Origin of the sequence: Enterobacter sp. E1 (assembly GCF_016809815.1) — a bacterium.
GTDB classification, from domain to species: Bacteria; Pseudomonadota; Gammaproteobacteria; order Enterobacterales; family Enterobacteriaceae; genus Enterobacter; species Enterobacter adelaidei.
Window position 1 is genome coordinate 1 of sequence record NZ_JAFBJM010000006.1, and the last position, 56820, is coordinate 56820.

Annotated in this window: 55 protein-coding genes and 1 pseudogene (1 of these 56 only partly in view); 26 read left to right on the plus strand and 30 right to left on the minus strand. The window is 51.5% G+C overall.

Going from position 1 to position 56820, the window contains the following annotated elements; translation table 11 throughout:
* Positions 1-295: 295 nt before the first annotated feature.
* The 3 genes from JGF26_RS15720 to JGF26_RS15730 form a co-directional block, all read right to left on the minus strand.
* The gene (locus JGF26_RS15720) at positions 296-679 is read right to left on the minus strand and encodes a hypothetical protein (protein WP_134708332.1); all 384 of its coding nucleotides are present in this window, start codon (positions 677-679) and stop codon (positions 296-298) included.
* 5 nt (positions 680-684) lie between these two features.
* Positions 685-1368 carry a DUF4145 domain-containing protein gene (locus tag JGF26_RS15725; protein WP_134708333.1) on the minus strand — a complete coding sequence of 228 codons (684 nt, stop codon included), beginning with the start codon at positions 1366-1368 and terminating at the stop codon, positions 685-687.
* Positions 1369-1804: 436 nt separating this feature from the next.
* Positions 1805-3058 (minus strand): MFS transporter, encoded by a 1254-nt coding sequence (locus JGF26_RS15730; RefSeq protein ID WP_134708334.1) that lies wholly within the window; start codon positions 3056-3058, stop codon positions 1805-1807.
* A gap of 121 nt (positions 3059-3179) precedes the next feature.
* On the opposite strand from JGF26_RS15730, the gene JGF26_RS15735 reads away from it, so the two are divergent.
* From JGF26_RS15735 to bioD, 3 genes are all read left to right on the plus strand, one after another.
* A complete protein-coding gene (locus JGF26_RS15735; RefSeq protein WP_134708335.1) occupies positions 3180-4085 on the plus strand; it encodes a LysR family transcriptional regulator in 906 nt (301 codons plus the stop codon).
* Positions 4086-4206: 121 nt separating this feature from the next.
* The gene (gene mlc, locus JGF26_RS15740) at positions 4207-5427 is read left to right on the plus strand and encodes a sugar metabolism global transcriptional regulator Mlc (RefSeq protein WP_028017362.1); all 1221 of its coding nucleotides are present in this window, start codon (positions 4207-4209) and stop codon (positions 5425-5427) included.
* 129 nt (positions 5428-5556) lie between these two features.
* The gene (gene bioD, locus JGF26_RS15745) at positions 5557-6252 is read left to right on the plus strand and encodes a dethiobiotin synthase (protein WP_028017363.1); all 696 of its coding nucleotides are present in this window, start codon (positions 5557-5559) and stop codon (positions 6250-6252) included.
* On the opposite strand, the gene clcB is transcribed toward bioD, so the two are convergent.
* Together clcB and JGF26_RS15755 are read right to left on the minus strand one after the other, a co-directional pair.
* Positions 6187-7497, minus strand: a complete 1311-nt coding sequence (gene clcB, locus JGF26_RS15750) for a voltage-gated ClC-type chloride channel ClcB (protein ID WP_134708336.1) — start codon at positions 7495-7497, stop codon at positions 6187-6189. The two genes, bioD and clcB, sit on opposite strands and share 66 nt — an antisense overlap.
* Positions 7498-7598: 101 nt before the next feature.
* A complete protein-coding gene (locus tag JGF26_RS15755; protein ID WP_134708337.1) occupies positions 7599-8222 on the minus strand; it encodes a glutathione S-transferase family protein in 624 nt (207 codons plus the stop codon).
* Between the two features lie 430 nt (positions 8223-8652).
* Here JGF26_RS15755 and JGF26_RS15760 point away from each other — a divergent pair, with 430 nt between their 5' ends.
* A complete protein-coding gene (locus JGF26_RS15760; protein ID WP_134708338.1) occupies positions 8653-9108 on the plus strand; it encodes a hypothetical protein in 456 nt (151 codons plus the stop codon).
* Between the two features lie 53 nt (positions 9109-9161).
* Here the strand turns inward: JGF26_RS15760 and JGF26_RS15765 are convergent, their stop codons facing one another.
* Positions 9162-9563 (minus strand): SgcJ/EcaC family oxidoreductase, encoded by a 402-nt coding sequence (locus JGF26_RS15765; protein WP_028017367.1) that lies wholly within the window; start codon positions 9561-9563, stop codon positions 9162-9164.
* 217 nt (positions 9564-9780) lie between these two features.
* On the opposite strand from JGF26_RS15765, the gene JGF26_RS15770 reads away from it, so the two are divergent.
* Positions 9781-10212: a sulfatase-like hydrolase/transferase gene (locus JGF26_RS15770; RefSeq protein ID WP_238934269.1), complete on the plus strand. Its 432-nt coding sequence runs from the start codon at positions 9781-9783 to the stop codon at positions 10210-10212.
* Between the two features lie 136 nt (positions 10213-10348).
* Here JGF26_RS15770 and JGF26_RS15775 read toward each other — a convergent pair whose 3' ends face one another.
* Complete coding sequence (locus JGF26_RS15775) at positions 10349-11143, minus strand: helix-turn-helix transcriptional regulator (protein ID WP_134708339.1); 795 nt, start codon at positions 11141-11143, stop codon at positions 10349-10351.
* A 102-nt stretch (positions 11144-11245) separates the two neighbouring features.
* Here JGF26_RS15775 and JGF26_RS15780 point away from each other — a divergent pair, with 102 nt between their 5' ends.
* A complete protein-coding gene (locus JGF26_RS15780) occupies positions 11246-12373 on the plus strand; it encodes an MFS transporter (protein WP_134708340.1) in 1128 nt (375 codons plus the stop codon).
* A 124-nt stretch (positions 12374-12497) separates the two neighbouring features.
* Here the strand turns inward: JGF26_RS15780 and JGF26_RS15785 are convergent, their stop codons facing one another.
* Both JGF26_RS15785 and JGF26_RS15790 read right to left on the minus strand, forming a co-directional pair.
* A complete protein-coding gene (locus JGF26_RS15785; protein WP_134708341.1) occupies positions 12498-13157 on the minus strand; it encodes a protein-disulfide isomerase in 660 nt (219 codons plus the stop codon).
* A 64-nt stretch (positions 13158-13221) separates the two neighbouring features.
* Positions 13222-13578 carry a gamma-glutamylcyclotransferase family protein gene (locus tag JGF26_RS15790; protein ID WP_028017374.1) on the minus strand — a complete coding sequence of 119 codons (357 nt, stop codon included), beginning with the start codon at positions 13576-13578 and terminating at the stop codon, positions 13222-13224.
* Between the two features lie 184 nt (positions 13579-13762).
* On the opposite strand from JGF26_RS15790, the gene JGF26_RS22440 reads away from it, so the two are divergent.
* Together JGF26_RS22440 and JGF26_RS15795 are read left to right on the plus strand one after the other, a co-directional pair.
* A complete protein-coding gene (locus tag JGF26_RS22440; protein ID WP_238934270.1) occupies positions 13763-13939 on the plus strand; it encodes a LysR family transcriptional regulator in 177 nt (58 codons plus the stop codon).
* A gap of 44 nt (positions 13940-13983) precedes the next feature.
* Positions 13984-14598: a LysR substrate-binding domain-containing protein gene (locus JGF26_RS15795; RefSeq protein ID WP_238934271.1), complete on the plus strand. Its 615-nt coding sequence runs from the start codon at positions 13984-13986 to the stop codon at positions 14596-14598.
* 82 nt (positions 14599-14680) lie between these two features.
* Here JGF26_RS15795 and JGF26_RS15800 read toward each other — a convergent pair whose 3' ends face one another.
* Both JGF26_RS15800 and JGF26_RS15805 read right to left on the minus strand, forming a co-directional pair.
* The gene (locus JGF26_RS15800) at positions 14681-14998 is read right to left on the minus strand and encodes a YebG family protein (RefSeq protein ID WP_134708342.1); all 318 of its coding nucleotides are present in this window, start codon (positions 14996-14998) and stop codon (positions 14681-14683) included.
* A gap of 77 nt (positions 14999-15075) precedes the next feature.
* Positions 15076-16056 carry a nitrilase family protein gene (locus JGF26_RS15805; protein WP_134708343.1) on the minus strand — a complete coding sequence of 327 codons (981 nt, stop codon included), beginning with the start codon at positions 16054-16056 and terminating at the stop codon, positions 15076-15078.
* Positions 16057-16156: 100 nt separating this feature from the next.
* Between JGF26_RS15805 and JGF26_RS15810 the strand changes: the two genes are divergently transcribed.
* Entirely contained in the window at positions 16157-17071 is a 915-nt protein-coding gene (locus JGF26_RS15810; protein WP_203250370.1) for a LysR family transcriptional regulator, read from the plus strand.
* On the opposite strand, the gene JGF26_RS15815 is transcribed toward JGF26_RS15810, so the two are convergent.
* Positions 16995-17345, minus strand: a complete 351-nt coding sequence (locus tag JGF26_RS15815; protein ID WP_028017378.1) for a helix-turn-helix domain-containing protein — start codon at positions 17343-17345, stop codon at positions 16995-16997. The genes JGF26_RS15810 and JGF26_RS15815 overlap by 77 nt on opposite strands.
* 338 nt (positions 17346-17683) lie before the next feature.
* Between JGF26_RS15815 and JGF26_RS15820 the strand changes: the two genes are divergently transcribed.
* Both JGF26_RS15820 and oqxB read left to right on the plus strand, forming a co-directional pair.
* Entirely contained in the window at positions 17684-18859 is a 1176-nt protein-coding gene (locus JGF26_RS15820) for an efflux RND transporter periplasmic adaptor subunit (RefSeq protein ID WP_049005664.1), read from the plus strand.
* A gap of 23 nt (positions 18860-18882) precedes the next feature.
* Positions 18883-22035, plus strand: coding sequence for a multidrug efflux RND transporter permease subunit OqxB (oqxB, locus tag JGF26_RS15825; protein ID WP_134708344.1), 3153 nt, complete (start codon positions 18883-18885; stop codon positions 22033-22035).
* 59 nt (positions 22036-22094) lie between these two features.
* On the opposite strand, the gene JGF26_RS15830 is transcribed toward oqxB, so the two are convergent.
* Positions 22095-22574 (minus strand): Rrf2 family transcriptional regulator, encoded by a 480-nt coding sequence (locus JGF26_RS15830; RefSeq protein ID WP_028017381.1) that lies wholly within the window; start codon positions 22572-22574, stop codon positions 22095-22097.
* Between the two features lie 245 nt (positions 22575-22819).
* Between JGF26_RS15830 and JGF26_RS15835 the strand changes: the two genes are divergently transcribed.
* Positions 22820-23404, plus strand: a complete 585-nt coding sequence (locus JGF26_RS15835; protein ID WP_134708345.1) for a dihydrofolate reductase family protein — start codon at positions 22820-22822, stop codon at positions 23402-23404.
* Positions 23405-23456: 52 nt separating this feature from the next.
* Here JGF26_RS15835 and asd read toward each other — a convergent pair whose 3' ends face one another.
* Complete coding sequence (gene asd / locus JGF26_RS15840; protein WP_108090016.1) at positions 23457-24575, minus strand: aspartate-semialdehyde dehydrogenase; 1119 nt, start codon at positions 24573-24575, stop codon at positions 23457-23459.
* 334 nt (positions 24576-24909) lie between these two features.
* Here asd and dgcJ point away from each other — a divergent pair, with 334 nt between their 5' ends.
* Positions 24910-26427, plus strand: coding sequence for a diguanylate cyclase DgcJ (dgcJ, locus tag JGF26_RS15845; RefSeq protein WP_238934272.1), 1518 nt, complete (start codon positions 24910-24912; stop codon positions 26425-26427).
* A gap of 120 nt (positions 26428-26547) precedes the next feature.
* Here dgcJ and JGF26_RS15850 read toward each other — a convergent pair whose 3' ends face one another.
* A complete protein-coding gene (locus JGF26_RS15850; RefSeq protein ID WP_134708346.1) occupies positions 26548-27456 on the minus strand; it encodes a LysR family transcriptional regulator in 909 nt (302 codons plus the stop codon).
* A 96-nt stretch (positions 27457-27552) separates the two neighbouring features.
* Here JGF26_RS15850 and JGF26_RS15855 point away from each other — a divergent pair, with 96 nt between their 5' ends.
* Together JGF26_RS15855 and JGF26_RS15860 are read left to right on the plus strand one after the other, a co-directional pair.
* A complete protein-coding gene (locus JGF26_RS15855) occupies positions 27553-28536 on the plus strand; it encodes an NAD-dependent epimerase/dehydratase family protein (RefSeq protein ID WP_134708347.1) in 984 nt (327 codons plus the stop codon).
* A gap of 106 nt (positions 28537-28642) precedes the next feature.
* Entirely contained in the window at positions 28643-28954 is a 312-nt protein-coding gene (locus JGF26_RS15860; protein ID WP_240739566.1) for a barstar family protein, read from the plus strand.
* A 165-nt stretch (positions 28955-29119) separates the two neighbouring features.
* Here the strand turns inward: JGF26_RS15860 and JGF26_RS22445 are convergent, their stop codons facing one another.
* The 6 genes and pseudogenes from JGF26_RS22445 to JGF26_RS15885 all read right to left on the minus strand — a co-directional run bounded on the left by JGF26_RS22445 (position 29120) and on the right by JGF26_RS15885 (position 37526).
* Complete coding sequence (locus JGF26_RS22445) at positions 29120-29344, minus strand: hypothetical protein (RefSeq protein ID WP_134708348.1); 225 nt, start codon at positions 29342-29344, stop codon at positions 29120-29122.
* 533 nt (positions 29345-29877) lie between these two features.
* On the minus strand, positions 29878-33435 hold the full coding sequence (locus tag JGF26_RS15865; RefSeq protein ID WP_134708349.1) for a hypothetical protein: 3558 nt from the start codon (positions 33433-33435) through the stop codon (positions 29878-29880).
* A 223-nt stretch (positions 33436-33658) separates the two neighbouring features.
* Positions 33659-33949, minus strand: a pseudogene (locus JGF26_RS15870) (aminoglycoside phosphotransferase); the annotation flags it as partial.
* 32 nt (positions 33950-33981) lie between these two features.
* The gene (dmsD, locus tag JGF26_RS15875; RefSeq protein WP_028017577.1) at positions 33982-34596 is read right to left on the minus strand and encodes a Tat proofreading chaperone DmsD; all 615 of its coding nucleotides are present in this window, start codon (positions 34594-34596) and stop codon (positions 33982-33984) included.
* Between the two features lie 93 nt (positions 34597-34689).
* Complete coding sequence (ynfE, locus tag JGF26_RS15880; RefSeq protein ID WP_134708350.1) at positions 34690-37128, minus strand: selenate/tellurate reductase subunit YnfE; 2439 nt, start codon at positions 37126-37128, stop codon at positions 34690-34692.
* Positions 37129-37259: 131 nt separating this feature from the next.
* Positions 37260-37526 carry a DUF1161 domain-containing protein gene (locus JGF26_RS15885; RefSeq protein ID WP_134708351.1) on the minus strand — a complete coding sequence of 89 codons (267 nt, stop codon included), beginning with the start codon at positions 37524-37526 and terminating at the stop codon, positions 37260-37262.
* A 98-nt stretch (positions 37527-37624) separates the two neighbouring features.
* Here JGF26_RS15885 and JGF26_RS15890 point away from each other — a divergent pair, with 98 nt between their 5' ends.
* A complete protein-coding gene (locus JGF26_RS15890; RefSeq protein WP_167587209.1) occupies positions 37625-38341 on the plus strand; it encodes a YnfC family lipoprotein in 717 nt (238 codons plus the stop codon).
* Positions 38342-38358: 17 nt separating this feature from the next.
* Here the strand turns inward: JGF26_RS15890 and speG are convergent, their stop codons facing one another.
* Positions 38359-38919: a spermidine N1-acetyltransferase gene (speG, locus tag JGF26_RS15895; RefSeq protein WP_028017574.1), complete on the minus strand. Its 561-nt coding sequence runs from the start codon at positions 38917-38919 to the stop codon at positions 38359-38361.
* Positions 38919-39257: a DUF1283 family protein gene (locus JGF26_RS15900; RefSeq protein ID WP_028017573.1), complete on the minus strand. Its 339-nt coding sequence runs from the start codon at positions 39255-39257 to the stop codon at positions 38919-38921. Before JGF26_RS15900 ends, speG begins: the two co-directional genes overlap by 1 nt.
* A gap of 152 nt (positions 39258-39409) precedes the next feature.
* Here JGF26_RS15900 and JGF26_RS15905 point away from each other — a divergent pair, with 152 nt between their 5' ends.
* The 5 genes from JGF26_RS15905 (at position 39410) to JGF26_RS15925 (ending at position 45223) form a co-directional block, all read left to right on the plus strand.
* A complete protein-coding gene (locus JGF26_RS15905) occupies positions 39410-39736 on the plus strand; it encodes a YnfA family protein (protein WP_134708353.1) in 327 nt (108 codons plus the stop codon).
* 111 nt (positions 39737-39847) lie between these two features.
* Positions 39848-41062 carry a D-mannonate dehydratase ManD gene (manD, locus tag JGF26_RS15910; protein ID WP_108090004.1) on the plus strand — a complete coding sequence of 405 codons (1215 nt, stop codon included), beginning with the start codon at positions 39848-39850 and terminating at the stop codon, positions 41060-41062.
* Positions 41063-41076: 14 nt separating this feature from the next.
* Positions 41077-42096 (plus strand): Zn-dependent oxidoreductase, encoded by a 1020-nt coding sequence (locus JGF26_RS15915; RefSeq protein ID WP_028017570.1) that lies wholly within the window; start codon positions 41077-41079, stop codon positions 42094-42096.
* A gap of 73 nt (positions 42097-42169) precedes the next feature.
* Entirely contained in the window at positions 42170-43537 is a 1368-nt protein-coding gene (locus JGF26_RS15920) for an MFS transporter (protein WP_134708354.1), read from the plus strand.
* A 222-nt stretch (positions 43538-43759) separates the two neighbouring features.
* Positions 43760-45223, plus strand: a complete 1464-nt coding sequence (locus JGF26_RS15925) for a mannitol dehydrogenase family protein (RefSeq protein ID WP_134708355.1) — start codon at positions 43760-43762, stop codon at positions 45221-45223.
* Positions 45224-45266: 43 nt separating this feature from the next.
* On the opposite strand, the gene ydfZ is transcribed toward JGF26_RS15925, so the two are convergent.
* Positions 45267-45470 carry a putative selenium delivery protein YdfZ gene (gene ydfZ / locus JGF26_RS15930; protein ID WP_014831738.1) on the minus strand — a complete coding sequence of 68 codons (204 nt, stop codon included), beginning with the start codon at positions 45468-45470 and terminating at the stop codon, positions 45267-45269.
* Positions 45471-45756: 286 nt separating this feature from the next.
* On the opposite strand from ydfZ, the gene JGF26_RS15935 reads away from it, so the two are divergent.
* Positions 45757-46188, plus strand: coding sequence for a universal stress protein (locus JGF26_RS15935; protein WP_028017567.1), 432 nt, complete (start codon positions 45757-45759; stop codon positions 46186-46188).
* Between the two features lie 35 nt (positions 46189-46223).
* Here JGF26_RS15935 and JGF26_RS15940 read toward each other — a convergent pair whose 3' ends face one another.
* Together JGF26_RS15940 and ydfG are read right to left on the minus strand one after the other, a co-directional pair.
* Positions 46224-46910, minus strand: a complete 687-nt coding sequence (locus tag JGF26_RS15940; protein ID WP_028017566.1) for a GntR family transcriptional regulator — start codon at positions 46908-46910, stop codon at positions 46224-46226.
* A 91-nt stretch (positions 46911-47001) separates the two neighbouring features.
* Entirely contained in the window at positions 47002-47748 is a 747-nt protein-coding gene (gene ydfG, locus JGF26_RS15945) for a bifunctional NADP-dependent 3-hydroxy acid dehydrogenase/3-hydroxypropionate dehydrogenase YdfG (protein WP_028017565.1), read from the minus strand.
* 267 nt (positions 47749-48015) lie between these two features.
* On the opposite strand from ydfG, the gene dcp reads away from it, so the two are divergent.
* Positions 48016-50049: a peptidyl-dipeptidase Dcp gene (gene dcp / locus JGF26_RS15950; protein WP_134708356.1), complete on the plus strand. Its 2034-nt coding sequence runs from the start codon at positions 48016-48018 to the stop codon at positions 50047-50049.
* 159 nt (positions 50050-50208) lie between these two features.
* Here the strand turns inward: dcp and JGF26_RS15955 are convergent, their stop codons facing one another.
* A complete protein-coding gene (locus JGF26_RS15955) occupies positions 50209-50436 on the minus strand; it encodes a hypothetical protein (RefSeq protein WP_028017563.1) in 228 nt (75 codons plus the stop codon).
* A 148-nt stretch (positions 50437-50584) separates the two neighbouring features.
* Here JGF26_RS15955 and JGF26_RS22450 point away from each other — a divergent pair, with 148 nt between their 5' ends.
* Positions 50585-50749 carry a YnfU family zinc-binding protein gene (locus JGF26_RS22450; RefSeq protein WP_218064858.1) on the plus strand — a complete coding sequence of 55 codons (165 nt, stop codon included), beginning with the start codon at positions 50585-50587 and terminating at the stop codon, positions 50747-50749.
* Positions 50750-50839: 90 nt separating this feature from the next.
* On the opposite strand, the gene JGF26_RS15960 is transcribed toward JGF26_RS22450, so the two are convergent.
* Positions 50840-51058: a cold shock domain-containing protein gene (locus tag JGF26_RS15960; RefSeq protein ID WP_028017562.1), complete on the minus strand. Its 219-nt coding sequence runs from the start codon at positions 51056-51058 to the stop codon at positions 50840-50842.
* Between the two features lie 264 nt (positions 51059-51322).
* Complete coding sequence (locus JGF26_RS15965; RefSeq protein WP_028017561.1) at positions 51323-51994, minus strand: MgtC family protein; 672 nt, start codon at positions 51992-51994, stop codon at positions 51323-51325.
* A 450-nt stretch (positions 51995-52444) separates the two neighbouring features.
* Here JGF26_RS15965 and JGF26_RS15970 point away from each other — a divergent pair, with 450 nt between their 5' ends.
* Positions 52445-53653 carry an MFS transporter gene (locus JGF26_RS15970; RefSeq protein WP_134708357.1) on the plus strand — a complete coding sequence of 403 codons (1209 nt, stop codon included), beginning with the start codon at positions 52445-52447 and terminating at the stop codon, positions 53651-53653.
* 19 nt (positions 53654-53672) lie between these two features.
* Here the strand turns inward: JGF26_RS15970 and JGF26_RS15975 are convergent, their stop codons facing one another.
* Positions 53673-54662, minus strand: a complete 990-nt coding sequence (locus tag JGF26_RS15975; RefSeq protein ID WP_134708358.1) for a 2-hydroxyacid dehydrogenase — start codon at positions 54660-54662, stop codon at positions 53673-53675.
* A gap of 210 nt (positions 54663-54872) precedes the next feature.
* On the opposite strand from JGF26_RS15975, the gene JGF26_RS15980 reads away from it, so the two are divergent.
* Positions 54873-56820, plus strand: the 5' portion of a protein-coding gene (locus JGF26_RS15980) for a YdbH family protein (protein ID WP_049006771.1). It continues 692 nt past the right edge of the window; the window shows 1948 of its 2640 coding nt (coding positions 1-1948); the start codon lies at positions 54873-54875; its stop codon lies beyond the right edge, outside the window.

Sequence of the window (56820 nt, forward strand, 5' to 3'; positions counted from 1 at the left end):
GTCCCCATTCATCGCTGGATTACCAGACACCAGCTGAATTCGCAACGGACTGGCGAAACAGGAAATATGAAGAAAAACCAACCGACATTACTAACTGAAGGTTGTATCTAATCCTGGGGGCAGGTCATAATTATCAAAATGAGTAGCAGGGCGATTCTGTTGCTCATTAATGGCGTTGACGCACTCTTGAGCACCCATGTTTGTACAGTTCCCTAGATACTCAAGTTCAGCGTGTGATGGGACGGACAGAAATAAAGCTATCGCTAGTAACCATTTCATTATTTGCTCTCCCTGATTACTTAGTCTTGTGACTCTTACATCCACCAGCCACTAATCCCCATATAGCATTCCCATTCACATCTTCCACTGATACAACCAGCGCAGCAGTATGTGGTGTAATTCCATCCGTGGCTGTAACAGTAAGCTTTATGCCATTTTCATCAGTTGTACTGGTTATATAGCCACCAAAAAGATTTGTAACGGGAGGGAGGTCGCTTGGATGGTCATCCACTTTTAAAATGGACTTTTGACTATCGCTTGATAGGCTGGTTTGCTTAACAGGGTAGGTACTGCCATCTTCTTTCGTTACTACTGCATTTTCACAAGTTATTGAGTAAGCGGCAGCGGAGGAGAATCCAGAGACAGAAAGTAACAACCCCATTAGAATCAGCTTGTCCATTATGGTTATCCTTTACGCGCTTCAGCCTTCTCAGCAGCAATATCCTTAATTCGTTGCAGTTTCTGCTGTTTTTCGTGACGAGCTACATACCAGTCATCTAACAGCATCTCAATCATTTCAATCAGAAGGTTAGCTTCATCAGCGCTTACATCAACAATTAGGTTGATGTCCTTTTCCATGTGAGCACCGATGTTACCAATGCTTTTAACATCTAAAATTGCCTGCCATACAACAGGGTCAACCCTATCCTCAATAGCTAAGATTTCTTGATGAAGATTTGGTTTACCTGTTACACCCCAAAAATCTCTAATCATGCCCTGTAAACAACGGCGAGCTAGTGTTGCCGATGCTTTCGGTGATAGGTCTACTATTCCGCAAGATTCTCGGTAATCCTCCAGAATAACAGCAGGTATGTAGTCGGGGTAGTCTTTGAATCGCGGTTTTACGCCTTGCGGAAGCACCCTATAGCCACCCCTTCTGCCAGATTCAATCAACTCACCTTTATAGAGTGCTAATTCTACAAACTTTACGGTGATGACGTGATTCTGACATTCAGGGTTAGGGCAAATCAGACCGGTTGTTGTATACCTTTTGTGACCCATTCGGGATTTCAAAATGATGCTGCTCTCTTCTAGGTCATCATCTCTTATTGCTGCTGCATGGTCGCAATGTGGACATACCCAAGACATCGTAACTCTCCATAGCTGGTTTAATCCACACTATATGACATGGTATTCATATGGTTTTCAATGGCTTTCTTTGATATCTGTGGTGACGATTGGATAGTTGAATCACATACTACATACCCCAAAAACGTAAACGTTTTATTGACCTGCTTTGATGCTGGATTTCTTCTTATAAAAGCTACAAAATCTATGAGCATTTCGTTCACTGTTCATGCTCGATTCATTACTCATGTAATGTAATCTCATGAATTTAATGATTAATTACTAATGGTGAACATATCCCAACTGGCGATAGAGGAGAGGTGGGAGAATCGGGAGAGACGCTGGAAGGTGCGGGTGAGTTGTTGGTAGTTGTTGTTTTTCATGAAGTCCTCGTGTCTGAATCAGCCGATGACAAAAATTAGCATCGGCTTGATTTAAACACGAAGGCGGTGGATTGTTAATGCAGACGTTTATGCAAACTGGCGCCAACCAGCAGCGCGGCGCACAGCATCAGCGCAATAAACCCCCCCACGCCGTTCCAGCCGTAGTTATGCCAGAACACGCCGCCGAGCGTCCCGGCAATACTGGAACCGAGATAGTAGCTAAACAGATAAAGCGACGACGCCTGACCTTTGGCCCGACGGGCGCGCGGGCCTATCCAACTGCTGGCGACCGAGTGAGCGGCGAAGAATCCCGCGGAGAAGAGCAGCATTCCAGCAAAAATCAGCCACAGGGAGGAGAAGAGCGTCAACAGCAGGCCGAGTAACATCACGCCTGTGAATACCAGCATCACCGGTCCCCGCCCGAAGCGTGCCGTCATCGCTCCGGCTTTTGGAGAACTCCATGTTCCGGTCAGATAAGCGACAGAAAGCAAACCGACAACGGCCTGACTCAGATGCCACGGCGAGAGCATCAGGCGGTAGCCAATATAGTTAAACAGCGTGACGAAGGAGCCCATCAGCAGGAAGCCGACCAGAAACAGGCGCGGCAGCCCTTTATCACGCCAGTGCAGACGGAAGTTGATAAACAGCGTTTTCGGGCGCAACGAGGTGGAGCGGAAATGGCGCGATTCCGGCAGAATTTTCCAGAACATCAGTGCAGAGGCAAGGGCGAAGCAGCCAATGACAGCCAGCGCAATGCGCCAGTTAAAGAGGTCCGTAAATACCCCACTCAGCAGGCGTCCACTCATCCCGCCGATGGAGTTCCCGCTGATGTACAACCCCATTGAGAAGGCAACAAAACTCGGGTGGATCTCTTCGCTGAGGTAGGTCATCCCTACAGCGGCAACCCCACTGAGCGATAAACCAATCAGCGCGCGCATCACCAGAATACCGTGCCAGCTGGTCATCATGGTCGAGAGTAACGTACAGACCGAGGCCAGCATCAGCGCGGTAACCATCACCGGTTTGCGACCGATGGCATCGGAAAGTGGGCCGGTAAAGAGCAGGCCAATTGCCAGCATCCCGGTGGAAATTGAGAGCGAAATGCTGCTGCTGGCAGGCGATACGCCAAACTCGTGAGAGAGAACGGGCAGGATCGGCTGAACGCAATAGAGCAATGCAAACGTTGCCAGACCCGCTGAGAAGAGCGCCAGCGTGACGCGCATAAATTGAGGTGTACCGCGTTTAATGAACTGAACCGGCTGAGATGCTACGGGTAAATCATTGATATCTCTGGCCGGATCGATATCAATGGCAGTTGTACGACTCACACAGTTTCCTTGCTTAAACATCCCCGTGATTTCTGGTGACGGGTATGACCACACGATCAGGGTAGGAAAATGTAAATATTCTGTCTAATATATTAATAATCTCAAATGATACTTTAAAAATATGAATATTGAGCTGCGTCACCTCCGCTACTTTGTTGCCGTTGCCGAAGAACTGCATTTTGGCCGCGCGGCGGCAAGACTGAATATCTCTCAGCCACCGCTAAGCCAGCAGATTCAGATCCTGGAGCAGCAGGTTGGGGCGCGTCTTCTGGCCCGTACTAACCGCAGCGTGAGTCTGACGGCAGCGGGAAAACAGTTTCTGGCCGACAGCAGACAAATCCTGAGTATGGTCGAGGAGGCCGCGGCCCGGGCAGAACGGCTGTATCTCGGGGAAACCGGAGAACTGCGGATCGGGTTTACCTCGTCCGCACCGTTTATCAGCGCCGTCTCGGAGACACTCTCCTCATTCCGCCGGCATTTTCCGGATGTTCATATTCAGACGCGCGAAATTAATACCCGCGAACAGATTGCGCCACTGAATGAAGGTTCGCTGGATCTGGGGCTGATGCGTAACACTCAATTGCCGGACACGCTGTCGTGGCAGGTGATCCTGCGCGAACCGCTGATGGCGATGATCCCTCACGATCATCCGCTGGCTTCGCGTTCGTCTGTCACGCTGGAAGAGCTGGCAAAAGAACCGTTTGTCTTTTTTGACCCGCAGGTCGGGACGGGCCTGTATGATGATATTCTGGGTTTGATGCGCCGCTACGATCTTGCCCCGGTTATCACTCAGGAAGTTGGGGAGGCGATGACCATTATTGGTCTGGTCGCTGCCGGGCTGGGCGTGTCTATTCTTCCGGCCTCCTTTAAACGGGTACAATTGCGCGAAATGCGCTGGGTTACCATCGCTGAAGAGGACGCCGTTTCAGAGATGTGGCTGGTATGGTCAAAACATCATGAACAGAGTCATGCCGCTCAGCGTTTTAAACAGCAGTTAATTAGCGCCTCTGCCGGGCGATATTTATAGGGAAATACGGGTAAAAATGTGCAGTAAATCACATGGCTAAGTAAATATTTGACGACGGCCATGGAAGTGCTTCACCATAGCCCACAGTTTATTTCGAAGCTCGAAAATAAGGGAGTACGAGGTGGTTGCTGATAGTCAGCCAGGGCATATTGATCAGATTAAGCAGACCAACGCTGGCGCGGTGTATCGCCTGATTGATCAGCTTGGTCCGGTTTCGCGTATCGATCTTTCGCGCCTGGCACAACTGGCACCTGCCAGTATCACCAAGATTGTCCGCGAAATGCTGGAAGCCCACCTGGTTCAGGAGACCGAGATCCAGGAGCCGGGCAGCCGTGGCCGTCCGGCGGTCGGGCTGGTGGTCGAGACGGAAGCGTGGCACTACCTGTCACTGCGCATCAGTCGGGGAGAAATCTTCCTTGCGCTGCGCGACCTGAGCAGCAAACTGGTGGTGGAAGACAGGCTTGAACTGCCGCTCAATGCTGAGGAACCGCTCCTCGATGCGATTGTCTCGCATATTGATAACTTCTTTATCCGTCATCAGCAGCGGCTTGAACGCTTAACGGCGATTGCCATCACCATGCCGGGCATTATTGATACCGAAAACGGCATTGTTCACCGTATGCCGTTTTACGACGATGTCAAAGAGATGCCGTTGGGTGAAGTGCTGAAAAACCATACCGGTGTGCCGGTCTATATTCAGCATGACATCAGCGCCTGGACGATGGCTGAGGCACTGTTTGGCGCGTCACGTGGTGCGCGGGACGTCATTCAGGTTGTCATCGATCATAACGTCGGGGCGGGCGTGATCACTGACGGACGCCTTCTGCATGCCGGAAGCAGTAGTCTGGTCGAAATCGGCCATACCCAGGTCGACCCTTACGGTAAACGCTGTTATTGCGGGAACCATGGCTGTCTGGAGACCATTGCCAGCGTGGAAAGCGTGCTGGAACTGGCGCAGGCGAGGCTCGGCCAGTCCATGAGCTCCTCGCTACACGGACAACCCTTAACGGTGGATTCCCTCTGCGCTGCCGCGCGTCAGGGCGATCTCCTGGCGAAGGACATTATTACCGGTGTAGGTAACAACGTTGGCCGCATTCTGGCCATTATGGTGAATCTCTTCAACCCGCAAAAAATCCTGATTGGTTCGCCGCTCAGCCAGGCGGCGGAGATCCTCTTCCCGGCTATTTCGGCCTGCATTCATCAGCAGTCGCTCCCCGCGTACAGCAAAAATATTGCGGTAGAAAGTACCCAATTCTCCAACCAGGGCACGATGGCAGGTGCGGCGCTGGTTAAAGATGCCATGTATAACGGCTCGCTGTTGATCCGCCTGTTACAGGGTTAACTCTTTTCTGCAGATGTAAGAAAAATTGCGCTATCTCAAGCCGGGTAGCGCACGCATCCCGTAGACTTCCCCCACTGAATTATTTACCTGGTTTATATTTCGAAGCATACCCAAGAGGTGGAGCGAGTCATGCTTAAGCGTTTCTTTGTTACTGGTACAGATACCTCTGTCGGAAAGACAGTGGTATCCCGCGCATTACTGCAGGCACTGGCTGCAAGCGGTAAACGCGTTGCAGGGTACAAACCGGTCGCAAAAGGCAGTAAAGAGACGCCAGAGGGATTGCGTAATAAAGACGCTCTGGTGCTGCAAAGCGTCTCGTCGCTGGAGCTGCCTTATGACGCGGTTAATCCAATTGCGTTAAGCGAAGAGGAGAGCAGCGTGGCGCACAGCGGTATGATTAATTACCCCCTGCTGTCTGATGGCCTGGCAAACCTGAGCGGGAAGGTTGATCACGTTGTGGTTGAAGGGACGGGCGGCTGGCGCAGCCTGATGAATGATTTGCGCCCGCTGTCTGAATGGGTGGTGCAGGAACAACTTCCTGTGGTGATGGTTGTGGGTATCCAGGAAGGCTGCATTAACCATGCGCTGCTGACGGCACAAGCCATTGCCAATGACGGCCTGCCGTTGATTGGCTGGGTGGCAAACCGCATCAACCCAGGACTTGCGCACTACGCTGAAATCATCGACGTGCTGAGCACAAAACTGCCTGGGCCTTTGGTCGGTGAGTTGCCGTACCTGCCCCGCGCAGAGCAGCGCGAGTTAGCGCAATACATCGATCTCTCTGCCCTCGGTGGCGTGTTGACCGTAGATCGAGTCGTGGCGTAACGTCCTCGACAGCACGGACGCCACGACACAGGCGACCAACAAGCCGGGCAGTAAAAAATACTGCCCGGTCATTTCACAGACCATCAGCGCCGACATAATGGGCGCATGTGTGGTTGCGGCGAGTAACGTTGCCATCCCTGCCAGCCCCAGCAAAATTGCCGTCTCAGAGCCCGGTAACCACAGCGCGAAAAGTTGAGCAAACAGCATCCCCGTCGCCATACCGACAAACAGCGTAGGCGTAAATACCCCTCCCGGCGCACCCGAGCCGCTGCTGGCCAGTACCGCCAGCAGTTTACAGATAAACACACCGGCAATGACCGACAGCAACGGGGGCGCGATCAGAAAAGCCTGAACCACGCTGTAGCCATTCCCCCACACCTTAGGCGTCAAAAGGGACAGCAGCCCGACGATCAAACCGCCGAGCGCCAGTTGCCACGGCGGTGAAAGTTTGATACGCAGGAATAGCCCATGGCTGAACGTCATCAGCCACATCAGCAGTGGGCCGCAGAGGCCCGCCAGCAGACCCATAGCGAGCAACAGGGCATAATCTGCCGCGTTGAGTATGCCACTCAGATGTACGTCATAGAGCGTGAGGGTTCCGGGCGCTAAAAGATGCGTCGTGAGCAGCGCCACCACCGCAGCAATAACCACGGGGCCAAGCGAGGCCAGCATCAGCGTGCCAAACAGAATCTCCGCAATGAACAGGCTTCCGGCTAGCGGAGCATGGTAGGCGCTGGCCATCCCGGCCGCGGCGCCGCAGGCGATCCAGAGTTTCCATTCGGATTTCGGCGTAAAGCGGCGGGCGAAAAAGGAGGCGGCGAGGGCGGCAAGCAGGATCATCGCACCTTCGCGACCAATGGCACTGCCGCTGGCAACAACCAACAGTGACGCAAGGGATTTCACCAGACTGGCGCCGTAGTCAAACTGACCGTCACCGGTCTCCAGCGCTTCCATATAATCAGTTGGGGCGTGAGGGCGCTGCGCGGTAAATCGTTGCCATCCCCATAACAGTAACCCGGCCGCCAGCCCACCCAGGGCAGGCGTCAGTGCGCGCCGCCAGGGAGAGAGCGCGGCGGCGGCATTCACCAGGCTGCCGCTGTCGTTACTGAGAAATAGCCACTCCAGCAGATACATGCTGTGGCGGAACACCGCAACGGCCAGCGCGGCCAGTACGCCAGTGAGGGTGGCTATCAGGAGGCGACGAAACATTGCCCGGATGTCGGGATAAGTGTGAAGACGTTGCATGAGTCGCGATTAAACGGAGTCGATGCAATATTGTGGCGGGAAATGGCAGGGTTAGCAAAAGGTATGCGTGCGAAAAAGCCGGGCGACGCCCGGCCGTATTTCTACACCATTCCGTTATTACCGTGACGCAAAAATGCCGGGCGCTGGTTGAGTCGTTCAAACCAGGCATCAACGGCGGGTACATCAGGTTTGTCGAAAGGGGTCATTTTCCAGCGATTCACCGACAGCCCGAGCACAACATCTGCGAGAGTAAACCCTTCGCCTGCGGCAAAGGCACCGGTGCGCTGTAACTGCCCCTCAAGGAGGGTGATGCACCCGTTCCACTCTTTTATCCCCGCAGCAATCCTTTCGGCATCGTTATAGTCCGGGTTGTTACGCCCCAGCGCCGGGAAGACATAGCGCCAGGCGTTATTGAACTCGGTTGCCTGCCAGTCCATCCAGCGTTCGACATTGGCACAGGCCTGCGGTTCTGACGGCAGCAGATCATAACGTCCTGCCTTGCGCGCCAGATAACGGCAGATAGAGTTGGATTCCCACAGAACGAAATTATCATCGATCAGCACGGGCACCATGGCGTTAGGATTCAGCGCACGAAATTCATCCGTTTCGGTGGAGGCAAAGCCGCTGCCGTAATCTTCCTGCTGGTACGCGATACCGGCTTCTTCGCAGGTCCAGAGCACTTTACGAACGTTGATCGAGGTGGTTTTACCGAGAATGTTTATCATTGCGCAGGTGTCCTTTAGGGGCGTTCATTGTGCGAAAACAATACATCAGTTCAGCAGAGGAGGTTGGGGCAAAATTTGGTGGGGAGTGCTTTTCCTGACCAGACGGAACGTTTCTGGAAGACGCCTCGCAAACCGCAAAGTAACCTTGTGAAATTAAGGGCTATGTCTTTTCTTAAACCGATCGGGGTCGTAAAGTGCCTGCGTTGCGGCACATCCGCAATCGGGCGTAGGAACCCGTATCTACCATATAGTGACATTTCGTATGTCGCGGCAGCGCCGATCCCGTTACAATTGCGGTGGCGCTGGCGGAGCAGCCGCAAGGCTGGCCGTTTTTCTATATGGGCGGTATTCCTACCTCTGTCAGCGCTACCCCTCGGGCGTAGGAACTCATTGGGTAGTTAATTGAACTACATATAGAAGGATGCCTTGTATGGCTACTATCCCAACCCTGACTTATCTCCCGTCTGACGAAAGCGTCATTCTGCAGCTTATCTCCCGACCGCTTCCTGCTGATGCCGATCTTTTTGACGTTGCCGACAACTGCGCCGCGCTGGTGAGTGTGCTGGTCGAAATCGAGGATGCAACGATGTTTACGACGCTTTGCGAGCGTCTGCTGCACGCCCTGCGGAAGCTAAGGGAACTCTGCGATGTCGATCTTCCGCCAGACCTGATCGCGCAACTGATCATGGGTGAGAAACTGAACTCCTGCGCGCCGGACTGCTGGCAGGATACCGTGACCCAGGTGGACTATGCTCTGGCGCTGACACAAGCGGTTAAGGGCGGAACGCTACCTGCGAATGTAGCGAAAGAGCTAACGGGCTTGCTGCACGATATGGTGTGGCTGCTGTCGGAGTTTGTGAAGGAGCCGCGCATTACTGCGCATTAAGGGTGCTGGTATGGAGGGGCGGTAGCGCCCCTTTGACGTCGTGATAAAAGTAATCAGTTCCTCGTATCCAGGAGTGACGTCCCGTAGGAATTGTCGATGGTACAAAGCCAGCGACCATCGCTCTCCTGTCGAAAAACATAGGTGGCGCGACGTGATATTTCCGCTCTTCCACCCTTGCCATCAGGAAAACGCAGAATGGTTTCCATGATAACAAGCGCATTGCCGCCACCTTCTATCACCTGCATCTCTCCTTGTTCGACAACCAGCTGATCCTGAAAATAATCTGCGATGGCAATAAACGCGCTGCGGATGTTTTCTTTACCTTTAACGGTCATGCCGGGCTTGACCACCAGAGCCGCGTCTTCGGCGTAGTACTCCATCAGGGCGTCATAGTTTTTGGTGGTGATGGCGCGATCGCAGGCTTCGATGATCTGACGCAGCGGATGTGGGGTCATGCGCATTTCCTTTTTATTTTTGTCCTCTGGGTATAATCCTGCGTAATTAAAAAGGTGCTCTTCTGGCGTTTTTCCCGTTCCTGTTCTTCACTTTAAAAACATTCGTCTTAACCCCTATGAAGACGTTTGTTTTTCCATTATGACACTCGCTTCTACGCATCCTGAAGCGAATCAGAATGTTGCCCTAAAAGGGTGTCGGCAAGGTGAGGAATAAATAATGAATAGAAGGTGGTACAAGGGAGTTGGCGTCCTGGCATTCGCGGCAGGTTCGTTCATCCCTACCGGGGCGGCTCATGCCGCCGATCAGAATGCGACTGCGCAGAATAACAGTTCCGAAAAAAAGCCTAACATCATTCTGATTGTGTCTGATGACACAGGATACGGTGATCTTGGTGTCTATGGCGGTGGTGAGGGACGGGGTATGCCGACCCCGAACCTGGATAGGATGGCTGACGAAGGTATGACGTTTTTCGACTTTTATGGTCAGCCAAGCAGCACACCTGGCCGTGCAGCAATGCAGACGGGACGTATCCCGAACCGTAGCGGTATGACAACCGTAGCCTTCCAGGGTCAAGGTGGAGGGTTACCAAAAGAAGAATGGACACTGGCTTCCGTTCTGAAAACCGGTGGCTATAAAACCTTCTCTTAAATCCTGCAGGCACTGAAGTGGTCGACATAAATAGGCCAAGATATGAGAGCTGTTCTTGGACAACTTAAAGTCTGCTTGTGGCACAAAGCGGGCGAGCTAACTAAGAAGCAAGTCAGCTGTGAGCGAAGACTGGCTGTTAAACCGACGTTACGTCCTGATGTTCAGCAATTGAATGCCGGAGGTAGCGGGTCGGCGTTGTCCCCGTATATTGGCGGAAGAAGACAATAAAGGCACTGTCACTGACAAAATCTAGCTGCTGTGCAACCTGACTTAGCGACATACCCTCGCACAACATTTCCATCGCTTTCAGCAGCCTCCACTGTTGCCTCCAGCTCTGATAACTCATTCCCGTTTCCCGGATAAATATACGGCTTATCGTGCGTTCACATGCCCCTACCTTCTGGACTAATTGTCCAAGCCGTGGGGGTAATTCGCCATTGCGGATGGTGTTTAGCCAGGTATTCAGGCGAATATCTGAGGGAAACCGTAACGTCCAGTTTTCGCGATGGGCATTTTTAATTTCCTCACAAAAAACATTTATTAGACTGCTTTGTCGTTCTGCGGGCATTCCCCATGGCCAGAATGCCATCCGCTCGATCACCTCAAAGAACAGGGGATTAACTTCAACAATCTGCAGAGGTAATGCTGATAACGGTAAAGTGCTAGAAAAGTACAGAGAACGGTAGGCCATCGTACCCTTCATTATGGCGCGATGAACCGTGCCGGCCGGTATCCATGCCGCACGCCTGGGTGGAAGCAGGCAAAGGGTATTATCCAGCTCAATTGTGATACTTCCCGCCGCCGAAAAAAGTAACTGATGACGAAGGTGGCTGTGCATCCCTGAATCATGTACCCCCATATCGGATGCAATTCCGATAACCAGATCGTCGAACAGATCCGGATCGAAAGAATCTTGAGGGTTTATCTTCATTGAATGTCCGATTTTAAATATATGTAGTCGTAATAATGGTAATTCGACATGGCAACTTCCGCAATGATAGCTGCATATTCTGCTTATCTGAGGATTGTTGTTATGAACACCGATAAACAGCCACCGTTGTGGCTTCTGACATTACTGATTATGTTTCCTCAACTGGTCGAAACCATTTACAGCCCTGCATTGCCTGACATTGCCCGTGCTTTTCAGGTAGGCAGTGAACGTGCCGCGCAGACACTTTCTGTCTATTTTGTCGCGTTTGCCGTCGGCGTTGCGCTCTGGGGCTGGTTAAGCGACCATATCGGTCGGCGACCGGCGATGATGGCCGGACTACTGTGCTACGGGACCGGTTCCGCACTGGCGCTTGTAGCTTCAGGCTTTAGTATTTTGCTCATGGCTCGCATGGTGGCGGCCATGGGGGCAGCAGCCGGATCCGTTGTCGTTCAAACCATGTTACGTGATAGTTACGAATCGACGGCCTTAGCCCGCGTCTTTTCTGTTATGGGTGCGGCGTTGGCAATCAGCCCGGTTTTCGGTCTGGTGAGTGGAGGCTGGCTGGTTAGTCTGTATGGACATACCGGCGTATTTGTTGCGCTGGCCTCACTGGCGCTGGTTCTGCTGACACTGACCGCATTCTTGCTGCCAGAAACGCGGTCGGAAAATACTTCCAGTGCCCGTCTTGGCGGGCTGGTTTACGGAATGGCGGGTGATGGAAGGCTGTGGAAAAATGCAGCGCTTGTTGCGCTGCTCAATACGATGATTTTCAGTTACTACAGCCTTGCGCCGTTTCTTTTTGGGCAACTGGGCTGGAGTCCCAGGGCTTTCGGATGGACGGGAATTTTACTGGCTTTTGCTTCTCTGTCGGGCAGCCTCTGGAACCGGAAACTGTTGTCTGTCGGTTTGTCACCAGAACAGCTGGTGAAGAATGCCTGCCTGTTGGCCCTGTTATCGGGTATTGCAGCATGGGTTTTACAGCAATCTGTATGGATCCTATTGCCGATGGCCGGGATTGTGGTTGCATATGGCATCGCGATTCCAAACGTGTTGAGCCAGGCCCTGAGCCAGTATCGTGAACAGGCCGGAGCAGCCGGAGCGCTGTTTGGATTAGTCTACTATATGTTGTTGGGAATGATGCTGGGACTTGCCGGTATCGTGCAGCAGCTGGGATTAGTTCTGACAGCTTGTGCAGTAACAGCCTGTTTTTGCAGCCTTTCTCGCCACTAAGCCTGCTGGCTTTAATATTGACCTGGGAACCTGTCAGATAATGGGTTCCCGGTGCAATATAGAATGGTTTATGCCAGCTGCAGCCCGATTAGCTAAGGAATGGCCGTCATGCTGGAAAATTCATTCAGGCAAGCGTTGATAGCGTAGCGCGTAATTTCTCTGCACCACCGTAAAGAGCATGTCCACTAATCATATGCTCCTTGCCGTTAACCGTCGCCAGCAGCACAGGCACTCCTCGGATACCATGCTGATTCATAAGACGCTTCACTTTCGCGATCTTCTCGTCCGTGATATGCCGCAGCGCTTTATCGGTTTCAAGCGCCAGAGTGACTCGTTCATGCTTTAACGCAAGGTTGTTTTTCCCGGCCCAGTCCTCAACGATATCACCCACCACGTCAGGTCTTGAGGTGTCTCGCCCCTCAACATAGCGGGCATGCTGTAGCGTATGAAGAAGATGTGTCTCGGCCGACGGGTTGATGTCACGAACCATGGTCAGAGCACGATTCATAAACGTCGAATCAAACCGCGTACCGCTCAGCAGAAGCTGGTGATAGCGCTCGCTGAAAGGCTGCCCGGTGAGTGAAGCGATGCGCCGATCGTTAGACCAGGCGTACTCCGCCCATTCCGTGGTGATGTCCCGGGCTCCCTCATCGCTGAACAGCCCGCTGGGCATTAGCTCAAGTTCATCAGCGTGGTGCTGAGCAAGGTAACCCAGCGCCGGCGCGCTGGCGTAGCACCAGCCGCAAAGTGGATCAAATAAATACTGCAGTCTCTCAAAACGCATGTTGCCTCCTTCATAACGGAATAGCGCCATCATAATGCGTTCGAACCTCGTTAAATACGGGCATTCAGTAAATGCAGTGTTGCGTAAAATGAGCGAATGGCTTAAGCCGGTACACCCACGAATTTATTGTCTGACCAGTAGTCGTCATGACGTCTACCGGTACACGCTCATATTCAGCACCTTCAAACTGATCGAGTACATCCCAGTGATTATGCAAATTCGCTGAAGTGAAAATAAAACCCTGAACACGATTACCTGAGTCATCCAGCACGATCCCCGGATACCCCATCTCTGCACCCCAGCCTTTATTTAACAGAGACCCGCCCACGTGTCCTTCCTGCCACGACCCACCGATATTCTCAAGAATATGCGCATTAGGTCTGCCTGGACCGAGCGTCCCGTACACGAACAAACTTTCCATTATCCCTCCGATAACATGATGAAAATAAAATGGTTATTTGTTTCGATTTTGATTTTGGGACGAGGGTCTGACAAATCATTTGTACTCACACCATGCGTGAATTATTATCACGCGTATGATGTTCGATCGCCTCCCACCCTTGCAAACGCTTCGGGCTTTTGAAGCCACTGCCCGGCTCTCCAGCATGACGCTGGCGGCAGCGGAGTTGCACGTCACGCACGGCGCGATAAGCCGGCAAATCCGGAAGCTCGAAGATCATCTGGGGATAAAGCTATTTCACAGACTGACGCGACAGATAATCCTGACGGAGGAGGGGGCTGTGAATTCCACCCTGCGGTTACCCGCCTTCTGGGTGATTTAGTGAGAGAATCCGAGCGTTTACGCGAAAGGAACCCGGCAAAAAGTTTGCGTATCAGTACAACGGTTTCATTCGCCAGTAAGTGGTTGGCCCCGCGTCTCAGCCGTTTCAGGCAGCGGCATCCTGAACTCGATATTCAGCTGGATGTTACTGACATTAACGTGGATCTTAACGATGGTCAGGTCGATGCAGCAATTCGTTATGGCCGTGGTAATTATCGCGACGTCTGTTCTGAGCGAATCTTGAGTGAAACAGTCACCCCTGTCTGTAGTCCTGACTTTATTAAGAAACATAACGGTCTGAAAGAAATTAAGGATCTTTCAAACTGCGTGCTTCTTCATGATTACAGAATGCTGGCGAACTGGGAGGCATGGTTTGAAATGGCCGGAGAAAACCATTTCAGCGGCCATCAGGGGACCTTATGGACGCTTGGCAGCATGGCGACCGAAGCCGCTATACGTGGCGAAGGCGTGGCTCTGGGACGGAGTGTGCTGATTGCAGATGATGTCGCTGCCGGAAGGCTTGTTGTTCCGTTTCCGCAATACAAACTTAAAGCAGAACGGGGATACGATTTAGTATACCGTTTGGATAATAAGGATTCGTTTAAAATACGAACACTGAAGCAATGGCTGTTCGAAGAAATAAGCCTGCTGAAAGATTAACAGGGAACCCTACAAACAGCTAAAAAAGCCGCAAGCAGTTATCTCCTTACGGCTTCGGAACAGGTAATGATTATTCTCGTAATCAGGCCGCTTTCACCGCTCTGATTTTTTTATCATCAACCGCATCGGCTGCTGTTTTATCTGCAACAACAGCGGCATTGAGATCGGGAAGCTTGCTGGTACGCAGAATATGCTGCACGGCCTCTTTCTGCTCGGCGAGATACAGACCAAGATCTTCAGCCTGTGTTTCATCCATCTGCATTCCGCTTTGCAACAGCCAGTCGGTGAACGCGTCTGCCATATCAAGCAGCTTGTCGTGAGCGTCAGCTTCTTTCTTACTGGCAAATGTCATTTTCTCTTCACCTTTTCTTACGACAACATATTTTGTTTCAACAGCCATTATGCGCACCTCATACTGTAATTATATACAGCATAACAGCTCCGGGTTTATGTTGCAGCTAAAAAATGCTGACATTTCTAGCGGGCAGGGGGCTCATTCGAAAATCGTGCGCTGATCGCATCACGTTCATAGCCCTGCGGCTGGGTCAATATCTGGTATAAATCGGGGCGGCGACCGTGGATCCAGCGGCGTCCGGTGCTCATGGCAAGCAGGCTTAAATCCAGTTCAGCGCTCACCATCGCATCTTCAGCCGCCCAGGTTTCATTCACGATCCTTCCATATGGGTCGAGGATCATGGCATTCCCTGTGCGCACTTCGTCATCATCTGCACCCACACCGTTGCTGAAGAGAACAAATAATCCATTGTCATGTGCACGGGCAGGCAGCCAGCGCATGAGCCATTCCCTTCCGCTTGCCCCTTTGAATGCGGCCGTAATTTCCTCCTTGCGCGTTTCCCGCTCCTCCCAGAGCGACAGCGGAATAGGTTTCATCCCGTGAGGACTGCGGGAATCCGTACCGCCTGTTTGATGCGGTGCGAGAAGAATATCGGCGCCCAGCAACGCCGTCGCACGTACATTTTCGACCAGATTATTGTCCCAGCAAATCAGGATGCCGACTTTCACTCCCCACGGCGTATCAAAAACGGTAAAGCTGTCCCCGCTGCTGATGGCCGAATGTTCAAAAGCATGGAGTTTACGGTGCGTATGCATTGAGCCATCCGGCATACAGGCAACATACGCATTGTAGAGGCGGCCATCGTCGGCGCGTTCAATAAGACCGGCGCCAATAAGCATTTGATGTTTGATCGCCAGAGAGCGAATTAACGTCAGGGAAGGACTTTCAGCAATTGGCTCTGCCAGAGAAGACACCTCCGCTGAGGTGAGTTTGGGGACATGCCAGTAGCCGGTGATACACATTTCAGGGAAGGTGAGAATTTTTACCTGCTCAAGCGCCGCTTGCTCAATAAATTTCTCCATTATCAGCAGGTTGTATTTTTTATTATTTGCCTGATGCTGAAACTGTACGGTTGCCGCCTTTAAGGATTGATGTTCGTTCATGATGCGTCTCCAGTTGTTTTCGAAACTGAATTACATAACGATTACCAATAACTGTATAATCAAATCATTTCTTATTTTAATAACCATCTGGAATGCAAAAGTGAACATCCGGCTGTTTAAAGCCTTTGTGGTACTGGCTGAAAAAGGAAATTATGCCGATGCGGCGCGGGCGCTGTTTATCTCGCAACCGGCATTGACCAAACAGATTAATCTCCTCGAATCTCAGGTGAATATCTCGCTTTTTTCACGAGGACGTCACGGCGCAGTACTGACGGCCGGCGGCAGGCGTTTGCTGCCAGAGGCCGAAAAAGTGGTCAGGCAAACCCAACTGTTTATGCAGCATGCTGAGCGGGTCTCAAAAGGGGTTGAAGGGCATATTGCCGTCGGGTTTGGTCTCTCAAGCTTTTATCTGGCACCACGCTGTATTGCAGACTTTCGTCGCGACTACCCGGGAGTCGAGATGTCCTTGACGGATTTGCCTTCATTCCAGCAGTACGAGCAATTGCAAAATGATGAGCTACAGGTGGGGTTTGTCAGGGTTCCGCCCCCCGTGGCGCTTGAATACCTGCCGCTATTTACCGATCGGCTGGTTCTGGTTGCGCCCGCCGCGTCGCCGACGATGTCTGCCGCAGAGTGGCTCACGAAACGCCCTCTGTTGCGGCTATATGATGAGCGAGGACGGGGTTTAAATGCACAGATTGACCGCTTCCTGCATGACAACGGTCTTTTCATCTCATCGACGCAACTGACTGACGATATACAAACTATCGTCGCGATGGTGGTTGCGGGGATCGGTGTGGCCATTCTGCCCACCAGCGTGACGCATATCGCGCCGCCGGAACTGATGATTATTCCGCTAACGGGGGAGTCAATAAGCTGGGAGGTGGGCATCGCCTGGGACGCAAGCAGGGAGGATGTCATCCGTGACAATTTCATTGCTAGCGTAGCTGCTGCGTTTCCGGGCCACCCAGACTCCGCCGCCATGCGCCAGGCGCCTGACCATACTGACGCTTAAAGCTGCGGTTGAAGGACTGCTGTGAGTCAAAGCCCAGCGCGATCGCCACGTTCAGGATCGGTTCATCACTTTGAGCCAGCCGTTCGACCGATTTTTGCAGCTTTTGCGCGCGAATATACTCGGCGAGAGGGGAGCCAGTATGCTCTTTGAAGAGCCGCTGGAGGTGCCATTTTGAGTAACCGGATCGCCTGGCGACGGACTCAATGTCCAGACGGCTATCAAGGTTGTTGTCGATCCAGTCGAGTAAATCATGCATAAATGCGCCAGTGTTCATCTGGTTACCCTCATACCGCTCGTCTAAAAGTATCTTTGTCTGTTGCATTTAAAGGTTGGCTGGTTTTTACGTTAATTGCAAGTTTTATTGTTGCATTTAAATCCTTGAGCGAAACGGCTCTTTTCCCTTCGACTCAAATAGCACATAAAGTGCAACAATTATTCTTGCACTTAGTTAAGCGCCTTCCTACAATCGCCGCGAATAGTGTATTCATTACTGTTACAGTTTTGTGGCGATGAACGGCACAAATGGCCTTAAGCCAGCTACCGGACAAAGGAAGTGGCGCGGCATCTCCTGCGGCGTCTTGTCCGGCGGCTACAATTATCGGAATAAAAATAATGAGCCTGCAAAAAACCTGGGGTAACTTTCATCTGAGCGCGCTGGGGGTCATGTTGCTCTCCGTGCTGCTCGTCGGATGCGATAACAGTGTCGCGCAAAACGCTGCGCCACCTGCGCCCGCCGTCAGCGCTGCTGACGTGGTTGTGAAATCCATAAGCCAGTGGGATAGCTTTAACGGTCGGATTGAGGCAGTGGAGAGCGTTCAGTTACGTCCGCGCGTCTCCGGTTACATTGATAAAGTGAATTACACCGATGGCCAGGAGGTGAAAAAGGGCGAGGTATTGTTCACCATTGATGACCGAACCTATCGTGCGGCGCTGGAGCAGGCACAGGCGAACCTGGCGAGAGCCAAAACGCAGGCCAGCCTGGCACAAAGCGAGGCCAACCGTACCGATAAACTGGTCAATACCAACGTAGTCTCCCGTGAAGAATGGGAGCAGCGTCGTTCAGCTGCCACCCAGGCACAGGCCGACATTCGCGCCGCGCAGGCGGCGGTTGACGCCGCACAACTTAACCTGGATTTCACCAAAGTCACCGCGCCTATTGATGGCCGCGCCAGCCGGGCGCTGATCACCAGCGGTAATCTGGTGACGGCGGGGGACACCGCCAGCGTCCTCACCACGCTGGTCTCGCAGAAAACGGTTTACGTTTACTTTGACGTGGATGAGTCGACCTATCTTCACTACCAAAATCTGGCCCGCAGCGGGCAGGGGGCGTCCAGCAATCACATGGCGCTTCCGGTGGAAATTGGTCTGACGGGCGAGGAGGGTTATCCCCATCAGGGCAAAGTGGACTTCCTTGATAATCAGTTAACGCCGAGTACCGGCACCATCCGTATGCGCGCGCTGCTGGATAACGCGCAGCGTCAGTTCACGCCAGGGCTCTTTGCCCGCGTACGCCTGCCGGGCAGCGCGGAATTCAAAGCCACGCTGATCGACGACAAAGCGGTGCTGACCGATCAGGATCGCAAATACGTGTATATCGTGGATAAAGAGGGGAAAGCACAGCGTCGCGACATCACGCCGGGGCGTCTGGCAGACGGTTTACGCATCGTGCGTCAAGGGCTGAACCCTGGCGATAAAGTCATCGTCGAGGGCTTACAAAAAGTGTTCATGCCGGGGATGCCGGTTAACGCGAAAACCGTTGCCATGACTACCAGCGCCGCCCTTAACTGATCCCTTACCTGAGAATCCGACCCATGGACTTTTCCCGTTTTTTCATCGACAGGCCTATTTTTGCCGCCGTCCTGTCGATTCTGATTTTTATCACAGGATTGATCGCCATCCCGCTGTTGCCGGTGAGCGAATATCCTGACGTTGTGCCGCCAAGCGTGCAGGTGCGCGCGGAATACCCGGGCGCCAACCCGAAAGTGATTGCCGAGACCGTGGCGACGCCGCTGGAAGAGGCGATCAACGGCGTTGAAAACATGATGTACATGAAGTCCGTTGCGGGCTCGGACGGCGTACTGGTGACCACCGTCACCTTCCGTCCGGGAACCGACCCGGATCAGGCGCAGGTACAGGTGCAAAACCGCGTCGCGCAGGCCGAGGCGCGCCTGCCGGAAGACGTGCGGCGTTTGGGGATTACCACCCAGAAACAGTCGCCAACGCTCACGCTGGTGGTGCATCTGTTTTCGCCCAACGGGAAATACGACTCCCTGTATATGCGTAACTACGCCACGCTGAAGGTGAAGGACGAGCTGGCGCGTCTGCCCGGCGTCGGCCAGATTCAGATTTTCGGCTCAGGCGAATACGCGATGCGCGTCTGGCTGGATCCTAACAAGGTGGCAGCCCGCGGGCTGACCGCATCGGACGTGGTCACGGCGATGCAGGAGCAGAACGTTCAGGTGTCCGCCGGGCAACTGGGTGCCGAGCCGCTGCCGAAAGAGAGTGATTTCCTGATCTCCATTAACGCCCAGGGGCGTCTGCATACTGAAGACGAGTTTGGCAATATTGTCCTGAAAACGACGCAGGACGGTACGGTTGTCCGCCTGCGCGACGTGGCGCGTATCGAAATGGGTTCCGGCAGCTATGCGCTGCGTTCCCAGCTTAACAATAAAGACGCGGTCGGGATTGGTATCTTCCAGTCTCCGGGGGCGAACGCCATTGATTTGTCTAACGCTGTGCGCGCGAAAATGGACGAACTCTCCACGCGTTTCCCGGCAGACATGAAGTGGGCGGCTCCTTACGATCCGACGGTCTTTGTGCGCGATTCGATCCGTGCTGTCGTACAAACGCTGCTGGAAGCGGTGGTGCTGGTGGTGCTGGTGGTGATTCTGTTCCTGCAAACCTGGCGCGCGTCGATCATTCCGTTGATCGCGGTGCCGGTCTCTGTCGTGGGGACGTTCAGCATTCTCTACCTGCTGGGCTTTTCACTTAACACCCTGAGCCTGTTCGGGCTGGTACTGGCTATCGGTATCGTGGTGGACGATGCCATCGTGGTGGTGGAAAACGTCGAGCGAAATATCGAAGAGGGGCTTGCTCCGCTTGCGGCGGCGCATCAGGCGATGCGTGAGGTTTCGGGGCCGATTATCGCGATTGCGCTGGTGTTGTGTGCGGTGTTTGTGCCGATGGCATTTCTCTCGGGCGTCACCGGGCAGTTCTATAAGCAGTTTGCGGTGACGATCGCGATTTCGACGGTGATTTCCGCCATCAACTCGCTGACGCTTTCTCCGGCACTGGCGGCACTGCTGTTAAAACCGCACGGCGCACCGAAAGACATTCCTACCCGGCTGATTGACCGTCTGTTCGGCTGGATTTTCCGTCCGTTTAACCGCTTTTTCCACCGCAGCTCGAACGGTTATCAGGGGCTGGTGGGAAAAACGCTCGGACGACGCGGTGCGGTATTTGCGGTGTATCTGCTGCTGCTCTGTGCGGCGGGCGTGATGTTTAAAGCGGTGCCCGGCGGCTTTATTCCGACGCAGGACAAGCTGTACCTGATTGGCGGCGTGAAAATGCCGGAAGGTTCGTCGCTGGCGCGCACCGATGCGGTGATCCGCAAAATGAGCGAAATCGGGATGAATACCGAAGGTGTGGACTATGCGGTCGCGTTTCCGGGGCTGAATGCGCTGCAGTTCACCAACACGCCGAATACCGGGACGGTCTTCTTTGGCCTGAAACCGTTCGACCAGCGCAAACATACTGCGGCGGAAATTAACGCTGAGATCAACGCAAAAATCGCGCAAATCCAGGAAGGCTTTGGCTTCTCCATCCTGCCACCGCCGATTTTAGGTCTGGGTCAGGGGTCGGGCTATTCGCTGTACATCCAGGATCGCGGTGGTCTGGGCTATGGCGCGCTGCAAAACGCGGTGAACACCATGTCCGGTGCGATTATGCAAACGCCGGGGATGCATTTCCCGATCTCAACGTACCAGGCTAACGTGCCGCAGCTGGACGTGCAGGTTGACCGCGATAAGGCGAAAGCGCAGGGCGTGTTGCTGACCGATCTTTTCGGTACGCTGCAAACCTATCTGGGCTCGTCGTACGTTAATGACTTCAACCAGTTCGGGCGTACCTGGCGCGTGATGGCGCAGGCCGATGGGCAGTTCCGCGACAGCGTGGAAGATATTGCTAATCTGCGCACCCGTAACAGCCAGGGCGAAATGGTGCCGATTGGCAGTATGGTGAAAATCACGACCACCTACGGGCCGGATCCGGTGATTCGTTACAATGGTTATCCGGCGGCGGACCTGATTGGCGATGCCGACCCGCGCGTGCTCTCATCAGCGCAGGCGATGACGCAGCTGGACGCGATGTCTAAGCAGATCCTGCCGAACGGGATGAATATTGAGTGGACGGATCTGAGCTTCCAGCAGGCCACCCAGGGCAATACGGCGCTGATCGTCTTCCCGGTCGCGGTGCTGCTGGCGTTCCTGGTGCTGGCGGCGCTGTATGAAAGCTGGACGCTGCCGCTGGCGGTGATCCTTATCGTGCCGATGACAATGCTCTCCGCGCTGTTTGGCGTCTGGCTGACCGGGGGCGATAACAACGTCTTCGTGCAGGTGGGGCTGGTGGTTCTGATGGGGCTGGCCTGTAAAAACGCGATTCTTATCGTGGAGTTTGCCCGCGAGCTGGAAATTCAGGGCAAAGGCATTATGGAAGCGGCGCTGGAGGCCTGTCGTCTGCGTTTACGTCCGATTGTGATGACCTCCATCGCCTTTATTGCCGGGACAATTCCGCTGATACTCGGTCACGGTGCGGGTGCGGAAGTGCGCGGCGTCACCGGGATCACCGTCTTCTCCGGGATGCTGGGCGTGACCCTGTTTGGTCTGTTCCTGACACCGGTGTTCTACGTGACGCTGCGTAAACTCGTGACGCGCGGTAAAGTGGAAAGGGAAGTGCTGCCTGCGTAAGGACATTGCAGATAATAAAAAACCGCCTTCACTGTGAAGGCGGTTTTTTTTCGTAAAAATTAATGGGCTTTTTTATACAGGGCGATAAGTTCAGGCACCGGATCGCACCCGCTGGTATCGGCTTTTTTGACCTCTTCCAGCGCGCTTGCCACAGTGTGGCGTGCTAATACCGCTAACGAAGCTTGCTCCGCTTCTTCGGAAATTGACTTGAAATACCAGCAGGCGTTAGCGCTGACTACGCAGCGAGCCGGTACGTCTGGACGCGACGCCCATAGCTTTTTATCTTCGATGACCGAAAGGTAGATGTCGCGCAGGGTGATCTCTTCCGGCGGGCGACCAAGATGAATAGAGCCGTTACGGCCAAGCGTTGAGACAATAATGCCATCACGCGTGAGCGGAACCATCAATTTGCGGATAAAGCTCGGGTTGGCTTCCAGGCCGTAGGCCAGAATGGCACTCGTCGAACGTTCACCCAATTGCTCCGCCATCGCTACGCTGAGAACCATCTGCAAAGCTGTCGGGAAGCGGTAATCTAACATTTCTCTTTCCTGGGTTGCGGTGAATCTTATTCTTTTTGGCACCGCAGAGGTGAATAATCAATGAGCAACAATATAACAAATACGGTCATTTTTTTGAAGCAATCTGCGGCATTCGTGATCGAACATCCTATTTTTTTCACCGCTTCACGCTTTTGTTCATCGCGATCCGATACAACTTGAGCGTCATCGGTGGTGAATGGACAAACCAAAGGCTACTTAATCAACACTTAATCAGAGAGAAAACCATGAGAAAAATCGTTTCGTTTGTTCATGTGTCGCTGGATGGTTTTGTCGCATCTAACGCTGAGGGGCAGGCGAGTCTGGACTGGATTTGCATAAGCCCCGATTTGTTTGAATACGTGGAGAAGCGGATTCAGCAGACCGACACCGCCCTATATGGGCGTACCACCTACCAGATGATGGAATCATACTGGCCCACTGCTGCCGATAAGCCTGACGCCAGCCCGCATGACCTTGCGCATTCGCGTTGGTATAAATCTGCCAAAAAAGTGGTGTTGTCGAAAACGCTGTTGGAAAAAAATCACCCTAATACGCAAATTATCAGTAGCAACTTAAGCGACGAAATCAATAAGCTCAAGCAAAACGCGGGCAGCGAAATCTTATTGTTTGGTAGCCCCTCAGCGACTCACGCGCTAATGGCGGAAAACCTCATCGATGAATATTGGCTATTCGTCAATCCCGTTCTGCTGGGGCAAGGCATTCCCTTGTTCAAAAATATACAAGACAGAACCTCACTCATGTTGGTGAAGAGTCATATTTTCCCGTCGGGGGGAGTGTGCCTGCAATACGAGGTGAAACGAAATCGCTAAAGTAAGTTCCGCAAACACCTACTAAGTAGGTGTTTTGTCGGAATATTATGATTTACACTTTACCAAGCAGAATATTCAACATGCGACGCAATGGTTCCGCTGCTCCCCACAATAGCTGATCGCCTACCGTCAGGACCGAGTAGATAGGTTCATTGTTTAGCGACATTTTTTTGTAACGGCCAATACCCACCTTAAGCGAACCGCTGATATATGCCGGTGTTAGTGTGCTGATACTCTCAGCCTTGTTATTGGGCACATAGTTAACCCAAGGGTGGGAATTCATCACTAATTCTGCAAATTCCTCTTCGGGGACTTCACGCTTGAGCTTAAGGGTTATAGCAGCACTGTGGCAGCGGATTACGCCGACTCGTATGCATAAGCCGTTTACCGGGATCGTGCCGGGAGACAGACCTAAAATTTTGTTCGTTTCAGCCTCACCTTTCCATTCTTCACGGCTATTGCCATCGCCTAAATCGCTGTCAATCCAGGGAATGATGCTGCCCATCAAAGGAGCACCGAAGTTCTGGGTCGGCATATCAGCGCTGTTAATCAACTCACTGACCTTGTTAACTAAAGGAAGCACTGAACCTGAGGACGCCAGCTCATCCGAAGATAAATGGTTACTTATGTAAGCACTTTGTGTGATTAATTCCCGTACATATTGTGCACCCGCACCCGATGCGGACTGATAGGTCATCACACTCATCCATTCGATCAAGTCAGCCTTTATCAACCCAGCCAGGCCCATAAGACTCAGCGTAATGGAACAGTTTCCACCGACAAAAAGCTTAATACCTTCTTTGATTGCTCGAGCAATATTTGTGCGGTTGACGGGGTCGAGAATAATGCAGGCTTTCTCATCCATCCGCAGCGCGGAGGCCGCGTCAATCCAGTAGCCTTGCCAGCCATGGTTAAGCAAAGCCGGGTAAACGGCTTTGGTATAATCCCCACCTTGACAGGTTATGATGATATCCATATCGGCCAGGGCGCTAATGGAATTAGCATCTTTAAGCGTGTAGCTGACACCATTAATGACAGGACCAGCAGCACCTGCACTGGAGGTGCTGAAAAAATGTGCAGAAATATTGTCGAAGTCGTTCTCTTCAACCATTCGCTGTAGCAAAACAGAACCGACCATACCTCGCCAGCCAACAATACCAACTTGCTTCATTTGCTTAACCTTAATTACGTTATGAAAATGTTAATTTTCTTCGGGGCACGTTATATCTCATTCCATAATCAAGGTCATTATGAATTGCATTAGATTCCGGCAATATTAATATATTTCATGCGGTATCAGCATTTGTTATACTTTTGCCATATAAAATATCAACGCAACTACTTGATATCTATGGAATTAAATCTATCGTAACCTTTGGTGGTTGTCTGGAATAGATTGACATTATGGGTGGCATTGAAAATTTATTCCTTGAGCAAGCATCCGCTAAGATGCCAGTGCTATAATTGCTATTATTTTTAGGTGGTACAACAGGGAATGAGCCATCTTGACCAGACAAAAATATATCAGTGCGATTATTCTGATCGTGGTTTGCACAACCTCACTGTTTACCGCGCTGGCTGTTCGTAACGTGCATGATTTACAGAACTATCTGGGGTACGTTGCTGAAAATGGGAAATCGGCACTTTTTCATGAAGAGTCTATTAACCAGAATATTGCCACCCGGCTCTCGCGCGAGTTTTATCGTCGAATAGCCGATCCGGACTCTGACGATAGCGAACGGGCATCAATATGTCAGCAGTTAGAAACCGAGGGTAATATTTACGGATTCAATCTGTTGAAGAAAAACAGGAATAACCTTGAAGGTACCCTGCAAACCCGCAATACCTCGTGTAACGAGTGGGCGGGAGACATTGGCGCACTTTCGGTTATTCACACCGCTGATCGCGCAGCCCAGTCGAAGTACAGCTTTTCAAATTATTCCGGCTATACGTTCAGGAACATCAGATACTATATCGATCTTGCTCATAACTATATTTATATTAATCAGCTAGTTAATACCCACAACTATACCTTCAGTAACTGGCTTGAGGGTAATAATGGCAGCATCAATATTGCACATAGCGCACACACGATTTCGATTGATGATAATGCCCTTAAAGATCTACTGAAGGGGGAAACCACGCTGTCTCATATTTATCAGGATGGCTACACCCGCAATAATATTATTAGCATGCTTACCCCGGTATTTCTGGGTGATAAAGTAAAAGGCATTCTGATTACAGACATCAATGTTGACGATCTGGTCGTTTCGTTTAATACTGTCGATCGTCCGTTGTTATGGCGATTCCTTTCTTTATATGTCACTGATAATGGAACCGGCATCCATATTGCTTTCCATAAGCCATATATCAAATCTTTTGCTTTGATCAGTTATGAAGATTCACTCACCCAGTATTACACTCTGCATGTGAAACTGGATGCTTTCTACGTCATTATTGCGAATTTATGGCTGTTTCTGCTTTATCTCCTTGGTACCTGGGCATTATGCCGATATGCGTATAAGCAGTTAATCAGACAAACGTTGCTTTCCAGGGATAATGTGACGGACGCAATGACCGGACTGTATAACAGAAAAGTCATTACACCTGAGCTGGAACATAAAATCCGCTCACTCGTTGACAGAGCTATCCCTGTCACGATCATCGCCATTGACAGTGATGGCCTCAAAAGAATCAATGATTCTCTCGGTCACCATATGGGGGATAAAGCGATACAGACGCTGGGGATGGTTCTTGGCAATGTCATTCGTAAAAGTGACTACGGTATCAGGCTTGGGGGCGATGAGTTCTGTTTACTTCTTATCGATTATACGCTGAATAAATCCCGCGAAGTTATTACCCGTGCGCAGAAGCAATTACTCACGATTGACCCGGATAAACTGGTGGCATTTTCCTGGGGGGCATATCAGTTGCGGCCTGGAGACACGCTGGATGTCGCGATGCTGAAAGCCGACGAGTTACTCTATCAGCATAAACGCAGCAAATATGAAGAACGCCGATAAACACGCGTGCATGAGTCAATATTTCTTGCACGATAGCGCTCAGTGTAATCTGATTAAGGACGATCTAAGGCCGAACTATATGGTGGCATGCCATTACATGGGTGATGTATTTTGGCATTTTTACGTTCGCTTCGGGTAGATATATTCCGCTAATCCCTTTGACAGAACATCGAAAACTAATTTGCAGCACCGACTATTACGCAGGTCTTCGTGCATAACGAGCCATGTATCAAGGTATAAAGAAAAGAAATGTGGAAGTATCCGCTGTAGCGGAACATATCCATTGGCCAGTTGTACCTGGCATATGCCAATGCCTGCACCGGCGCGAATCAGGCTTAGCTGAGCCACGTCGCTGTCAGTGCGTATAGAAAAGAGATCCCGATTTAGCTGCGGGTATTTTTTCAATACATTACGGATGAAAGGCGTATTCCGATCAAAACCAACCAGCGCGTGTTTCAACAGATCTTCGGTATTGTCAGGCGCGCCATGTCGGGCAAGATAAGCAGTGGACGCGTGTAGACCGAGCTCAATGCTGCCAACGCGACGAGCAATAAGCTGCTCCTGTATTGGCGTCGTCATGCGTATCGCAATATCTGCTTCTCTATGCAGTAAATCCTGAACCCGATTGGACAGCACTAATTCAATCGTGATTTGCGGGTTGGATTCCCTGAGCTGCGCAATGAGTGGCGGGAGTACCTCGACACCAATAATCTCACTTGCAGAGACACGTACTACACCGCGAATGGACGCGCTGCTAGCACCAACGTTGGCCGCTGTACGCTCCAGCGTGTTAGCCGTACTCTCCATCGCTTCGGCATGTTCCCTCAACGCCTGCGCAGTTTCAGTTGCCAGCAATCCCGTTTGCGACCGCGTGAACAATACCTGGCCGAGGGCAGATTCCAGTGCAGCTATGTGCCGACCTGCCGTTGGTTGCGTAATACCAAGCATGCGGGATGCACCGGAAAGAGACCCTTCTCTGAGCACCGCAAGAAATGTTCGGTACCACTCCCATGGAATAGATGTCTTCATACAAATTTGTATACCTGCCCTATATTGATATGCAATACCATTTAGCTCTGCCTGTACTTATGCTGTCAATCTAAAATCAGCAAAGAGGCAAATACGATGGAAACCAGAGGGAAGGTCTTAATACTAGGCGCTACAGGCGGTATTGGTGGTGAAACTGCTCGACAACTCTTTCGGGAAAAATGGGAGGTACGTGCATTAAAACGAGGAAGCCATGGAAGCGAACTTAATGGTGAAATCCAGTGGATAGCGGGCGATGCTCTCGACAAAGAACACGTCGCCTCTGCGGCGAAAGACTGCTCTGTGATCGTTCACGCCGTCAACCCACCCGGCTACCGAAACTGGCAGCATCTTGTATTGCCTATGCTGCGCAACACAATCAATGCAGCAGAACGAAATGGATCCTTGATAGTGCTTCCAGGTACCGTTTACAACTATGGCCCTGATGCCTTCCCGCTGTTACGAGAAGATGCTCAGCAAAGGCCAGTCACAAGGAAAGGAGCGATCAGGGTACAAATGGAAAAAGAACTTGAGGCCTATTCACAGCGTGGCGGACGGGTTCTGGTCGTCCGCGCGGGGGATTTTTTCGGTCCACACGCTGGTAATAGCTGGTTTTCTCAAGGTTTGATCAAGCCTGGCACGTTGCCAAAGGTAATTTCTAATCCAGGTACGGCTGAAACAGGTCATCAGTGGGCCTATTTACCTGATATCGCGAAAACTATTGCTGCATTGCTGGCGCGACGTGAAGAACTTGAGCCATTTGCGCGATTCCATATGCAAGGACATTGGGATCCCGACGGCAGCCAAATGGTCAGGGCGATACAACGTATCACCGCACACTATGGCGGTGTTGCCAAAATACACTCATTTCCGTGGTGGTTTATGCACCTGGCAGCACCTTTCAACGCAACCTTGCGCGAACTTCTGGAAATGCGGTATCTGTGGCGTCAATCGGTCCGCCTGGACAATACGAAGCTCGTGACTTTTTTAGGTGCCGAGCCGCATACCCCTCTTGATGAGGCTGTTCGTATGACATTACAGGGACTGGGATGCCTCACAGCACGAAGCGGTCGATCTAACTGAGCCAAAGGTCTGCTTTGAATGAAGAGCGGAAGTTGGTAATTGTTGAAACCATCAAGGCGGACATTACGTGCATTGTCGTGTATTAATTAACGGGTAGAAAGTCAAAGTGAGTGAACAGGAAATGAGTGTAGGTGAATTGTATTTGGATGGAGCGCACGTCCTATCTGAAAAAGAGTTTCATTCCATTATGTCTGCATCATTAGACTTTGGGCCTTACTATGGTAAAAATCTCGATGCATTGTGGGATCGCCTTAGCACCGATGTTGAAAGGCCGATAAAAATAATATGGTTAAACTCTGATTTATCCAGAATATATCTTGGCAGTTATTTCGACGAAATTATCAAGGTTTTTGAGAGGGCAAAACTGCAAGACCTGAATTCAAATTGGGAAGAAAAGTTCGAGTATGTATTGAAATAACCCGTACCCGCTGGATAGTCCGGCGTAGTGGCATACCGATTTTGGCAACATAAACAGAAGTGTGAAATGTCCGCTCCTGGCACTCAGGTGACCTACATAACGGCGTTCACCGAGGCTCAACTGGACAGTAAGATGTTTTTGTCCAGTTGTACCTGCCTGTGGCATTTATCTCAGTAATACCTGAATCAGCTGAACGAAGATATACACTGTCGCTGCCACTTGTATAGTCCGGAACCCCCATCTGAGATAGCGCCATTCCTGGCGTTCTCTGGCATAAGCTGCTTCAATAGCGGGGTCAGAACATTTTCGTTTCCTGGCCCTGAATTCATCGATTACCCACAAGATAAGAATAAAGATAATGATGGTTTTCTGAAGGATGGGATTATCCACAAAGAGTGACTCCGGCCTGCCCGCTGATACAAGCAGAATAGATGAACCACCTTCACGTAGCCACCACTAAATGTAGGGGTGATATTCGTTTTCGTTCTGGTGGATTTTGCGGTGATTCTGTCCATGGCAGTTTGCTCCCCTGCTATCTGACCGGCAGCGATGAGCGATCTACGGACATTGCTAACAGTGACCTGCTCAACATTAACTACTACAGGCATCAATGGTGTAAAAAATAGTTTGAATGGGCAGCTTGGAAGGAGGGAGTCGAATTTCAGGGGGCAGTACAGTTAGCATTCCTGTTAAAAACTGTCCTTCCAAGTCCAATTACTCTGAACCCGTTTACTTACCTTTTGTAGGCGATGGATGTGAAAGCTGCATGATTCCTGGAATGGGAGATGCGAATATACGCTCGTTCTATCAGCTGAGGGGCAGCACGCCCTGAAACGAGTCCGGCTTCCCCAAAAGCCAGCACATGGTTAATGTATGGTAAATCTGAGCTAATGCCAAAAAACCGTGACATTAGCTGCACATTCTTATTTGGCCTCAATTTTTTTTGGCGCTTTTCTTCTTTTTGTTGCGGCAGCAGTTTTTGCTGCACGCTTTTGCCTTTGCTGTCCCATATTCAGTATCAAAAACACTACCTGAAAGATTTCAAAATCTCCCCTGTAGGATGCAATAAACCCAGGTGGGCGAGAATCAGTATGAGGTATATCTTCGAGACCCATAAAATTAAAACCATCAGGAGAATGTTCTTCGGCGCTGGTTTTCAGAAATTCCAAAATACCAGTTTTATCTTCAATGTAAGCGTAGGTTATATGGAACATAACCCTGCTATGCGTGTATCCCAGTAATTTCTGAAAATGGCTAAGCAAATCAGCTTTTTGAGTATCTTGGGTCAAAGGTTTACTACAAATAACAGCTTCAATGACGGACAGCTCGGTGCTTCCCCAGCTAATAGTCAAATCCCGTTCTCCGGGGTTGAGATTACCACTGTATCCGCCACGTGATTGTTCTGTAACGGTCCAGCCTAAAAACTCAAGCCGGCCGGATAAAAAATGCCTGAATAAAGCGGATAAATCATCCTCACAACCATCTACTGTTATTTGCTTCATTGTTGGAACTAATGCTATAAGCGAGGCAGAAGCTGCTCTTACGTGATCAACTAAAACCTCAGCAAAGGAGTTCTTCTTCTGCTTTAAGATCTCCGCTTTGTTATCAGGATTCATATCTTTGAATTTCAAAATTGCAGAAGAAACCACTTTATTAATATCTTCCGTAAGAATGACTTGAGGCAAAGAAAGCGCTACAGAGCCCTTGGCTATATAATTTCTGGCAGCCGCCAATACGCCAGTGATACCAAAAATATGTTCTGCCGTATCAAGCGCTGCGTTTGCTTCTAGGAGTCTGCCAAGTCTGTAATAGGATACTGCCTTATATGCTGAAGCAGTATCCTGCAGCATAATGAATTGAAAGCCAGATAGAATATTAAGTGCTTTCTCTGTCTCACCGAGTACTAGGTATAGCAGGGCTGTGTTACACTTTAATGTCTCATTGTTATTATCTTCCGTTACTTTGGATAACATTGCTTCCAGCTTAGAAACTGCGGCCACTCCTGCACTGTAAGCTTCTCCTGTAAGTAGCTCGAATGTGTCGCCTTGAATTAATATTTGCAGTTCTGCTGCAAGCCAGTTTGTCACCCGTGCAATCGAAGGCTGTTTATTAAACAACCTTTCGAATTCATTGCGAGAAAATATCGGATTGGGTGTATCACAAGATAGGAATGCGAGCGCGCGAAAGTAAGCCAAAACGTCGCTTGCCTCATCTTTTTCATGCGGGGTGATGTCTCCAGGTATCGGGTGGTTAATTATTTTCTCCCATTCTTTCTTTAAAAACATCAATCGGAGATCGTACTGCAAACGAAGTATTTCTCTGCCTCTTACTTTTCCCAGTGTTTTTAAATTTCGTTCAGATTTTATATAAGCTTCTGCGGCTGTAACAGCACCGGCTGTAAGCAGTTCATCTATCCTCGACTGCATATCTGTCAGGGAATAAATCTCACCTGCATCTTCAGGTGTTAATTCATTGATTCTTTCGGTTATCTTACTCCGCAAGGAGAAAGGAACAATTGGAAGTAATGTTGCTAACATACTAGGTTCATCAGTTTCACATATTGCGTTAACCAGATAATTCTGCTGCTCAGCGTTAATCAGGTGTAACGCAATCGAAAGATCAAAAGCCATAGTTATATATGAGGGTGAAGATATATAACGATCAAAACGCGGGGAAAATGCATCTATTCGTCCTTTTTCTTTATGTAATAAAGCTCCAGATTTTACATATTTTATCAATGAGTTAACTATTTGTGTTTTAGACTGAGTATCAGATTTCGAAAGCGCTCTGCATAAAATACGAATATGAGTTCTGAGTGAATGTGCAATTTTATCTACTTCAGAGTATATATTATCGTCTTCGCTTATTTTTTTTATAAGAGCAGTGACATCAAACGGATACAGAAAAGCTTCATATGTGTCTTCGCTTGACTTTAATATTTTATGAAGAGCGTTAGCTTCGTCGCTCCCTATCCTGTGAACAGATCTTCCGATTGTATCTTTCAGCAATGAATCGGAGTAAAGTTTGAGAATTTTTCCCGCATCTATTTTTTCTTCAAGCTGCCCCGTGGAGCATAAATCCAGCAGCGTTGCGAATTCCGGAGAATAAATACCTGCTATTTCATGATGTTCCAAAAGATGCGAAATCATAGCAAATATGATATTCCTGTCTAACTGACTTAATGCTTTTCTAAAATTTATTATGGTTAAGTCTACTGTTTTCAGGTTATCAATATATTTTTCACTGTTGTTACCTATCAACCAGTTGTAAAGGTCAGCCATCTCTGAGGGTGGAGTACTGCCGAGTGATACGTGCCTTGTCAGAATGCTTAATGCATCATCAATACACGCTTCACGAGCGTGCTGCAAATCAGTCTCAACGAGTTTGCGATCCCATGCTCCAGTGTGTATTGGCCATTTTGCGATGAGCAAATAAGCTAAAGCTGAGCTCGGCGGGTAGAACAAAATATCAACCAATAGGGCGGGCATGTTTTTCGTCTGAAGCAACATTGAAAACAGCATTTCACAGTACTCGGCAGACATATCTATTAGAGGTTCAATTAAATAATGAGGGACTTTGCAGTGGATATCATTGTTTATCTGAAGTAATAACAGATGCATTAAATTATGCATTTCTCCATAAGTATCAAACGATTCCCAAAAGTAACCTTCCACTTCTCTGGACTCTGACCAAATAGCTTTTCCGACCAGCGTCGAGGGAGGTGTTTTAACATGGTAATAAACAGGGTGCGACGTGAGTTCTTTAAGTATTGTATATTCACGTTCCAGAACTTCTATGCAGTTATCCCAACGTGTAAACCCTTTTTCTTGCTTAAGTTCTGCAAGGATAGTCTGGATGAGTGTCTGAGCATCTTGTTTACGCCAAGCAATGCTGGATACAACCGGAGGGTTATCTAATAAACTCCAAAGTGAAAGCCATTTTTTCAATGCATCAGCATTGTTCTGAGACTGGTTAAGCGTAATCTCCCATAATCTTGCGGCAACCCACGCGGGAGAAAGGCAGCTAAAGTTGTCATGATCAAATACTTGAGTCTTTTCGTTTTCTCCATCTGCATCCGCGACGATGGTATACGTTTTTTTGCCAAGACTGAGGAGCAGTAATTTTATGGCTGAATATTTATCATCCTTAACGCTATAGATATTTTTTCTGATATTTCCGATGTTCCGTAACTTGCCCCATACTAACTTGACCCAGCCTTGACTAATCAATTCGTCAAACGAAATATCAATATGTTGTGGCTGTTTAGTGTTTTCGTAGTCTGACTTCGAAGTGATTAAATATGCATTATCTTTTATGTCCGTTTTAGACAGATAATCTACTGCCAGAATATCATCTACCAGATTCTCTTCGTTGATTTCTCGTGGATGTGTATTTGTTACAGTCAGATTAGATGTAAACCTAGTACGTAATATCTTTCGTGTCTCATAGGGTGAATATTCATAACTGCTAAACTTAGACATTTATTTGTCCTTGACTGAGTTTTAATTGTTTTGCATTTGACATATGCAATAAATATCGTCTATTAACATGATAATACTCCATTTACAAGGCGAGTCTATCTGAGTTTCAAATTTTGATTTGCTGTATTGACCTGCTCCCCGTCGATCCATATAGACTATTATTAACTACTTCCGCTTCTCGCACAAAGCGGACATCATTGTCTGTAACAGGGCCATTGTTCATTCATAGCATTTTGACGACATCATCTAACCAGTCTGGAAGATGTTCTCTATACCAGTTGAGATACAAAGGAAATGCTGCTTTTTGCCGCTCCTTGAGCAGCACAATGACTTCGGTGACAATCCATGCTTTGGCAATAGCGTTTAGAAATATCAATAAACGCTCGCTTCGTTCCCAGTTACCGGCATTGCTATCGCTTGATACCAGGTATTGGTTACCAAACAAAACATCACTATATTTCTGAAAAAGCCGTAGCTGCTGTGCAGCTTTATCAGGTAATGCCAGGAGCTACAGCCAACCCTTCAACCATAAGCAAGTCAAAGCCCTTAGCGGTAGAGCGTTTTTTCGGCCACCGGAATAATTAGCCTTGATTGCCAGTCCGCAAGCGTCAACTGTGCGAGCTTGCCCAGCGCGGTATAAAACGGATGCCCGGCGTTGTCGACAAACACCGACAGGAAGCGGGTGCTCCACGGCAACAGGTGCCAGGCCAGAAGCTGATCGCACTGCGCCTTGCGGCCATTCTCGGCCAGCCACGCCGCAAGCAGCAGCACGGTACCGAAATGATCTTCCGGTTCGTTCTGCTGCATCTCAAAGGCGATATTGTTTTCCCGCATCCACTGGCGCAGCGCGAGAGTCGAGTCGCCAAACAGCACGGATTCGCGGTCGAGCCAGACGGAACCCCATGGCGGAGCGGGCAGGGCGTAAGGGCCGATAAACAGCCGTTGCCAGGCGTCCGTCAGCGGCTCATCGGAAGATAAGGCAAACGTATCGGCAACAGGCAGCAGCGTTTCCGATGGCAGGGGCCAGTCCTGAACCCATTCACCAGCGCAAAGGGCCTGCACCAGCGGTGCAGCCTGCTCGCTGTCAGGAGAAAAATAAAACAGCGCGCCCAGTACCCGGGCGCTAAACGCTAACGATTCACGATGCGATATGTCTTTCATTAAACCTTCCTTGCTCGCGCGGATGACGTCCGCGCGACTGTGTTAACCTATAATACTGACCATAGAATAAACCATGGTCTTGCGTTTCACCCTCTACACCTTCTCGATCTGCACCAGATTGGTGTGCTGCGGGTTGCCTTTCGCCAGCGGAGAAGGTCGATGGGTCGTCAGTGTGTTGATACAAGAGCCATGGTCGATACGATCGCCGTTCATATTGGCGTCGTGCCAGGCTCCCTGTCCCATGGCACTCACGCCGGGCATGATGCGCGGTGTGACTTTCGCTTCAATTCTCACCTCACCGCGATCGTTAAAGACGCGCACCGTATCGCCGTTTTTAATGCCACGTTTTTCAGCATCAACAGGATTAATCCAGACCTCCTGACGACAGGCCGCTTTCAGCACGTCGACGTTGCCATAGCTCGAATGAGTGCGAGCTTTAAAATGGAAACCGAACAGCTGCAGCGGGAATTGGGTGCGCTCGGGAGCATCCCAGCCGTCAAACGTCGAAGCGTAAACCGGAAGAGGGCTGATGGTTTCATCTTTGGCCAGTTCCCAGGTTGCCGCAATCTCTGCAAGTTTGCTGGAGTAAATCTCAATCTTACCCGAAGGGGTTTTCAGCGGGTTAGCCTCCGGGTTATCGCGGAATTTTTTATAAGCCACAAAGTGCCCATTGGGATCTTTGCGCTTATAGATGCCCATTTGTTTCAGTTCATCATACGACGGCAGCTGCAGATCTTTTTCGAGCATTTTGGCATACAGATACTGCAGCCACTGTTCCTGGGTACGGCCTTCGGTGAATTTCTGATGAATATCAGCCCCAAGACGTTTAGCCACTTCGCTCATGATCCAGTAGATCGGCTTGCGTTCAAACTTCGGTGCGGTCACGGGCTGAAGGAAAATCAGGTAACCCATGTTCCCGGCGTAATCATTGGGAATGATGTCTTCCTGCTCGACGGTCATGAGATCCGGCAGCAGGATATCGGCGTATTTCGCCGATGACGTCATGAAGTTGTCGATCACCACGATGGTTTCGCACCTGGTTTCGTCCTGCAGGATGTCGTGGGTTTTGTTGATATCCGAGTGCTGGTTGATGATGGTGTTGCCCGCATAGTTCCAGATAAATTTGATGGGCACATCAAGCTTATCTTTACCGCGAACGCCGTCGCGCAGGGCGGTCATTTCCGGTCCACGGGCGATGGCATCCGTCCAGCTAAAGCAGGAGATTTGCGTTTTTACAGGGTTATCCGGCAACGGCATACGTTCGATGGTGATGGTATACGTCGACTCACGCGCGCCGCTGTTACCGCCGTTGATCCCCACGTTTCCGGTTAAAATCGGTAACATGGCGATGGCGCGGGCTGTCAACTCGCCGTTAGCCTGACGTTGTGGCCCCCAGCCCTGACAGATACAGGCCGGTTTTGCGGAGCCAATTTCGCGCGCAAGCTTAATGATGCGATCGGCCGGTATGCCCGTAATGCGAGAGGCCCATTCCGGGGTCTTGGCTGTTTGGTCGTCACCCTGGCCGAGAATATACGCTTTGTAGTGACCGTTAGCGGGAGCGCCTTCCGGGAGCGTTTTTTCGTCGTAGCCAACGCAGTATTTATCCAGGAAAGGCTGGTCGACCAGGTTTTCGTCGATTAATACCCAGGCGATACCTGCCACCAGTGCGGCATCGGTGCCTGGACGGATCGGGATCCATTCATCTTCACGTCCTGCTGCGGTGTCGGTGTAGCGCGGGTCGATGACGATCATGCGCGCGTTGGAACGCTCGCGAGCCTGCTCGAGGTAATACGTAATTCCGCCGCCGCTCATGCGGGTTTCCGCCGGATTATTGCCGAACATCACCACCAGTTTGGTGTTTTCGATGTCAGACGTGCTGTTGCCGTCATTGCTGCCGTAGGTGTAGGGCATCGCGCAGGCGATTTGCGCGGTGCTGTAGGTGCCATAATGACTCAGAAAACCGCCGTAACAGTTCATCAGGCGCGCGACCAGAGAAGCATAGGGGGAGGAGCGGGTGATATTGCCGCCAACAATACCGGAGGAGTAGTTAATGTAAACCGCCTCGTTGCCGTATTTTTCCACCACACCTTTCAGGTTGCGGGCGATCGTATCCAGCGCTTCATCCCACGAAATACGCTCGAATTTGCCTTCACCGCGTTTGCCCACGCGTTTCATCGGGTAGTTCAGACGGTCAGGGTGATTGATCCGACGCCGAATAGAACGCCCGCGCAGGCAGGCGCGAACCTGGTGATTACCGTAAATATCCTCACCGGTGTTATCGGTTTCGACCCAGTACACTTCGTCGTCACGGACATGCAGACGCAATGCGCAGCGGCTACCGCAGTTGACCGAACAGGCGCCCCAGACCACTTTATCTTCCACAGGGCTTATGGCGTTTTGCACCGCAGCGGCGGCGCTTTTCACGCCAAAGGGCAACGATAAACCACCGGCGGCAAGCGCCAGAGAACCTAAGGCAGTAGATTTCACGAGTGTTCGACGGCTAATTCCGCCGTGATGTTCAGTATCGGACATGGCTCACCCCATCATTATAATTGCGTATTATTTTTCCCGTAATTACAACCGGGCTAATGATGGGGTGAGTGTTACTTATTTGGGGGTATTAAATATTAATCCTCATCAAATCAAAGGGGATTGAGGGTGAATTACTGAGCTTCAGCAGCACCGTTGCCCGTACGGGTGTACAAGATTTTAAAGGTATCGTTGGCGCAATGACCCACCACCTGCGTGCCCGGCTGGTCAGCCTGGTCGTTTGGCACAATGCTCAGGGTAAAACCTGACTCCGGCACGCTGTTGTTGATGATTTTCTGCTGAATGTCGCTTTTCACGCGTTCGCAGGAATCCGGTGCCGCCAGCGCGGCCGTTGAAGCACTCATTAACAGCAGGGCGGTAATCCAGGGTAACCGTTTCATCTGTAGCTCCTTATCTCTGTGTGTAGATTAATTTTAGCAGGCTTCGTGTAAACAACTGTATTTGCTAATATGATTGGGAATAATCTCTCTGTACGGTAATGAATGTGAATAAATACGCAGCGATAACGCTACTGGCAGCGACACTGGTGGGGTGTGATAACAACACCGCGCCGCAGTCGTTTACCCCCGAGATGGCGAGCTTTTCGAATGAGTTTGATTTTGACCCTCTGCGCGGTCCGGTCAAAGACTTTACCCAGACGCTGTTCAACGAAAAAGGGGAAGTGTCTAAACGGGTCACCGGTACCGTGTCGACAGAGGGATGTTTCGATACCCTGGAATTGCACGACCTCGAGGCTAACACCGGTGTGGCGCTGGTGCTGGATGCCAACTACTACCTTGATGCGGAAACTCAGCAGCGCAAAGTGAAACTGCAGGGAAAGTGCCAGCTGGCGGAATTACCATCAGCCGGGGTGACGTGGGATACCGACGATAACGGTTTTGTGGTGGCGGCGCACGGCAAAGAGATGGAGGTGAAGTATCGCTACGACGCGGACGGTTACCCGCTGGGTAAAACCACCGTCTCCGGGGATCAGCATTTATCCGTTCAGTCGACACCGTCTAAGGATATTCGCAAAAGAATGGATTACTCAGCAGTGAGCATGCTGAATGACAAGCCGTTGGGCAACGTGAAGCAGAGCTGCGACTACGATCGTCATAATAATCCTGTCAGTTGCGATCTCACAATAACGGACGATAGCGTCAAACCCGCCGTTGAGCGCAAATACACGATCAAAAACACGATTGACTACTACTGAGCATAAAGCCGCGCAGGTTACTGCGCGGTAGGTTTCAGCAGGCTGGCACTGGAGGTTTTGTGTCCGGCCAGGTGCTGGTGCTGGAAGATGCACATGCGAATGGTATTGCGGTATTCACCGTTGATAAAGAATTCGTGAATCAACTCACCTTCCACCATAAAGCCCAGCTTGCGGTAGATGTGAATCGCTTTTTCGTTCTCTTTATCGACTATCAGGTAAAGCTTGTAGAGATTCAGGACGTTAAATCCGTAATCCATCGCCAGCTTCGCCGCGCGTGAAGCAAGACCTTTCCCCTGATGCTCAGGTGAAATAATAATCTGAAACTCTGCCCGACGGTGAACGTGGTTGATTTCAACCAATTCAACAAGCCCGGCTTTTTCACCTTCACACTCCACCACAAAACGACGTTCGCTCTGATCGTGTATGTGCTTATCGTAAAGATCGGACAGCTCGACAAAAGCCTCGTAAGGCTCTTCGAACCAGTAGCGCATGACGCTGGCGTTGTTATCGAGCTGGTGGACAAAGCGCAGGTCTTCACGCTCCAGCGGACGGAGTTTTATATCACAGGGCGCTGACATTAAGGCGCTACCGTGCGGCCAGTACGGCGATCCAGGCAGCGCAGGGTATTTGGCTCCCAATAAGCATTAACGTTTGCACTTTGCTGGCATTTATCACGCGCGTCAAAAGCGACATCCTCTTTGTCCCACTCTTTTTCCGCACGTTTGTTAACCTTCTGACGAAGGTTGCGGGTGTCATTCCATTGTTCTTTGTCCATGGCGGCGTTCTGGCGGCTCTGCGCGCTATCACCAGACTCAATAACGAGTTTACTGGTTTCCGCTGTTGCTGAGGCGGCAAAGGCGAACGATGACAGCGCCAGCAGGGCTGTCAGACAAAGGCGTTTGCTTAATGTAGTCATCGCGTTTCCTTTTAAGTGAGTGCAGATAATCACGTTATCCCGTTCAGATTCTACACCAAAGTAAAATTACGTCATACCCGTAGCCAGGGTATGGAAAAGTAAAGGACATCATCAGGTATGATGTCTAAATAAATCCTCATACAACGTTAAATATGATCAAAACCACACTCCTTTTTTTCGCCACCGCGCTCTGCGAAATCATCGGTTGCTTCTTGCCCTGGCTCTGGCTGAAGAAGGGCGGAACGGTCTTGTTGCTCATCCCGGCCGGCGTGGCGCTGGGGCTGTTTGTCTGGCTGTTAACGCTACACCCGGCAGCCAGCGGTCGTGTCTATGCGGCTTACGGTGGAGTCTATGTCTGTACTGCACTGCTGTGGCTGCGCGTGGTGGATGGCGTAAAACTCAGCGCATACGACTGGGCCGGCGCGCTGATTGCCCTGTGCGGTATGCTGATTATTGTTGCGGGATGGGGGCGAGCCTGAGCGCCTGGTTTTTGTGACCGCTCGCTGATTTTATGATCATTATACTTGTATGGTAGTAGTGTAGTTGAGTAAATTTCCAACATCACAACCAACGATGTAAGGAAAGGAATTATGAAGATTGTCGCGGCTGACGTGTTTGTTACCTGCCCGGGGCGGAACTTTGTCACGCTTAAAATCACTACCGACGAGGGGATTATCGGTCTTGGCGACGCCACGCTGAACGGGCGCGAACTTTCCGTAGCGTCTTATCTGAAGGATCACCTCTGCCCGCAGTTGATTGGTCGTGATGCCCACCGCATCGAAGATATCTGGCAGTTTTTCTATAAAGGTGCTTACTGGCGTCGTGGCCCGGTTACCATGTCGGCCATCTCTGCCGTGGATATGGCATTGTGGGACATCAAAGCCAAAGCGGCGAACATGCCGCTCTACCAACTGTTGGGCGGCGCGTCCCGGGAAGGGGTGATGGTTTATTGCCACACCACCGGGCACACCCTTGACGACGTGCTGGAAGATTACGCCCGTCACAAAGAGATGGGTTTTAAAGCGATCCGCGTCCAGTGTGGCGTACCGGGCATGAAAACCACCTACGGCATGTCAAAAGGGAAAGGGCTGGCGTATGAGCCTGCCACGAAAGGAGACTGGCCGGAAGAGCAGCTTTGGTCCACCGAAAAATACCTCGACTTCACTCCAAAGCTGTTTGATGCGGTACGCAGTAAATTTGGTTTCAATGAACATCTTCTGCACGACATGCACCATCGTCTGACGCCCATCGAAGCGGCGCGTTTCGGCAAAAGCATCGAAGAATTCCGTATGTTCTGGATGGAAGACCCCACGCCTGCGGAAAATCAGGCGTGCTTCCGCCTGATCCGCCAGCACACTGTTACGCCAATTGCGGTGGGTGAAGTGTTTAACAGCATCTGGGACTGCAAGCAGCTCATTGAGGAGCAGCTTATCGACTATATCCGTACCACCATTACCCATGCGGGGGGGATCACCGGGATGCGCCGCATCGCGGATTTTGCCTCGCTCTACCAGGTGCGCACGGGTTCACACGGCCCGTCGGATCTCTCGCCCGTGTGCCATGCGGCCGCGCTGCATTTCGACCTGTGGGTGCCGAACTTTGGCGTGCAGGAATATATGGGCTATTCCGAACAGATGCTGGAGGTCTTCCCGCACAGCTGGCGCTTTGATAACGGTTATATGCACCCGGGCGATAAGCCGGGCCTGGGTATTGAATTTGATGAAAAGCTGGCAGCGAAGTATCCGTACGATCCTGCCTATCTGCCGGTGGCCCGTCTTGAAGACGGCACGCTGTGGAACTGGTAAGTGAGGAGCGAACGATGAAAAGCATAGTGATTCAGCAGCCGAACCAACTGGTGATTGAAGAGCGTCCACGCCCGGAACCTGCTGCCGGAGAAGTGCGTGTCAGCATTAAACTGGCTGGGATTTGTGGCTCAGACAGCCATATTTACCGGGGGCATAACCCGTTTGCGAAGTATCCGCGAGTGATCGGCCATGAGTTTTTTGGCGTCATTGATGCTGTGGGCGAGGGCGTCGACAGTTCGCGCCTGGGCCAGCGCGTCTCGGTTGACCCGGTGATCAGCTGCGGGCACTGCTATCCGTGTTCCGTCGGAAAACCGAACGTCTGCACCTCGCTGGTGGTGCTGGGGGTTCACCGTGACGGCGGATTCAGCGACTATGCGGCAGTGCCCGCTAAAAATGCCTGGCCTATCCCGGACGCGATCCCGGATAAACACGCCGTCATGGTTGAACCCTTCACCATTGCCGCCAACGTGACGGGGCAGGCCAACCCCACCGAGCAGGACGTTGCGCTGATATACGGCGCAGGACCGATGGGGCTGGTCACCGTTCAGGCGCTGAAGGGCGTCTACAAGGTGAAGCAGGTTATCGTGGTTGACCGCATCGATGAACGCCTGAAAATGGCCCAGCGCAGCGGCGCGGACTGGGTGTTGAATAACGGCGAGCAGTCGTTGCAGGCCGCGCTGGAGGAAAAAGGCATCAAACCGACGTTAATCATTGATGCCGCCTGTCATCCGGCGATTTTGCAGGAGGCCATTACGCTGGCCTCTCCGGCGGCGCGCATCGTGCTGATGGGCTTCTCAAGCGAGCCAAGCCAGATTGCTCAGCAGGGCATCACCGGTAAAGAGCTGACGATTTTCTCTTCACGCCTGAACGCCAACAAATTCCCGGTCGTCATTGACTGGCTGGAAAAGGGACTTATCGACCCTGAAAAATTGATTACGCACACCTTTGACTATCACCACGTAACAGACGCCATCGAACTGTTTGAAAAAGATCAGCGGCAGTGCTGCAAGGTCTTGCTGACATTCGACAAATAATAATTCACGCGGTTAAGAGCCTGCGCAGACAGGCTCTATGTGGTACGCATCTTACCTTTCAGAGATAGCCATTATGACGCAAATACAACCTCAAAGAACGACCTCCGATCTGGTGAAAGCCGCCGTCTCCGGCTGGCTGGGCACCGCTCTGGAGTTTATGGATTTCCAGCTCTACTCGCTTGGGGCCGCCCTGGTCTTCCATGAGATCTTCTTCCCGGAACAGTCTGCTGCGATGGCGCTGATCCTGGCGATGGGAACCTACGGTGCAGGCTATATTGCGCGCATCGTCGGGGCCTTTATCTTTGGCAGAATGGGGGACAGCATCGGCCGTAAAAAAGTGTTGTTCATCACCATCACGATGATGGGGATCTGTACCACCCTCATCGGTGTCCTGCCGACCTATGCGCAAATCGGGATTTTTGCACCTGTTCTGTTAGTGACGCTGCGCATTATTCAGGGGCTGGGTGCCGGGGCAGAGATCTCCGGAGCCGGGACCATGCTGGCAGAATATGCCCCGAAAGGGAAACGCGGCATTATCTCCTCGCTGGTGGCGATGGGGACCAACTGCGGGACGCTGAGCGCAACGGCTATCTGGGCAGTGATGTTCTTTGCCCTCGATCGTGAACAGCTGCTCGCATGGGGCTGGCGCGTACCGTTCCTTGCCAGTGTGGTGGTGATGATCTTCGCCATCTGGCTGCGGATGAATCTCAAAGAGAGCCCGGTATTTGAGAAAGTCAGCGATACAGAGACCGTGGTTCCCGATACATCTTTAGGTGCCATGTTTAAGAGCAAATCCTTCTGGCTGGCAACAGGTTTGCGTTTTGGTCAGGCGGGTAACTCAGGTCTGATTCAGACGTTCCTTGCCGGTTATCTGGTTCAGACGTTGCTGTTTAATAAAGCGATTCCCACTGATGCGCTGATGATCAGTTCGATTCTCGGGTTTATCACCATCCCACTGTTAGGTTGGCTGTCGGATAAAGTGGGTCGTCGTCTGCCGTACATTATCCTGAATATCTCCGCCATTATTCTGGCGTACCCGATGCTGTCGATCATCGTTGATAAAAGTTATGCGCCGGGCGTGATTATGCTCTCGATCATCGTTATCCATAATTTTGCCGTTCTGGGGCTGTTTGCACTGGAAAACATCACCATGGCGGAGATGTTTGGTTCGCGTAATCGCTTTACCCGTATGGCCATTTCAAAAGAGGCGGGTGGTCTGGTGGCGGTCGGGTTTGGCCCAGTGCTGGCCGGGATCTTCTGCAATATGACCGGCTCCTGGTGGCCGATTGTCGCCATGCTGGTGGCCTATTCCGTGATTGGGCTGGTTTCTGCATTCCTGATGCCGGAAGTGCGTGACCGTGATCTGAGCGCGGCGCAAGATGCAGCGGAAGTCGCGCCAGAAGAGTCCGTAAGCTACGGAGCCGTCTCCTCACGGCGCTGATGGTTTATAACTTGAGTAATTTGTCACACAACTTTCAGCGTGTGTCACACCACATGAACAAAAGTTAATATAAATCAAAATTTCAAACTGAAGTATCAGTATGGTTAATGGCAGTTATTTTTTTACCCCAACTGCCATTCTAGTTGGTGTAGTCAGCAGGCACTGCCGCTCTGGTCAATGAGCGGCAGTGGTTCACAGCGTTCTACTTAACGAGTCTTAATCATGGAAAACCGGTTATTACAGGCGAAAGCCACGCTTCCTCAGTACACTCGCGACGACCTGAAGGCACGCATTGTTCATCTTGGCTTCGGCGCATTTCACCGTGCGCATCAGGCGGTTTATACCGACATTCTCGCAGCGGAACACGGCAGCAACTGGGGTTATTGTGAAGTAAACCTGATTGGCGGCGAGCAGCAGATTGCCGATCTCAACGCGCAGGATAACCTCTATACCGTGGCGGAGATGTCTGCCAATGCATGGACATCTCGCGTGGTCGGAGTGGTCAAAAAAGCACTCCATGCGCAGGTTGACGGGCTGGAGACCGTGCTGGCCGCGATGTGTGAACCGCAGGTGGCAATTGTCTCGCTGACGATCACCGAGAAAGGGTATTGTCACTCACCCGCGACCGGGCAACTGATGTTCGATCATCCGTTAATTGCCGCCGACCTGCAAAACCCCCATCACCCGACATCCGCACCCGGGGTAGTGGTTGAAGCACTGGCGCGCCGTAAAGCTGCGGGTCTGCCTGCTTTCAGCGTGATGTCCTGTGACAACATGCCGGAGAACGGCCATGTGATGCGCAATGTCACCTGTGCTTATGCTCGCGCTGTCGATGGTGAGCTGGCGGACTGGATTGAATCCAGTGTCACCTTCCCGTCAACGATGGTGGACCGCATCGTGCCTGCAGTAACGGTAGACACGCTGAATAAAATCGAACAACTGACTGGCGTGCGCGACCCGGCGGCAGTGGCCTGCGAACCGTTCCGCCAGTGGGTGATTGAAGATAACTTTGTTGCCGGGCGTCCTGAATGGGAAAAAGCCGGGGCCGAGCTGGTGTCAGATGTTATTCCGTTTGAAGAGATGAAGCTGCGTATGCTCAATGGCAGTCATTCATTCCTTGCCTATCTTGGTTATCTGGCGGGTTACCAGCATATCAACGACTGTATGCAGGATGAGAATTACCGCCTTGCCGCGCATAAGCTGATGCTCAACGAGCAGGCGCCGACCTTAAAAGTGAAAGGCGTCGATTTAGGTCATTATGCCGATCTGCTGATTGCTCGCTACAGTAACCCGGCCCTGCGTCATCGAACCTGGCAAATTGCGATGGACGGTAGCCAGAAGCTCCCGCAGCGTATGCTGGATTCTGTGCGCTGGCACCTGGTGCATCAAAAGCCGTTCCCGCTACTGGCATTGGGTGTGGCTGGCTGGATGCGCTATGTTGGCGGTGTGGATGAACAGGGTAATACCATTGAGGTGAGCGATCCGCAACTGGCCGTGATTCAGGCGGCAGTGAAGGGAAGTACCGAGGGGGAAAGCCGTGTGAAAGCCCTGCTTGGCATCGAGGCTATTTTTGGCAGAGAGTTACCTGAAGAGGCTAGCTTTGTGGATGCGGTGATGAGCGCGTATCAGACGTTGCTACAGAAGGGAGCAAAAGCCACGGTGGCACAGTACGCCGCGCAACGATAATTCATCTCATGCCGCCGTTCGCGGCGGCATGTACGGGTACAATTTAGTGCATACCCAGGCGAATCAGTTCAATCGGTTCGAACTTACCTTCGCATCCTTCCACTTCCACCGTTTTGCTACGACGCACTTGCGCGGCATCAAGACCGTCGCTATGGATCGCTTTAATGACCCCAGTATGGCCTGTGCCGTTTATCATGACGCGGCTGCCAGTGGTAATTGCATTACGGTTACGGTCGTATGTCATCATGGTATATTCTCCTCTCTAACTTATCCGTTACGGCGCTAATTCAGGTTTGCCGTTCACGGGGCATATAAATACGCCTGTCCGCGCTTCATGTTTTTGTTTTTGATCAAACTCACACTTTTTTGTTTATTGCATCGAGTGCTGACGGTTCACGACAGCAATTTACAAAGCAGACCGTTATTTTCATAAGCTGATAGTTTCGATAGGGAAGCGTTGAGGGTTGGTTTATATTTCTGATGCCATTCTGGAGGCAGGAAATAACCCTTCATCGGAATAAGGAGTCAGGCTTATGTATAAGAAGATTTTGATGCCTGTTGATGTGTTTGAAATGGAGTTAAGCGATAAAGCGGTACGCCATGCGGCCAACCTGGCAAAGGCTGAGGGTGCGTCGATTACCCTGGTCAACATTCTTCCGGCCAGCAGTCGCTCACTGCTGCGCGGGTTTAACGCTGATATTAAAAAATTTGAAGAGTATATGACCGCTGAATCCGGGAAGAAAATGAACGAGTTAAAGAGACTGTTCGATATCTCCCCTGAGAATATTCACGGCATGGTTCGTTTTGGCAATGTCCGCGATGAAATTATCAAGCTGAGCAAGGAGGGGGAATATGATGTGATCGTCATCGGGTCGAAAAACCCGGGCATCACCACTCATCTGCTTGGTTCAAATGCGGAATCTATTCTGCGCTACGCCACTATTCCGGTATTAGTCGTTCGTTAATTTCTTCGCCGCATCCGTAAGGGGTGCGGCAAATGTTACTCTTCGCTGAACCACTCGCTATTTTCCTGGCGAATAAGCTGCACAGATTCACTAATTTCCTGTAAATGCAGTGTCATCGCTTTTTCCACACCGTCGGCATCGCGTTTTTCAAGCGCACTGAAAATATCATGATGCTGGCGGAGCAGCATTTCCGGCGGGGAGACGTGATCGAGGCTCATGTAGCGCACGCGGTCGATGGTGGCCTTAATGTTCTCGATGGTGTCCCAGGCCAGCTGGCAATCGGCAATCTGCGCCAGTTTCTGGTGGAATTCGTCATCCAGCAGGAAGAAATCATTGAGCTGTTTACGGTCTATCGCAATGCGCTGCTGGTGCAGATTTTGCTCCAGCAGATAACACTGGTTGTCGTTGATAAGCGTTGCAGCACGGCGCGCGACGGCACATTCAATCGCCTGGCGAACAAAACAGCCGTTGCGCACCTGAGAGAGTGAAATTTTGTTCACATAGCTGCCGCGCTGCGGGCGGATCTGAATCAGACCGTTTTCTGCGAGCTTAATAAACGCTTCGCGCACCGGCTGACGGGAAACGTCAAAACGCACGGACACCTCTTTTTCAGAAAGCGGTGTACCCGGTGGGATCAGGCAATGGACAATATCACGTCGCAAAATGCGATAGATTTGCTGGTTTACTGGCTGGGTGGGATTGAGTTGCGATTCAGCGGCCATGAGTTGTCATTTCTCAGAGAGTTAGCCTGAACATACTACCATTCTTTTATAACCCGAAACAGACCCGGCCCGCAGGCCGGGAAGGGCTCAGTTAGCCACGATGGACGCTAAGTCCGGCAAAACTCTGGCTGACCGGCATCATTTCTACGGTGTTGATGTTGACGTGTTTCGGCAGCGTCGCCACCCACCACACCGTTTCAGTGACATCTTCCGGCGTCAGCGCGTTAGCGTTTTCGTAGGTTTTACCCGCTTTCGCGTCATCGCCTTTGAAACGCACGTTGGAGAATTCAGTCCCGCCAACCAGACCCGGTTCGATATCGGTGACGCGAATGGCCGTACCGTGCAGATCGGTACGCAGGTTCAGGCTGAACTGGCGCACAAACGCTTTGGTCGCGCCATAGACGTTGCCGCCCGCATATGGCCAGCTCCCGGCGGTGGAACCAATATTGATAATGTGGCCGCGGTTGCGCTCGACCATGCCCGGCAGCACCGCGCGGGTCATATAGACCAGCCCTTTGTTGTTGGTGTCGATCATGTTTTCCCAGTCTTCAACGCTGGCTTTGTGGGCAGGCTCCATGCCCAGCGCCAGACCGGCATTGTTAACCAGCACATCAATGGCACGCCATTCGGCAGGCAGGTTAGTAATCATCTCTTCAATGGCCGCGCGGTTACGCACATCCAGTTGTGCGGTCAGGATGCTGTCACCCAATTCGTCTTTCAGCTCCTGCAGGCGCTCCTGACGACGGCCCGTTGCAATCACCTTGTGTCCGTTGGCGACGAAGCGACGCGTGATGCTTTCACCAAAACCCGCTGTCGCCCCGGTAACTAAAATAATCATCTCACTGTTCCTCAACGCTTTTTGTGTTGTACTAACATAGCACGGTCGCCGAGGGTGCGTTAAGGCAACATTTGTATGACAGCATTGCAGGGGATGGCGGCCTGGCCTATACACAATATCATTCAAGTTGCATCAAGGCGGCGACGCAGCGAATCCCCAGGAGCTTACATAAGTAAGTGACTGGGGTGAACGAGGAAAGCCAACGCAGAGGCAGCTTGAAGGATGAAGTGTATACTCTGGGAGGATACCCGTACTCAGGAGCAAAAGATGACGGCCACGAATCCCTTTTTTGAAATCAGCCTTTTACCTTACCAGGTACCTCATTTTGATGAAATCAACGATAGCCACTATCGCCCGGCTTTCGATGAAGCGCTTCGCCAGAAGCGGGCGGATATTGACGCCATTGTCTCTCAGACCACTGCGCCAGACTTCACCAACACCGTACTGGCGCTGGAGAAAAGCGGCGCCATGCTCACGCGCGTCAACAGCGTTTTCTTCGCCATGACCTCCGCACACACCAATGCGTACCTGCAGGAACTGGAAGAGCAGTTCTCTACCGAACTTGCCGCGCTGGCGAACGATATCTGGCTAAACGACACGCTTTTCGCACGCGTGGAGAGCGTCTGGCAGGACCGTGCCGCGCTGGACGCTGAATCCCGTCGGTTGGTTGAGGAGACATATCAGCGGTTTATTCTGGCCGGCGCACGTCTGAATGAGACAGAAAAAACCGAGCTGAAGGCGCTTAATACCGAGGCGGCCTCTCTGACCAGCCAGTTTAATCAGCGTCTGCTGGCTGCTGATAAAGCTGGCGGGCTGGTGGTGGATTACGCACACCAGCTTGATGGGCTTAGCGCTGACGAAATCGCTGATGCCGCACAGGCTGCCACCGAGAGAGAGCTTAACGATCGCTGGTTGATCCCGCTCCTGAACACCACCCAGCAACCCGCGCTTTCGGCGCTGCGCAATCGTCAGACGCGGGAAAATCTGTTTAACGCGGGCTGGACGCGTACCCAGAAAGGGGATGAGAACGATACGCGCGCGCTGATCCTTCGTCTTACTGCGTTACGTGCACGTCAGGCTCGCTTGCTGGGCTTTGAGGATTATGCCAGCTGGAGCATTGCCGACCAGATGGCGAAAACGCCAGACGCCGCGCTTACCTTTATGCGTGGCATTGTGCCTGCCGCACGTACCCGCGCGGAACGCGAGCAGGCCGATATTCAGAATGTCATTGATGACGAACAGGGTGGTTTCACCGTGCAGGCCTGGGACTGGGCCTTTTATGCGGAGCGCGTGCGTCAGGCAAAATATGCCCTCGATGAGTCGCAAATCAGGCCGTATTTTGCGCTCAATAACGTACTGCACGATGGCGTATTCTGGACGGCCAGCCAGCTGTTTGGCATCCGCTTTGTGGAGCGCTTTGATATCCCGGTTTATCACCCGGACGTTCGCGTATGGGAAATTTTCGACCACACGGGTGTTGGTATGGCACTGTTCTACGGTGACTTCTTTGCCCGTGACTCCAAGCAAGGTGGGGCGTGGATGGACAGTTTTGTCGTGCAATCCTATGAATTTGCCACCCGTCCGGTTATCTACAACGTCTGTAACTATCAGAAACCGGGTAATGGACGCCCGGCGCTACTCTCCTGGGATGATGTGATTACCCTGTTCCACGAGTTCGGCCATACGCTACACGGGCTGTTTGCCAGCCAGCGCTACGCCACGCTCGCGGGTACCAATACCCCACGTGATTTCGTTGAGTTTCCGTCGCAAATAAACGAACACTGGGCCAGCCATCCTCAGGTATTTGCCCATTACGCCCGTCATTTTGAAACCGGTGAACCGATGCCGGAAGCGCTACGGAGAAGCATGCTGAGTGCGACTCAGTTTAACAAAGGCTATGACATGACGGAGACACTCAGTGCCGCGCTGCTGGACATGAACTGGCACAGTATTCGTGAGCCTGTTGAAAGTGTCGAGGCGTTTGAAGCCGCCGCCCTGAAAAAAGAGGGGCTGGATCTGCCCGCCGTACCGCCGCGTTATCGCAGCAGCTACTTTGCCCATATCTTTGGTGGCGGTTACGCGGCGGGGTATTACGCTTACCTGTGGACACAAATGCTGGCGGACGATGGCTATCAGTGGTTTGTCGAGCAGGGCGGTTTAACCCGTGAAAACGGGCAAAAATTCCGTGAGGCGATTTTATCCCGTGGTAATAGTACAGATTTAGCGGAACTGTATCGTAACTGGCGCGGGCACGATCCAAAGATTGAACCGATGCTGGAGAATCGCGGATTGAGCGCGTAATGCCATAGTTGGCGGGTCATCCAGGGTTAGCGCCCGCTTGACCCGCTCACCGTTGAGGACAAATGGTCATAAAAAAAGCCTGCGTTAAGCAGGCGCTAATGATGATGCATAATTGTTATTCTAATCTTAATTCAAAAAATTAACTGCGAACCCGAGACATCACAAATATTTTTGTGCTGCATCGAGTATTTCCTGAGAGGTAAGTTCCCGATCCGAGGCAACATAGATAACATCATGATCGCCTGTTAAAGACGGAAAACCAGCAGACATTATCTGAAGATTAACCTCTTCGCCATTCGGGTATTCTTCACGTATGGATGTAATGCCCTTAAGCACAGTCATAACTTTGCTCGGTTTACCATTAAAGAACACTATCACCTTTTTCATATATCACCCTGTAATCATTCGTGATTTTTTAAGCTGATGCCGTCCAAAGAGACTGATTTATTCATTGTTTTAACTTTTTCGAAAATTAAAGCAAGCAATATCCTGACTTAACGTGTACTGTGGCAGTCCATTTAATCAGGAGAAGCCTATGTCTGGACGTAAAAATACGCAATTTCGTCGAAATCATTTAGTCAAATGTCCCTGCCCAAACTGCTCGAAAGATTCAGAGCACAGCTATAATCGCGTACAAAAGGGCGCACAGCTTGTTTGCCCATATTGCAATACTCTTTTTAAGTCCTCTCAACGATTTTAAAAAAATAATATCGCCAGAAAATTAAAAAGCAATGCTAAGGACCCGTCTACTCAGGAAAACCGTCATCGTTATCGCGGGTCCGTGGTGATATTATTTATCGCAAAGCGTTACGTTGCCTGCTGCAGGGCCTTTACTGCCGCTAATGATAGCAAACTCGACTTTTTGACCTTCAAAAAGTGTGTTGAAACTGTCCCCCTCAAGGGCGGAAAAGTGGACAAAAATATCTTTACTGCCATCAAGCGGGGAGATAAAGCCAAAGCCTTTATCTTCGTTAAACCACTTAACCAGACCTAAAATTTTTGACGACATATATACTCCATTTGAATGCTTTTAAAGTAGTAACGTTATGATAGGAAACGTATAAACTGTATACGTATGGACTCAAAAGGAGGGGGTATCAGCGATAGCGCCTGGTTATGAGGACTGCTTAGTAAAATGTTACATTCAGTATTGCATCGAACCAACGAGATCATTAATGCACGGACAGGATTAATTAGCAAATTTTATTTTAGCCGTCTGGGCGCGTGTGCTTGCTGAGTGGTCGCGTAGCCGGGCACAGAGCCCGGCTTATGTTCAAATTGCATGACAGCTTACGGAAGCGATAATTTTATTACCACCCATATTACCCATAATCAAATCGAGTAATTTTCGGTATTCCTCCCGGGTAATCACTTCAGCCCGAATTTCGGTGGTTCCTTCTGTTTTCGCTGCCGTTGAATAAATGGCTTTCAGACTTAACGTCAGCTCCTGAGCCATTTTGACGACATTCTGACGCACGGCATCTTCATGCTCATCATTACAGGTCACTTTCAGAACATAACATTTTTCGCCTTCGTGAAGCGCAGGGAGTTGATTAATCCGCTGCGCGGCTTCGCGAAGCAATATGTTAGCACAGAGAATAATTACGCTGGCCATCGCGGCATTCCAGAATTGGCCTAATCCGCATAGCACACCAATTCCGGCCGAACACCACAGCGTTGCCGCGGTATTCAGACCCCGAATATTCATTCCCTCACGCATAATCACGCCTGCGCCGAGGAAACCTATTCCGGAGACGATCTGTGCTGCGATGCGCCCCGGGCTATCAGGAGAAGTGGAGACGGAACTTAAAATAAACACTGCCGCGCCTGTAGCAACCAGTGCATTGGTACGAAGCCCGGCCATCCGCTGGCGCCATTGTCTTTCTGCGCCAATAATTGCGCCCAGCAGCATTGCTGCGAGCAGATGAGAGATATATGGGAACATCATCCTGTCGCCTGTTTACGTTATTCAATAATAAGCGTCAGTGCTAAAGCACTATATGACGCCATTTAAACACTACGTATTTTCAGCGCGACGGCGGCGGGAAGAGTGAATGTGTAAACAGAAACATAGCGATTACCCACAATTATAGCGGTTCTTAAAGTGTCGGGATGCAATCGCGTTGAGATGATTGCTGCCCACCGTTCAGGTAAGCAGCGTGAAATCGCACTAGCTTACCTTCGTATCATATATAAGTGACTTTCCAACGAAGGACTCCTGTGTAAATTTATCGCCAGTATAATAAGGCTTTATAATGAGTAAAGCGAAAAAACAACGTTCGTTATGAATTGTTTAAGTTCGGGGAAAAGTTTTATAGATGTCACCTGATTTTCAACAATACCCGGTATACTCGATTGTATTTATAACAGGCTGTAACATGCTAAGGCAGGCAGTATGTCTCTTCGTTCACTGCGGGCGTTGTGCCTGACCAGTTTTTTCATTGCGGATGTCCGCGATGGTCTTGGTCCTTTTCTCGGTATTTTTCTGACTGAACGTCACTGGTCCCCTGATGATATCGGCATACTGATGACGGCCGGTGGTCTGGCGGGATTATTGGCCACGCTGCCGGCGGGATTTATCACCGACACCTCACGCAGCAAGCGATCCGTGCTGGCGCTGGTGTGCCTGCTCATCACCCTCAGTACGCTCCTGCTCTGGTTTAGCCAGCAGAGCAGCGTTGTCGCTGTTTCGCAAATTGTCAGCGGTATCAGTGCGGCATTTGTGGGGCCGCTGATCGCCGGTATAACGCTGGGGCTGACCGGCCAGGGCGGGTTCAGTGCGCAGATGGGCAGAAATGAGGCGTTCAATCACGGCGGCAACTTTGTCACTGCACTGATTGCAGGCGGCATTGCCTGGTACTGGGGCGTGGGCGGGATCTTCCTGCTGATGACCTGCACGACGCTGCTCACGCTCTGCGCGCTGCTTGCCATTCGCCACGGCGATATCGACAACAACGCCGCGCGCGGGCTGTCATCTCAGGCGAACCTGCCGGTTCCCGGTTTTGCGGTGCTGATGAAAAACCGTGCGCTGTTTGTGACCGGGCTGACGCTGCTGCTGTTCCACCTGGCAAACGCCGCGCTGCTGCCGATGCTGAGCATGAGAGTTGCAGCGGCACCTGCCTCGATTAACCCCGGTTTGTATGCGGCGGGTACCGTCATCATCTCACAGGCCGTGATGATCCCCGTTGCCATCTGGGTCGCACACCGCATAGAACGCTACGGCTACTGGCGCTTAATTATGCTGGCGCTGCTGGTTATGCCGGTGCGCGCGGCGCTGGCGGCATCTACGGACGCGCCGTTAATGATGATACCGGTACAAATCCTCGACGGACTGGCCGCCGGGATCCTGGGTGTCGTGGTACCGTCGTTTATTGTGGTGCTGCTGCGCGGAAGCGGGCACGTTAATGCCGGGCAAAGCGTGGTGATGCTGATGCAGGGGATTGGGGCATCCATGAGTCCGGCGTTAACCGGTACGATCGCCGGTCATTACTCTTTTGCGACGGCGTTCAGCGTACTGAGCGCGATTGCCCTGGTGGCCGTCCTGCTGTGGTGGCGCTGTGCTCATCGGACATGGGAAACTGACAGTTCGCCGGGTGGGGCATAGCCGCCACCCGGCGCTAGGCTTATGCCAGTTCGTTAGGGCACGCTTCGCCCTTTTCCAGCTGTAGTAGATTCCCCAGCGTGGTTTCCGAAATGCTGATCAGCGCTTCGGCAGTCAGAAACGCCTGGTGTCCGGTAAACAGCACGTTATGACAGGCAGACAGGCGGCGGAACACGTCGTCCTGGATCACATCATTAGACTTGTCTTCAAAGAACAGATCGCGCTCGTTTTCATACACGTCCATCCCCAGCGCGCCAATCTTCTGCGTTTTCAGCGCTTCGATGGCGGCCTGAGAGTCAACCAACCCACCGCGGCTGGTGTTGATGATCATCACGCCATCTTTCATCTGGTCAAATGCCGCCTGGTTCAGCAGGTGGTAGTTTTCCGGCGTCAGCGGGCAGTGCAGGGAGATCACGTCAGACTGTGAGAACAGGGTTGGCAGGTCGACGTATTCGGCGCCCAGTTCCAGCGCTGCAGCGCTTGGGTAGGGATCGAACGCCAGCAGACGCATGCCGAAGCCTTTCAGAATGCGCAGGGCGGCGACGCCAATTTTACCGGTGCCGATCACGCCGGCGGTTTTGCCGTACATGGTAAAGCCGGTCAGTCCTTCCAGCGAGAAGTTAGCATCACGGGTGCGCTGATAAGCGCGGTGAATACGACGGTTGAGCGACATCATCATGCCAATCGCATGTTCCGCGACCGCTTCCGGTGAGTACGCCGGCACGCGAACCACCTTCAGACCCAGCTCTTTCGCCGCGTCGAGGTCAACGTTGTTAAAACCCGCGCAGCGCAGGGCGATGTATTTCACCCCCTGTTTTTTCAACTCTTCCAGCACCGGACGACTGCCGTCATCGTTCACAAAAATGCAGACGCCTTCGCAGCCGTGCGCCGTTTTGGCGGTTTTTTCGGACAGCAGAAAGTCGAAAAATTCAAGCTCAAACCCGTAAGCCTCGTTAACATGTTGCAGATACTTTTTGTCGTACTGCTTTGTGCTATATACCGCGAGTTTCATAAGACTTTCTCCAGTGATTTTGCATTCACGTTAGCATGATTAAAATTATCTTACAATTTTTGAAATATTATTGAATTCAATAAGTTCTATCAATTATTCTAGAGCATCTATCCTTAAAAATGGCATTCCCTTCAACTGACTGGCTAAACATGCGACAATGATCGGCAATGTCGGCTTAATTCTTTCGCTAAATCAGGATATTAACTGCCCATGAAGGGTAAATACAAAGCCGCAATTGCGCTTTTACTGCTGTTCATCCTCTTGCCGCTGACGCTGCTGATGACGCTCGCCCAGTGGGTCCCAACGCTTGCCGGTATCTGGCTACCCGTCGGGACACGTATCGCCTTTGAACAAAGCCCCAAAATCACCCGTCACGCACTGGTCATTCCCGATGTTCGCTATCTGGTTGAAGACTGTGAGATTGCCCGGGTCGATAACGTGACGCTGTCACGTCCCAGTCGCTGGAAACTGGATATCGGTGCGCTTGAGCTTAATTCCGCGTGTTTAAGCAAAATCCCTCAGTCTGCACCCTCAACGGTTGCGCCCAAAACGCTGGCACAGTGGCAGGCGGTTTTACCGAAGACCTGGCTTACCGTTCATCGCCTGACGCTCTCGCCCTGGCAACAATGGCAGGGCGAGCTTTATGCCTCGCTGACGCCAGCCAGCCAGGAGATTACCTATAAAGGCGAGCAGGTCAGCATTAAAGGGAAACTTCGTGGACAGTTGCTCTCCGTCAGCCAGTTCGATGTACAGCTTCCCGATCGGCCTCAGCCCATAAAACTGGTGGGCGAGTTCACTCTGCCGCTGGTTCCCGATGGGGTACCGGTTAAAGGCCACGCGGTCGCGACCTTTAACGTGCCACAGCTCACCTCATTGGTCGATGCCGATCTGGACTGGGAGGAAAATCAGGGACAACTGGTGGTGATGGCGCGCGATAACCCCGACCCGCTGCTCGACCTCCCGTGGCAGATCACGGCAGAACAGCTGAATATCAGTGACGGACGCTGGAACTGGGACCTCTCCGGTATGCCGCTGAGCGGGCGAGTTGGCCTGCGAGTCGACAACTGGCAACAGGGACTGGAGAAAGCTACCTTTTCCGGACGTCTCAATGTGCTTACCCAAGGTGATGCAGGGAAAGGCAACGCGGTTCTGAACCTTGGGCCGGGCAGGCTCAGTATGGAAAACAGCGACATGCCGCTGTATCTGAGCGGTGAGGCGAAACAAAACGACCTTATTCTCTACGCCAGACTGCCGGCAAAACTGACCGGAAGCCTTTATGAACCTCAGCTTTCCTTTGAGCCGGGGGCGCTGCTTCGTTCACGCGGACGCATTATTAACTCCCTCAATATTGATGAAATTCGCTGGCCACTGGCGGGCGTCAAGCTCACGCAAAAGGGTGTTGATGGCCGTTTGCAGGCCATTCTGCGGGCCCATGAAAACGAAATGGGCGATTTTGAGCTCCACCTGGACGGCCAGGCCAACGACTTTTTACCCGACAACGGTCTGTGGCAGTGGCGCTACTGGGGAAAAGGGGGCTTTACGCCGATGAATGCGCGCTGGGATGTCGCCGGGAAAGGTGAATGGCGTGACAACCTCATTGAGCTAACTGCGCTCTCCACCGGTTTTGACAAACTTCAGTACGGTACGATGGAAGTCAGCAAGCCGCGTCTGGTGCTGGATCAACCGGTGCGCTGGTTCCGTGACCCCGAAAAACCCACCTTCAGCGGCGCGCTGGCGCTCAATGCGGGACAAACCCGCTTCTCCGGCGGGAGCGTGTTACCGCCCTCAGTACTGACCTTTAGCGTCGACGGAACAGACCCAACGATTTTCCAGTTCAAGGGCGACCTCCATGCAGACAAAATTGGCCCGGTACAGGTAAATGGTCGATGGGATGGGGAACGTCTTCGCGGGCAGGCCTGGTGGCCGAAACAGTCGCTTACCGTATTTCAGCCGCTGATACCACCGGACTGGAAAATGACGCTGCGTGACGGGGAACTCTATGCGCAGGTCGCCTTCTCGGCGGCGGCCGATCAGGGCTTTGAAGCCGGTGGGCACGGCGTGCTGAAATCCGGCAGCGCCTGGATGCCTGATAACCAGGTCAACGGCGTCGATTTTGTGCTGCCGTTCCGCTTCAGCGAAGGGACCTGGTCCCTGGGCA

What these genes read in the sequence shown, in the direction of transcription:
- JGF26_RS15955 (WP_028017563.1), bottom strand. Translation starts at nt 50,436, where the DNA reads ATGAAAAAGGTGATAGTGTTCTTTAATGGTAAACCGAGCAAAGTTATG.
- oqxB (WP_134708344.1), top strand. Translation starts at nt 18,883, where the DNA reads ATGGACTTTTCCCGTTTTTTCATCGACAGGCCTATTTTTGCCGCCGTC.
- JGF26_RS15970 (WP_134708357.1), top strand. Translation starts at nt 52,445, where the DNA reads ATGTCTCTTCGTTCACTGCGGGCGTTGTGCCTGACCAGTTTTTTCATT.
- JGF26_RS15725 (WP_134708333.1), bottom strand. Translation starts at nt 1,368, where the DNA reads ATGTCTTGGGTATGTCCACATTGCGACCATGCAGCAGCAATAAGAGAT.
- manD (WP_108090004.1), top strand. Translation starts at nt 39,848, where the DNA reads ATGAAGATTGTCGCGGCTGACGTGTTTGTTACCTGCCCGGGGCGGAAC.
- dcp (WP_134708356.1), top strand. Translation starts at nt 48,016, where the DNA reads ATGACGGCCACGAATCCCTTTTTTGAAATCAGCCTTTTACCTTACCAG.
- speG (WP_028017574.1), bottom strand. Translation starts at nt 38,919, where the DNA reads ATGTCAGCGCCCTGTGATATAAAACTCCGTCCGCTGGAGCGTGAAGAC.
- JGF26_RS15850 (WP_134708346.1), bottom strand. Translation starts at nt 27,456, where the DNA reads ATGAAGACATCTATTCCATGGGAGTGGTACCGAACATTTCTTGCGGTG.
- JGF26_RS15755 (WP_134708337.1), bottom strand. Translation starts at nt 8,222, where the DNA reads ATGATAAACATTCTCGGTAAAACCACCTCGATCAACGTTCGTAAAGTG.
- JGF26_RS15900 (WP_028017573.1), bottom strand. Translation starts at nt 39,257, where the DNA reads ATGACTACATTAAGCAAACGCCTTTGTCTGACAGCCCTGCTGGCGCTG.
- clcB (WP_134708336.1), bottom strand. Translation starts at nt 7,497, where the DNA reads ATGCAACGTCTTCACACTTATCCCGACATCCGGGCAATGTTTCGTCGC.
- JGF26_RS15785 (WP_134708341.1), bottom strand. Translation starts at nt 13,157, where the DNA reads ATGCGTTTTGAGAGACTGCAGTATTTATTTGATCCACTTTGCGGCTGG.
- JGF26_RS15915 (WP_028017570.1), top strand. Translation starts at nt 41,077, where the DNA reads ATGAAAAGCATAGTGATTCAGCAGCCGAACCAACTGGTGATTGAAGAG.
- JGF26_RS15940 (WP_028017566.1), bottom strand. Translation starts at nt 46,910, where the DNA reads ATGGCCGCTGAATCGCAACTCAATCCCACCCAGCCAGTAAACCAGCAA.
- ydfG (WP_028017565.1), bottom strand. Translation starts at nt 47,748, where the DNA reads ATGATTATTTTAGTTACCGGGGCGACAGCGGGTTTTGGTGAAAGCATC.
- JGF26_RS22450 (WP_218064858.1), top strand. Translation starts at nt 50,585, where the DNA reads ATGTCTGGACGTAAAAATACGCAATTTCGTCGAAATCATTTAGTCAAA.
- bioD (WP_028017363.1), top strand. Translation starts at nt 5,557, where the DNA reads ATGCTTAAGCGTTTCTTTGTTACTGGTACAGATACCTCTGTCGGAAAG.
- JGF26_RS15770 (WP_238934269.1), top strand. Translation starts at nt 9,781, where the DNA reads ATGAATAGAAGGTGGTACAAGGGAGTTGGCGTCCTGGCATTCGCGGCA.
- JGF26_RS15960 (WP_028017562.1), bottom strand. Translation starts at nt 51,058, where the DNA reads ATGTCGTCAAAAATTTTAGGTCTGGTTAAGTGGTTTAACGAAGATAAA.
- JGF26_RS15760 (WP_134708338.1), top strand. Translation starts at nt 8,653, where the DNA reads ATGGCTACTATCCCAACCCTGACTTATCTCCCGTCTGACGAAAGCGTC.
- JGF26_RS15735 (WP_134708335.1), top strand. Translation starts at nt 3,180, where the DNA reads ATGAATATTGAGCTGCGTCACCTCCGCTACTTTGTTGCCGTTGCCGAA.
- dmsD (WP_028017577.1), bottom strand. Translation starts at nt 34,596, where the DNA reads ATGAAAGACATATCGCATCGTGAATCGTTAGCGTTTAGCGCCCGGGTA.
- ydfZ (WP_014831738.1), bottom strand. Translation starts at nt 45,470, where the DNA reads ATGATGACATACGACCGTAACCGTAATGCAATTACCACTGGCAGCCGC.
- JGF26_RS15905 (WP_134708353.1), top strand. Translation starts at nt 39,410, where the DNA reads ATGATCAAAACCACACTCCTTTTTTTCGCCACCGCGCTCTGCGAAATC.
- JGF26_RS15965 (WP_028017561.1), bottom strand. Translation starts at nt 51,994, where the DNA reads ATGTTCCCATATATCTCTCATCTGCTCGCAGCAATGCTGCTGGGCGCA.
- JGF26_RS15830 (WP_028017381.1), bottom strand. Translation starts at nt 22,574, where the DNA reads ATGTTAGATTACCGCTTCCCGACAGCTTTGCAGATGGTTCTCAGCGTA.
- JGF26_RS15775 (WP_134708339.1), bottom strand. Translation starts at nt 11,143, where the DNA reads ATGAAGATAAACCCTCAAGATTCTTTCGATCCGGATCTGTTCGACGAT.
- JGF26_RS22440 (WP_238934270.1), top strand. Translation starts at nt 13,763, where the DNA reads ATGACGCTGGCGGCAGCGGAGTTGCACGTCACGCACGGCGCGATAAGC.
- JGF26_RS15780 (WP_134708340.1), top strand. Translation starts at nt 11,246, where the DNA reads ATGAACACCGATAAACAGCCACCGTTGTGGCTTCTGACATTACTGATT.
- JGF26_RS15885 (WP_134708351.1), bottom strand. Translation starts at nt 37,526, where the DNA reads ATGAAACGGTTACCCTGGATTACCGCCCTGCTGTTAATGAGTGCTTCA.
- JGF26_RS15720 (WP_134708332.1), bottom strand. Translation starts at nt 679, where the DNA reads ATGGACAAGCTGATTCTAATGGGGTTGTTACTTTCTGTCTCTGGATTC.
- JGF26_RS15805 (WP_134708343.1), bottom strand. Translation starts at nt 16,056, where the DNA reads ATGAACGAACATCAATCCTTAAAGGCGGCAACCGTACAGTTTCAGCAT.
- JGF26_RS15975 (WP_134708358.1), bottom strand. Translation starts at nt 54,662, where the DNA reads ATGAAACTCGCGGTATATAGCACAAAGCAGTACGACAAAAAGTATCTG.
- JGF26_RS15820 (WP_049005664.1), top strand. Translation starts at nt 17,684, where the DNA reads ATGAGCCTGCAAAAAACCTGGGGTAACTTTCATCTGAGCGCGCTGGGG.
- JGF26_RS15890 (WP_167587209.1), top strand. Translation starts at nt 37,625, where the DNA reads ATGAATGTGAATAAATACGCAGCGATAACGCTACTGGCAGCGACACTG.
- JGF26_RS15920 (WP_134708354.1), top strand. Translation starts at nt 42,170, where the DNA reads ATGACGCAAATACAACCTCAAAGAACGACCTCCGATCTGGTGAAAGCC.
- JGF26_RS15935 (WP_028017567.1), top strand. Translation starts at nt 45,757, where the DNA reads ATGTATAAGAAGATTTTGATGCCTGTTGATGTGTTTGAAATGGAGTTA.
- JGF26_RS15835 (WP_134708345.1), top strand. Translation starts at nt 22,820, where the DNA reads ATGAGAAAAATCGTTTCGTTTGTTCATGTGTCGCTGGATGGTTTTGTC.
- asd (WP_108090016.1), bottom strand. Translation starts at nt 24,575, where the DNA reads ATGAAGCAAGTTGGTATTGTTGGCTGGCGAGGTATGGTCGGTTCTGTT.
- JGF26_RS15855 (WP_134708347.1), top strand. Translation starts at nt 27,553, where the DNA reads ATGGAAACCAGAGGGAAGGTCTTAATACTAGGCGCTACAGGCGGTATT.
- JGF26_RS15815 (WP_028017378.1), bottom strand. Translation starts at nt 17,345, where the DNA reads ATGAACACTGGCGCATTTATGCATGATTTACTCGACTGGATCGACAAC.
- JGF26_RS15765 (WP_028017367.1), bottom strand. Translation starts at nt 9,563, where the DNA reads ATGACCCCACATCCGCTGCGTCAGATCATCGAAGCCTGCGATCGCGCC.
- JGF26_RS15790 (WP_028017374.1), bottom strand. Translation starts at nt 13,578, where the DNA reads ATGGAAAGTTTGTTCGTGTACGGGACGCTCGGTCCAGGCAGACCTAAT.
- JGF26_RS15925 (WP_134708355.1), top strand. Translation starts at nt 43,760, where the DNA reads ATGGAAAACCGGTTATTACAGGCGAAAGCCACGCTTCCTCAGTACACT.
- ynfE (WP_134708350.1), bottom strand. Translation starts at nt 37,128, where the DNA reads ATGTCCGATACTGAACATCACGGCGGAATTAGCCGTCGAACACTCGTG.
- JGF26_RS15800 (WP_134708342.1), bottom strand. Translation starts at nt 14,998, where the DNA reads ATGGCTGTTGAAACAAAATATGTTGTCGTAAGAAAAGGTGAAGAGAAA.
- JGF26_RS15865 (WP_134708349.1), bottom strand. Translation starts at nt 33,435, where the DNA reads ATGTCTAAGTTTAGCAGTTATGAATATTCACCCTATGAGACACGAAAG.